This is a genomic window from Amycolatopsis sp. NPDC114478, from assembly GCF_055633805.1.
The window spans coordinates 57672-109672 of the sequence record NZ_JBVKDO010000027.1 but is presented as its reverse complement, the minus strand read 5'-3'; the positions used below and the strand labels follow the sequence as shown (position 1 = coordinate 109672).

The window sequence follows — 52001 nt, the reverse complement described above, 5'->3', positions numbered from 1 at the left end:
GCCGGCCACCGAGCGTCGCGCTACGATCAATCCTTCGAGCCTGCCCGGGCTCGGTGACAGGCAACGAGACCTGCACCAGACCCGGGGCGCATCACAAAGTGATTTTCACGGCCTCAGGCGACGGGATGACCACCCAGCTCCTCTTGTGGTTCGCGCTACGCGCGCCGGTGACTTTGCGAACCACCGTGCAACGGTTGCGCATCGCTTGTAGAGTGGCGGGACAGCGGTTCAGCCTGAAGCCGTCGTGCCTCGACCCCGCAGCCCCTACCCGGGCTGCCGTGGGCCCGGACCCGGCGTCCGGCCGCCACGGCGTTGTGCCAAGGAGGCCTTCCGCGAATGTTCGCTCCTGAGATCTGCCCGCCCGCCGTCTTCGACGTCACCACCACCGCGCACGCCAGCGTGGTCACCGCCACCGGTGAACTCGACCTCGCCGTCACCGAACACCTCGAAACGCTGCTGCGCCGGGAACTCCGGCTCGCACCCGCCCTCGTCTTCGACGCCTCGGCCGTGACGTTCTGCAGCGCCCGTGTCCTTACGATCCTGGTCGACACCGCCCAGGAGGCCGCCGAGAGCGGGGTGCCGTTCGCGGTCGCGAGCCGGTCCCGGGCCCTGCTGCGCCCGATCACCGTGCTGCGGCTGGAGCACCTGCTGCCCGTGCACCGGAGCACCGGGGAAGCGCTGGCCCGGCTCGGCCTGGGGGTGCGGGAGCCCGCCTAGGCTTCTTCGCAGCCGACGCGGGCCCAGACGAGCTTGCCGTCGTCGTGGTGGCTCACGCCCCAGTCGAGGCTGAGCTGGTCCACCAGCAGCAGGCCCCGGCCACCACCGTGGTCGGGGACCCGCAGCTTCGGTTCGCCGGTTCCGATGTCGGCCACCGCGACCGTCACCTCGCACGGGTCGTGCGCGCGGTGGATCCTCAGCTGGCGCGGTCCGCCGCCGTGGATGAAGGCGTTCTCCAGCAGCTCCCCGACGACGATCAGCGCGTCGGTCAGGTCGGTCTCCCGCAGGGTGCCCAGCTTGGCTTCCGCCCACCGCCGGGCGGCGGTCAGTCCGGGCCGGTCGACACCGGCGACGTCCAGCACGTGCCACCCGGCTTGATCGGCTCCGCTCCAGCTCACGTGCACAGTGCGACTCCTCCCGAACACCGCGCTTCCCCACGAGCACGGCGCGTTCGCAAATGGCGTACCCGCTCCGGCGGCTTTTACTCGTGCGCCGCAGAAGACGTTAGGGGCCGTTAGGGGTCGTTGGGCCGCCCGCGCGCTGGCTAGCTTGGCCGGACGGAGGCTCCGACCCGGAAAGGCGGTGGGACGACATGGTCGCCCACGACGGCAACGCCGAGGAGAACTGGTTCCGCCGGTTCGCCGCGTCACCCGAGGCGAAGGCGCGGCTGGTCTGCCTGCCGCACGCCGGCGGCTCGGCCACCTTCTACTTCCCCGTGGCGAAGGGGCTGGCCCCGGACGTCGAGGTCCTCGCCGTCCAGTACCCGGGCCGGCAGGACCGCCGCCACGAACCCTTCCTGACGAGCATCGGGGCCATGGCCGACCGCGTCGCGGACCTGCTGCGGGACAAGACCGACCGCCCGCTCGCCCTCTTCGGGCACAGCATGGGCGCGATGGTCGCCTACGAGACGGCCCGCCGCCTCGAACGGGACGGCGTGCCCGTCGCGGGGCTGTTCGTTTCCGGCCGGCGCGCGCCTTCGCGGGTGCGTGACGAGAGCGTGCACACGCGGACCGACGCGGGCGTGCTCGAGGAGCTGCGCAAGCTGAGCGGCACCGAGATGGACCTGCTGGGCGACGACGACGTCGTCCGGATGATCCTGCCCGTGGTGCGCAACGACTACCGCGCCGTCGAGACCTACCGGGACACCCCGGGCGAGCCCCTCGCGACCCCGATCGTCGCCTTCACCGGCTCCGCCGACCCGATGGCCACCCTCGACGAGGTCGCCTCCTGGGCCGGCCACACGACCGGCGGGTTCGAGCTGGTGGAGCTGTCCGGCGGCCACTTCTTCCTCACCCGCCACCAGGACGTGATCCTCGGGCGGCTGGCCGCCGAGCTGGGCGGCGTCCGTGTCTGAGGCACCGGCCGCGTTCGCCAACCGGCTCGTCGAACTGCGGGAGACCAAGGACGCGGCGCGCCGCGGGCCGGACGAAGCCGCGACGCGCCGGCAGCACGAGCGCGGCAAGCTGACCGCGCACGAACGGATCGAGCTGCTCCTCGACCCGGGCTCGTTCACCGAGCTCGAGGCCCTGCGCCGGCACCGGGCGACCGGGTTCGGCCTGGAGCAGCGCCGGCCGCACTCCGACGGCGTCGTCTGCGGCTGGGGCACCGTCGACGGTCGGACGGTCTTTCGTCTACGCCCACGACTTCCGGGTCTTCGGCGGCGCGCTCGGCGAGGCGCACGCCCAGAAGATCCACAAGGTGATGGACCTCGCCGAGGCCGCGGGCGCGCCGCTGGTGTCGCTCAACGACGGCGCCGGCGCCCGGATCCAGGAGGGCGTCACCGCGCTCGCCGGGTACGGCGGCATCTTCCGGCGCAACACCCGCTGTTCCGGGGTCATCCCGCAGATCTCGGTGATGCTCGGCCCGTGCGCGGGCGGCGCGGCGTACTCGCCCGCGTTGACCGACTTCGTGTTCATGGTCCGCGAGACGTCGCAGATGTTCATCACCGGCCCCGACGTCGTGCAGGCGGTGACGGGCGAGGAGATCACGCAGAACGGCCTCGGCGGCGCCGACGTGCACGCGGAGACCTCCGGCGTCGCCGCGTTCGCCTACGACGACGAGGCGACCTGCCTGGCCGACGTCCGGTACCTGCTGTCCCTGCTGCCGGCCAACAACAACGAGGCCCCGCCGCACGTGCCGGCCGGCGACCCGGCCGACCGGCGCACCGACCGGCTGCTCGACGTCGTGCCGGTCGACCCGGCCCGCGCGTACGACATCTGCGACGTCATCGCGGAGGTCGTCGACGACGGCGAGTTCCTGCAGGTGCACGCGGGCTGGGCGACCAACGTCGTGTGCGCCCTCGCCCGCCTGGACGGGCACGTGGTCGGCATCGTCGCGAACCAGCCCGCGGTCCTGGCCGGGGTGCTCGACATCGAGGCGAGCGAAAAGGCCGCGCGGTTCGTGCAGACCTGCGACGCGTTCAACATCCCGCTCGTGACGCTGGTGGACGTGCCCGGCTTCCTGCCCGGCGTCGACCAGGAGCACGGCGGCATCATCCGCCACGGCGCGAAGCTGCTGTACGCGTACTGCAACGCCACCGTGCCGCGGGTGCAGCTGATCCTGCGCAAGGCTTACGGCGGGGCGTACATCGTGATGGACTCGCGCTCGATCGGTACCGACGTCTCGCTGGCGTGGCCGACGAACGAGATCGCCGTGATGGGTGCCGAGGGTGCGGCGAACGTGATCTTCCGCCGCGAGATCAATGCCGCCGACGACCCGGAAACCGTGCGGGCGTTGAAGATCAAGGAGTACCGCACCGAGCTGATGCACCCGTACTACGCGGCCGAGCGCGGCCTCGTGGACGACGTCATCGAGCCGGGCGAGACGCGGTCGCTGCTGATCCGCTCGCTCGCGATGCTGCGCACCAAGCACGCCGACCTCCCGGCGCGCAAGCACGGGAACCCGCCGGTCTGATGGGCGACCCGGTGGTCCGCGTCCTGCGCGGCGCGCCCGACGAGACGGAACTGGCGGCGCTGATGGCGGTCTTGGCCGCCCTCGGCGCCCGTCCGGCGGAACCCGAGGTGCCGGCCCGGCGGGTGCGCCGCCGGCCGCCGTTCCGGACGGCGACCAGCTGGCGCACCCGCCGCTGAAGCCCGCTCAGGCGCGGACGGTCGTACTGTCCAAATAGGTCAGCACCGCGCGGATGCGGCGGTTCTCGTCGCGGCTCGCCTCCAGGCCCAGCTTCGCGAAGATGTTGCTGATGTGGTTCTCCACCGCGCCCTGCGTGACCACCAGCTGCTTCGCGATCGCCGCGTTCGACAGGCCCTGGGCCATCAACCCCAGCACCTCCGTCTCGCGCGCGGTCAGCGCGTGCAGCGGGTCGCGGTTGCGGGACAGCATCTGCGCGACGACGTCCGGGTCGATCGCCGAGCCGCCGCCCGCCACCCGGCGGACCGCCTCCAGGAAGTCGGCCACGTCGGCGACGCGTTCCTTCAGCAAGTACCCGACGCCGGAGGTGCCCTCGGCGATCAGGTCGACCGCGTAGCTGCCCTCCACGTACTGCGACACCACCAGCACCGGCAGCCCCGGGACCTCCTTGCGCGCCGCGATCGCCGCGCGGATGCCCTCGTCGGTGAACGTCGGGGGCATCCGGACGTCGGCGATGACCAGGTCCGGCTGGTGCTCGCGCACGGCGACCAGCAGGTCGTCGCCGTTGGACACGGCGGCCGCGGTCTCGATGCCGACGTCGGCGAGCAGGCTCTGCACGCCGGCCCGCAGCAGGACCGAGTCTTCGGCGATGACGACACGCATTGTTCCCACTCCCAGGGGGTTCACCAGCGGACGGGCAGGTCGGCGCGCACCACCGTGGGGCCGCCCACCGGGCTGACCACGGTGAGCACGCCGTCGATCGTGGCGGCCCGGTCGGCGAGCCCGGCCAGGCCGCCACCGGGACGCACGGACGCACCGCCGTGGCCGTTGTCGACGATCTCGACGACGACGGTCTCGTCGTCGCGGGTCACCCGCACCGTCGCGCGGTCGGCGCCCGAGTGCTTGGTGATGTTGGTCAGCGTCTCGCTGACGATGAAGTACGTCGTCGTCTCCACCGGCGCCGGCGGCCGCGGCTCGACGGTCACCTCGAAGTCGACCGGGATCGGCAGCCGCGCGGTCAGCGAGGACAGCGCCGCGTCCAGGCCGCGGTCCTGCAGCACCGGCGGGTAGATCCCGCGGGCCAGGTCGCGCAGCTCGGACACCGCGAGCTTGGCGTCCGCGTGCGCCGCGCCGATCAGCTCTCGCACGGCGGCGGAATCTTCGTTGTCGAGTTTCAGCTGCGCCCGGCCGAGGCTCATCGCGACGGCCACCAGCCGCTGCTGCGCGCCGTCGTGCAGGTCGCGTTCGATGCGCCGGCGTTCGGCCTCGACCGCGTCGACGCCCCGGGCACGCGAGTCGCTCAGCTGCCGCGTGCGGGCTTCGAGCTGCTGCGTCCGGTTCGGGCCCAGCATCGACGCCGTCAGCGCGGCGTGCATCGCCCCGATCCGCGGCGCGACGAAGATCCCGAACGGCGGCACGGCGACCGAGACGATCCCGGCGACGAACTCCACGATGCCCAGCGGGAACGCGAGCAGCACGTAGTTCACCTCGTGCCAGGTGACGGGGTCGACCAGCCGGGCCTGCCACGTCTGCAGCAGCCCGGGCCCGTGCGGACGCCGCCGCGGCGCCGGGATGCCGGCGTCGAGCATGGCACCGGCCCAGCGCCGTTCCAGGTCCGCGAACCCGCGGACGAGCGAGGTGGCCGCGATCAGGATCGGGATGCCGACCCACAGCATGGTGGTCGCGATGCCGAGCACCATCGTGACGAGCACCAGCACGAAGGCGAAGATCCGCAGCGGCAGGCTCGCGATCAGGAAGCCGATGGTGCGCACCACCTTCGGCCGCCCGGTCACCGGCATCGCGCGATCCGTTCCAGCTCCGGCACGAGGTCGTCGAGGGTCGGCGTCGCCAGCATCTCGTCCCGGACCTCGAGCGCGCAGGCCCGGAACGACGGTTCCGTCAGCAGTCTCTCCAGTCCACTTCGGACGGACTGCGGCGTGACGTCCTCGAGGTCGAGCACCAGCCCGTTCCCGCGCTTCTCCTGCGCGACGGCCGACACCCGCTCGCTCCACGTGGTGCCCGGGATGATCAGCTGCGGCACGCCGTTGACGACGGCGTTGCCGATCGTCGCCCCGCCGCCCTGGTGCACGATGGCCGAGCAGCTCGCGAGGAGCTCGTACATCGGCACGAAGTCCACCGCGCGCACGTTGTCCGGGATCTTCTTCACCGAGGCGAGCTGGGACTCGTTGAGCGTCGCGATGACCTCGACGTCGAGGTCGGCGAGCCCGTCGAGCAGGTCGGCCACCGACGTCTCCTCGACGCCGAGCACCTGCCGGTTCGAGATGCCCAGCGTCAGCATCACCCGCGGCCGCTCCGGCGGCTCGAGGACCCAGCGGGGGATCGCCATCGGCTTGTTCTGCGGGATGAACCGCGCCGGCACGTAGTCGACGTCGACGCCTTCGTAGCGCAGGTAGGACGGATGGCAGTCGAGAGTCTTCACGCCGTGGCGCAGTGCCTCGTCGTAGCCGGCGCCGAACCGCCCCACCGCGGCGGACATCCACTCGACGAACGGGTCCGGCGAGGTGTCCTCGGGGTGGCTCGCGCGCAGGTCGCGGTACTGCGCGGCGATCCGCGCGGTCTGGTCGGCCGCGTACATCATCCGCAGGTGCGGGACGCCGAGGACGTGCGCGACGATCGGGGCCGCGTAGATCATCGGGTCCCAGACGACCAGGTCCGGGTTCCAGCCCTTCGCGAACCGCACGAGCTCGTCGAGCAGCGCGTCCGGGGTGGTCCAGCGGAAAACCTCGACCCAGTGCTCGTAGACCGTGCGGACGTACTCTTCGGTGTAGCGCTCGGAGCGGCTCTCGGAGATGCGGAAGCCGCCCTGCATGGCGTTGTCGCCGTCCATCTGCAGCTGCCGGTGGCGCGCGATGTCCAGCTCGTCGCCGAACCACATCGCGTCGAGGCCGGTCTCGGCGAACGACGCCACCTCGCGCGGGTTGCGCTGGCCCACGAACCGGACCTCGTGCCCGGCCGCGGCCAGCGCCCAGCCGACCGGGGCCATGCTGTAGACGTGCGTCCTCGTCGGGAACACCATCATCATGACGCGCATGGACGCACTCCCCGGAAGTCGGCTGCTGCTGTCTAGAAAGTAGTGCGCGTGCGCCGCCGGGCCGACCCGGCAACGCGCCGATAGGGGTCGGCAACCCCTGTTTCCGTAACGGATCCTTTCCGCCGGTGGGCGCCGTGCGCTAGGGATTTCGAGTGGGTTTGGAACGGCTTTAGACGCCCCTTAGGGGCTGGTTCCGGCGGGCCCGCGACGGCTAGACATGAACGTGGGTCCGGCCGCGTGTGCCGGGGCGAGGGATACGAACGAGGTGATGAGCATGGCCGTGGCACCGATCACGAAGGGCTGGGTGCCCTTCGGCGGGTACCGCACCTGGTACCGCGTCACCGGGGAGACCGGGGGCGAAGCGCCCGCTGTCGTCGTGGTGCACGGCGGGCCGGGGAGCACGCACGACTACCTGCTGAACCTCTGCTCGCTCGCCGGGCACGGGTTCCCGGTGGTGCACTACGACCAGCTGGGCAGCGGCGGCTCGACGCGGCTGCCGGGCAAGGGCGCGGACTTCTGGACGCCGGAGCTGTTCGCCGACGAGCTGGACAACCTGGTGCAGCACCTGGGCATCGAGGACAACTACGTCCTGTTCGGACAGTCGTGGGGCGGCCTGGTCGTCGCGCGGCACGCCGCGCAGCGCCCGGACGGCCTGCGCGGGCTGGTGATCGCGAACTCGCCGGCGTCCTACCCGCTGTGGCGCCAGGAGATGGACGTGCTGCGCGCCCAGCTCCCGCCGGGCGTCGACGACCAGCTGCGGGCGCACGAAGCCGCCGGCACCACCGGCGCGCCGGAGTACTTCGAGCTGATGCGCGCGTTCTACGACCGGCACGTCTGCCGCGTGCTGCCGTGGCCGGCCGACTACCTGGCCTCGTTCATGGAGATGGCCGACGACAACACCGTCTACGCCACGATGAACGGGCCGAGCGAGTTCACCGTCACCGGCACGCTCAAGGACTATTCGGTGATCGACGAGCTCGACGACATCGAAGTGCCGACGCTGCTGATCTCCGGACGGCACGACGAAGCCACCCCCGTCACGGTCCAGCCGTACTTCGACCGGATCCACGACGTGCGCTGGGAGATCTTCGAAGACTCCAGCCACGTCCCGCACCTCGAGGAGCCCGAGCGGTTCCGCGAAGTCCTGCTGGGATTCCTGCGGGACATCCACCCCACCGCACCCGCGAGCCGGGTCGAACGAGAGGTCGCCAGTCATGGATGAGGCCACCCGGCCGGGATCGGCGGTCGTCTTCCCCGGGATGAGCCCGTGTCGCTTCGCCGACTTCGGCAAGTTCCTGCTGATCAACCCCTTCGCCCGCCGGCTGATCGGGGAGGCGAACGAGCGGCTCGGCTACTCGCTGGTCGACCGCTTCCGCGAAACCGAGGGCGACTACTCGGCGTACGCGCAGGTCGGGTTCATGCTCACCTGCGTCGCGCTGGCCGAATGGGCCGAGGAGGAGCAGGGGATGAGCCCCGACTTCTGCGCCGGCCCGAGCTTCGGCGAGAAGCCGGCCAGCGTGTACGCCGGGTCGCTGACCTTCCCGGACGCGGTGTGGATGACGGCGGAGCTCGCGCGCTGCCTGACCGAGTTCTTCGACACCGAGTACACCGACGTCGTGACGCACTCGTTCGTCCGCACCCCGGAGGAAAAGCTGAAGGACGCTCTGTCCCAATTGGACGCCAAGGGCGAGTGGTTCGACATCTCGTGCTACATCGACCACGACTTCTACATGGTTTCCGTGCGCGAAAAGAACCTCGACTGGCTCAAGCAGACGGTCCGGAGCATGGGCGGGCTCTCCCTCTACACGATGCGGCCGCCGCTGCACTCACGCGCGTTCGGGGCGCTGCGCCGCAAGGCGGAGGACGAGGTGCTCGGCGGCCTGGAGTTCCACGACCCCCTGCTGCCGATCGTCGCCGACCAGGACGGCGAGATCCTGCGCACCGGTGACCAGGTGCGCACGATGCTGCTCGACAGCATCGTCAAGCCGATGCGCTGGCCGGACGTCGTCCACACGCTGGCGGACAACGGGGTGCGCAAGCTCTGGGTCGCGGGGCCGGACACGCTGTTCGGGCGCGTCCGCGTGACCACGAGCCGCTTCGAGGTCGTCACGGTCAACCCGCGCATGGCCCTGCAACCCCGCCGCCGGGGCGCAGGACCGTCGCGGGTCAGCTAGCGGGCTGCAGCGCGGACAGCGTGGTCCACAGCCGGCCGGGGTTCTCGAACGTCTCCAGGTTCAGGGCGTCGTCCTCGAACCGCACGTTGTAGCTCTGCTCCAGCACGGAGAGCAGCTCCACGGTGGCGAGCGAGTCCAGCCCGTACTCGCGGAGCGGGGTCTCTTCGGTCAGTGCCTCCTCGGCGGGCAAGAAGGGGAGGAACGTGCGAAGCGTCTCATCGAAAGTGCTGTCCCACATGGCTACTCCGGATCGCTAGGTTGGGATCTACCGAGAGGAAACCGACCGCCCGGTTCGGTTTTGGACTCTACCGCGCGTCGCCGTCCCGGATCGACGCACTGACACCCCTATTCATTGCGGAGGACTTCGATGGACACCGGACTCACCAGCGGGCTGCACACGCGGTTCCTGCGCGGCCTCGAACGCTCCGGTGGCGGCGTGGCCGTCCACGTGGGCGACCAGGCGCTGACCTACGAACGGCTGCACGAACTCGCCTTGTCGTGGGGTGGCGCGCTGGCCGAGAGCGGCGCCCGCACCGTAGGGGTGCTGGCGGGCAAGGGAGTCACGGCGTACGGGGGGATCCTGGCCGCGCTGTACGCCGGTGCGACGGTCGTCCCGCTGCGTCCGGACTTCCCGGCGGCCCGGACCGCCCAGATGGTTTCGGCCGCGGGCGTCGACGTGCTCGTCGCCGACGAACGGGGTCGCGCGGTGGCGCCGGAGGGGGTTCCAGTGCTGGGCGACACGCGTCCTTCGGTGGCTTTGCCGGCACCGCTGGCGCCGACGTCGGACACCGCGTACGTGCTGTTCACGTCGGGTTCGACCGGGCGTCCCAAGGGCGTGCGGATCGGGCACGCGGCGGTCGACCACTACTTCGGCCTGCTGGACGCCCGCTACGACTTCACGCCGGACGACGTGTTCTCGCAGACGTTCGACCTGAACTTCGACTGCGCGATGTTCGACCTGTTCTGCGCGTGGGGCGCGGGGGCGCCGGCGGTGGTGCTGCCGGGCGGGGCGTACCGCAACCTGCCGCGGTTCGCGGCCGAGCGCGGGCTGACGGTGTGGTTCTCGACGCCGAGCGCGATCGACCTGGTCCGCCGCACGGGCGGCCTGACCCCGGGCGCGCTGCCGGGACTGCGGTGGAGCTTCTTCGCCGGGGAGGCGCTGACGGTCCGCGACACGGCGGACTGGCGGGCCGCGGCGTCGTCTTCGTTGGTGGAGAACCTGTACGGGCCGACCGAGCTGACGATCACGGTGTCGGGCTACCGCTGGGACGACGTTTCGACGCCGCAGGTGGCGGTCAACGGCGTGGTGCCGATCGGTTCGGTGCACGCGGGCCACGACTACGTGCTCCTGGACGGCGACGACGTCGAGGGCGAGCTGTGCATCGCGGGCCTGCAGATGACACCGGGCTACCTCGACCCGGCCGACGAGCAGGGCCGTTTCCTGGACCGCGACGGCCAGCGCTTCTACCGCACGGGGGACCGCGTGCGCAGATTGTCCGACGGCCTCGCGTACCTGGGCCGGCTGGACTCCCAGGTCCAGGTGCTGGGCTGGCGCATCGAGCTGACGGAGGTCGAGCACGCCCTGCGCGACTGCGGAATCCAGGACGCGGTGGCGCTGGGCGTGGCCGGCGACGTGGGGACCGAGCTGTTCGTGTTCTACACGGGTGGGGAAAGGCCGGTGCTGGAGATGGTGCGGGCGCTGCGGGCGGTCCTGCCGGAGGGGGTCATCCCGCGGCACTACCGGCACGTGGCGGAGTTCCCGCTGAACTCGAACCGCAAGATCGACCGCAAGACGTTGGCGGCCCGGGCGGCGGAGATCCTGGCACCGACGCCCGCCTGACGAGGTGAATGACCCACCCGCCCGCGGCTTGGCCGCGGGCGGCCGGGACCGACGGCCGACGCGGATCGCGGCCGGAACCGGCGAGGGCTGCGGTCGGGGACCGGTATGCCGACGCAGGCCGCCGCCAGGGACCGCGGACCGGGGCGGCCCGCGCCCGGGGCGGGCCGCGGCTGGCAGGGGAGTGGTCGGCGCGGCTGCGATCGGAGATCGGTGGGTCGTCGCGGGCTGCTGTCGGGCCGCGCGGCCCGGCCCGCGCGGCCGGAAGACCGGCGGCCGACTCGGGAGCGGCCGGGCAAGCCCTCGACTCAAGCCCGCCTGACGCAGCAGGTCGTGAGTGGGAAACAGGGCCAGAACCCTGTTTCCCACTCACGACCGCTTTGGCGTGCCCGGATCCCGGCCGCCCGGGGCTTAGGGGCCGTTAGGGGTGTGGGTCCGCAGGTCGGCGCGGCTAGCTTTCCGTACGTCTCCAGGTGTGTCTTCCACGCCGGCCCGGTCATCCTTCGAGTCCTACGGAGTGGCAGTCGTGAACGATTCTCTGGTCCATTCTCTGCTCGACGCCGCGGCGGCCGATGCGGCCGGGGCGTCGGCCGTCCGGGACCGCGTCGGTGCCTGGACCTACGGTGAGCTCGAGGCGTGGAGCCACGCCGTTGCCGTGGTGCTCTCCCAGCACGGCGTCGGGCACGGCGACCGCGTTGTCGTGCAGCTGCCCACCGATCGGGCGCTCGTCGCGCTCTTCTACGGGACTTCGCGCCGCGGGGCGGTCTTCGTGCCGATCAACCCGGCCATGAAGAAGTTCCACTTCGACTCCGTGGTGGCCAACGCCGAACCCGTCCTCGTGCTCACCCCGGAGAACTTCAGTCCCTTTTGGACGGAAGTCGAAGAGGCAAAAGGACAGCAAGCCGAAGCAGCAGCAGTAAGCGAAGACGACATCGCCGTCCTCGTCTACACCTCCGGCAGCACCGCCGCGCCGAAGGGCGTGATCGGCCCGCACCGCCAGGTCACCTTCGCCTCCCGCGCCATCCAGGCCGTCCTCGGCTACCGCCGGGACGACGTCGTCTTCTGCCGGTTCCCGATGTCCTGGGACTACGGCCTCTACAAGGTGCTGCTGAGCACGCTCGGCCGCAGCGAGATCGTGCTCGCCGACGCCGAGTCGGACCTGCGCCTGCTGCAGCGGATGCGCGAGGTCGGCGCCACCGTTGTGCCGATCGTCCCGTCGCTGGCCACCATGATCGCTACGCTCGCCGCCCGCGACACCGAGCCGGCCGCGCCCGTGCGCCTCTTCACCAACACCGGCGCGGCCCTGCCCGACGCCACCATCGCGCAGCTGCGGGCCGCGTTCCCCGGCGTCAAGGTCGTCCGCCAGTTCGGCCAGACCGAGTGCAAGCGGATCACGATCATGCCGCCGGACGAGGACACCGACCGCCCCGGTTCGTCCGGGCTGCCGCTGCCCGGCACGTCCGTGCTGATCCTCGCCGCCGACGGCACCGAGCTGCCCGCCGGGGACATCGGCGAGATCGTCGCCGCCGGCCCGCACGTCATGCCCGGCTACTGGCGGGCCCCGGAGATCTCCGCCCGCGCCTTCCGCCGCGACGAGACCACCGGCGAGCCGCGCCTGCACACCGGCGACTACGGCCGCCTCGACGCCGACGGCTACCTCTACTTCGAGGGCCGCCGCGACGACATGTTCAAGCGCAAGGGCATCCGGATGTCCACTTTGGAGATCGAAGCCGCGGCGATGGACATCCCCGGCGTCCGCGCGGCGGGCGCGATCCCGCCGAGCGAGACGCGGGACCTCGCCATCTGCGTCGAGACCGACCTGCCGCCCACGACCGTGCTGCGCGAGCTGGCCAAGCGCCTCGAGCCGCAGAAGGTCCCGTCGCTGTGCCACGTCGTCGAGGAGTTCCCGCTCACGGCGCACGGCAAGAACGCCACCAAGGAACTCGCGCAGCTGGTTGAGGGGGCCCGCGCATGAGCAAGTACGACGGCATCGCCGCGAAGTACGGCACGCCCGCCTACGTCTACGACCTCGACGTCGTCGCCGAGTCGCGGGACCAGCTCTTCGGCCTGCTGCCCGAAGGCTTCCAGCTGTTCTACGCGCTGAAGTCCAACCCGCACCCGGAAATCGGCCGCGAGCTGCGGCGCGGCGGCTGCCGCGCGGAGATCAGCTCCACCGGCGAGCTGGTGAACGCCCTCGAAGCCGGCTTCGACCCGGCTGGCATCCTATACACCGGACCGGGCAAGACGAACGAGGAGCTGGAGCACGCGCTCGCCGCCGGGGTCCGGCTGTTCTCCGTCGAGTCGCTGACCGACCTGCAGCACGTCGGCGCGGCGGCGCAGCACCAGGGCGTGACCGCGTCCGCGCTGCTGCGCGTCAACACCACCGCGAGCAGCGGCGGCACCGGCATCCGGATGATGGGCCGCCCGTCGCAGTTCGGCATCGACGCCGAGACGCTGCCCGACCTCATGCCCACGCTCAAGGCGGTGCCGGGCACGCGGGTCGTCGGCGCGCACTTCTTCACCATGAGCAACGCCCAGGACGAGGACGCGCTGCTCGGCGAGTACGAGTTCGTGCTCACCTCGGCCGCGCGGCTGCGCGACGAGGTCGGGCTGCCGCTGGAGGTCCTGGACATCGGCGGCGGCTTCTCCTCGCCGTACGCCGTGCCAGGACCGCGCACCGACTACCCGAAGCTGCGCTCGGGCCTGGAAACGCTGCTCGACCTGCACCTGCCCGAGTGGCGGGACGGCGGGATCGAGCTGGCCTGCGAGTCGGGCCGCTACCTCTCCGGCAGCTGCGGGTCGCTGCTGGCCGGCGTGGTCAACGTCAAGGACAGCCGGGGCAGCCGGTTCGTCGTGCTGGACGCCGGGATCAACGTCGTCGGCGGGCTGTCCGGGATCGGCCGGCTGCTGCCCGCGGCCGTCGGCGTCGAGGAGACCGGGGACGTGGTCGGCAGCCTCGTCGGTCCACTGTGTACTCCCGGTGACTCGCTCGCCAAGGCGGCGAAGCTGCCCGAGCTGGCCTCCGGCGACGTCGTCACGGTGCCGAACGTCGGCGCCTACGGCGTCACCGCCAGCCTGATCAGCTTCCTCGGCCGGCCCACGCCGGCGGAAGTCGTGGTCCGCGGCGGCAAAGTCCTGTCGGTGTCCCGATTGGACTACCAGCGCGTCTACGAGGTTTCGCCATGACCGAAGAACTGCGGGCCTACGGCACCGGGATCGTCACCGAGCCGCTGCGCCGGACGGTGATCGTCAGCAGCATGGCGTCGGACTCCCACACCTGGAACCTGGTCTACCTGGAGCTGCTCGTCGGCGAGCTCGGCTTCGACGTCGTGAACCTCGGCGCCTGCGTGCCGGACGAGCTGCTGGAGTCGGAGTGCCTGAGCCGCCGCCCGGCGATGCTCGTGCTGAGCAGCGTCAACGGCCACGGCCACCAGGACGGCCTGCGCGTGATCCAGCGGATTCGCGCTCTCCCGGAGCTGCGCGGGCTGCCGGTGGTGATCGGCGGCAAGCTCGGTGTCGGCGGGGCGCTGACCGCGGAGGAAACCGCGCAGCTGCTGCTCGCCGGGTTCGACGCGGTCTTCGACGACCAGCAGGGCGCGGGGTCGTTCCGCCGGTTCGCCGCCACGCTCTCGGCCGGTGCCACTCAGGTGGAGGCGTGAGCTTCGAAGAGTTCGTCGCGCGACGGCACGCCGCCGGCGAGCTCGTCGTGCAGCCCCGGATGGGGTTCGCGGACCCGGCCGTCATGCGCGCCGGGCTGGCCGCGACGAAGAACGCGGCCCCCGCGACCGTCGGCACGGTCACGCTCGACAGCTACACCCGCGTCTGCGACACCGCTTCCGTGGCGCACGCGCTGAACAACGGGATCGCGCTCAACGGCTACCCGATCGTCAACCACCCGCCCGGGGTCACCCGCGGCATGCTCGACGGCCTCGAAGGCAGAGACTTCCCGGTGCAGGTGCGGCACGGTTCGGCGCGGCCGGCGGACATCTTCCGCGCCATGATCGCCGCCGGCCTGCACGCCACCGAGGGCGGCCCAGTGTCCTACTGCCTGCCCTACAGCCGCACGCCGCTCGACGAGTCCGTCCGCAACTGGGCGCACTGCTGCGACCTGCTCCTGGACGCCGAGCACCCGGCCGGCCGGCCGCACCTGGAGACGTTCGGCGGCTGCATGATGGGCCAGCTGTGCCCGCCGAGCGAGCTGGTGGCGCTGTCGGTGCTGGAAGCGTTGTTCTTCTACCGCAAGGGCGTGCGCAGCATCTCGGTGAGCTACGCGCAGCAGACGAGCATGGCGCAGGACCAGGAGGCGGTGTCCGCGCTGCGCCGGCTGTGCGCCGAGCTGCTGCCCGACGCCACCTGGCACGTCGTCATCTACGCCTACATGGGCCTGTTCCCGCGGACTTCCGATGGCGCGCGGAGCCTGTTGGGCCGGGCGGCCGAGCTGGCCGTGACGACCGGGTCGGAACGGCTGATCGTCAAGACGACCGCCGAGGCGCACCGGATCCCGACCGTCGCCGAGAACGTCGCGGCGCTGGAACACGCCGGGGCGGCGGCCCGCGCGGTCACCGAAAAGGCCGTGGTGGACCCGGACAACCAGGTCTACCGCGAGGCGTACGCGCTCGTCGACGCGGTGCTGAACAGCCACGCCGACCTCGGCCGCGCGATCGTCGTCGCGTTCAAGCGCGGCCTGCTCGACGTCCCGTACTGCCTGCACCCGGACAACGCCGGGCAGGCGCGCAGCTACCTCGACCCGGCGGGCCGGCTCGGCTGGTCGGAGCTCGGGTCGCTGCCGCTGCACCGCGTGGTGGAACGCCGCCACGCCGACCGGATCACCTCGTCGACGCTGATGTCGGCGCTTTCCCACGTCCAGAACGCCTTCGACGCCGAGGCGCTGGAACAACCGATGAGAGCGATTGGGGGCGAGTCGTGACGAGTTCACGCCGGACAGTCCGTGCGTATCCGTTCGACATGCACGAGATCTCCGTTTCCGAGCAGTACCACGTCCTGCAGCGCGAAGAGCCGATGAGCCGGGTGCAGATGCCCTTCGGCGAACCGGCCTGGCTCGCGACGAAGTACGCCGACGTCAAGCTGGTGACGACCGACCCGCGGTTCAGCCGGGAGCTCGCGCAGGGCCTCGACCAGCCGCGGATGCGCCGCCAGCAGATGGGCGACGGCATCATGGGGATGGACCCGCCGGACCACTCCCGGCTGCGCCGCCTGGTGGGCAAGGCGTTCACCGCGCGCCGCCTGGAGCAGATGCGCGACGGCGTGAAGGACCTCGTCAACCGCCTGCTCGACGACATGCAGGCCCACGGCGACAGCGCGGACCTCGTCGAGGAGCTGGCGCGGCCGCTGCCGGTCACGGTGATCTGCGACCTGCTCGGCGTGCCGCAGGAGGACCACAAGATCTTCCGCGAGTGGACCCAGGCGCTGGTCAGCGACGCGACGGCCAAGGGTGACGTGCTGGACGTCTACGGCGACCAGCTCGACAACTACGTCGCCGGGCTGGTGGCCCAGCGCCGCGAGGAGCCGACCGACGACCTGCTCGGCGCGCTGGTCTACGCCCGCGACGCCGGCGACAAGCTGACCGAGAACGAGCTGATCTCGATCGCCGGCGCGGGTCTGCTCACCGGCGGTGTCGAGACGGTGTCGACGGCGTTGCCCAGCTTCGTCTTCACGCTGCTGACCCAGCCGGAGCTGCTGGACCAGCTGCGCGCGGACCCGGAGATCATGCCGACGGCGATCGAGGAGCTGCTGCGGTACGTGCCGATCAACACGGCGGCGATGTTCGCCCGGTACGCGACCGAGGACATCCGCTTCGGCGACGTCGTGGTGCGCGCGGGTGACCCGGTGCTGCCGGCCTTGCACGCGGCCAACCGCGACCCGGAGGTCTTCGCCGACCCCGATCGCATCGACCTGACGCGCAAGCCGAACCCGCACGTGGCCTTCGGGCACGGCCCGCACCACTGCATCGGCGCGCAGCTGGCGAGGCTGGAGCTGCAGGAAGCGTTGAAGGCGATCCTGGCGCGGTTCCCGGACCTGCGGTTCGCGGACGGCCGCGAGGGCGTGAAGTGGGAGTACGGCGTGATCGTGCGGGGGCCGTCGCTCCTGCGCATCGCCTGGTGATTTCCCGCCCCTAGAACGGTTTTCAGGGGATTCGGCCGCGGTGCGCGCCGACCTACGATCGAAAAGACGACCTTGTGCTGGCTTGCTACAGCGGTGGAGTGCGGAATGCGTGAGTTTGAGACCGAATCGAATCGGGCGTCCGGGTTCGCGGAGCGGCTGACCGAACTGCCCGCCGGTGACCGCGCGGCATTCCTGGCCGACGTCGTCCACGACGCCACCCGGGCCGCGCTGCTGGCGGCGCGCCCGGACGTCCCGGCGGTGCTCGACCCGGAAAAGGCGTTCTCCGACCACGGGTTCGACTCGCTGGCGGCGGTGGAGCTGCACGCGCGGCTCACCGACGCCACCGGGCTCGACCTGCCGGTCACCCTGGCCTTCGACCACCCGACCCCGGTCGCCGTCGCGCGCTTCCTGCACGCGGCGGTGTTCGGGGCCGAGGTCGTCCACAGTGGACTCCCGCCGGCGGGCGACCACGACGAGCCGGTCGCGATCGTCGGCATCGGCTGCCGGTACCCCGGCGGGACCGCGTCGCCCGAGGACCTCTGGCGGCTGGTCGAGCAAGAGGTGCACACCATCACCGGGTTCCCGACCGACCGCGGCTGGGACCTCGACGGCCTCTACGACCCGGACCCCGACCGCCCGGGCAGCAGCTACGTCACCTCCGGGGGCTTCCTGCCCGACGCCGGCGAGTTCGACGCGGGCTTCTTCGGCATCGCCCCGCGCGAGGCGTCCGCGATGGACCCGCAGCAGCGCTTGGTCCTCGAGACGGCGTGGGAAGCCCTGGAGCGCGCCAAGATCGACCCGACGACGCTGCGCGGCACGCCCGCCGGCGTCTTCATCGGCGCCGAGGCCCAGGAGTACGGCCCGCGCCTGCACGAAGCCCCCGACGGCCTCGACGGGTACCTGCTCACCGGCAACGCCCCCAGCGTCGTCTCCGGCCGCGTCGCCTACGCGCTCGGCCTCGAAGGCCCGACGCTGACCGTCGACACCGCGTGCTCCGGCTCGCTCGTCGCCCTCCACCTCGCCGTGCAGGCTCTGCGCCGCGGCGAGACGCAGCTCGCGCTCGCCGGCGGTGTCGCCGTCATGGGCGGCCCCGGCACGTTCACCGCGTTCAGCCGCCAGCGCGGCCTCGCCGAGGACGGCCGCTGCAAGGCGTTCGCCGCGGCCGCCGACGGCACCGGCTTCGCCGAAGGTGTCGGCGTCCTGGTCCTGGAACGGCTGTCCGACGCGGTCGCGAACGGCCACGCCGTGCTCGCCGTCGTCCGCGGCACCGCCATCAACTCCGACGGCGCGTCCAACGGCCTGACCGCGCCCAACGGCCCGTCGCAGCAGCGCGTGATCCACCGCGCGCTCGCCGACGCCCGGCTGGCGGCGTCCGAAGTGGACGCCGTCGAGGCGCACGGCACCGGCACCCGGCTCGGCGACCCGATCGAGGCGCAGGCCCTGCTCGCCGCCTACGGCCAGGACCGCGAGACACCGCTGCTGCTCGGCTCGATCAAGTCCAACATCGGCCACACGCAGGCCGCGGCCGGTGTGGCCGGCGTGATCAAGATGGTCGAGGCGATCCGCCGCGGCCGGCTGCCCAAGACCCTGCACGTCGACGCGCCGACCCCGCACGTCGACTGGACCGCGGGCGCGGTCGAGCTGCTGACCGAGGCCCGCGAGTGGCCGGCGGTCGAGCGGCCGCGCCGCGCCGGGGTGTCGTCGTTCGGCGTCAGCGGCACCAACGCCCACGTCATCATCGAGCAGGCGCCCGCGACCGCGGACGAGCCGGGCGCCACCGAGCCGCTGCCGGTCGTGCCGCTGGTCGTGTCGGCCCGCAGTGAGGAAGCCCTGCGGGCGCAGGCGGGCAAGCTCGTGTCCACTGTGGAGGCTGCGGACCTGACCGAGGTCGGCTTCTCGCTGGCCGGCACGCGCGCCGCGCACGACCACCGCGCGGTCGTCGTCGCCGAGAGCACCGAAGACGCCGTCCGCGGCCTGCGCGCGCTCGCCGCGGGTGAGCCGGACGCCTTCGTCGTCACCGGGACCCGCACGCCGGGCAAGCTCGCGATGCTGTTCACCGGCCAGGGTTCGCAGCGGCTCGCCATGGGCAAGGAGCTGTACCTCGCCTACCCGGTCTTCGCCGAGGTCTTCGACGAGGCCCTCGACCACCTCGACGTCCAGATGGACCGCCCGCTGCGCGACGTCCTCTTCGGCGACGACGCCGAGGAGCTGAACGGCACCCAGTACGCGCAGTGCACGCTGTTCGCGATTGAGGTCGCGCTCGCGCGGCTGCTGGAGTCGTGGGGCGTCAAGCCGGCCGTCCTGCTCGGGCACTCGATCGGCGAGCTGGCCGCCGCGCACATCGCCGGCGTCTGGTCGCTGGAAGACGCCTGCCTGGTCGTCGCCGCACGCGGTCGCTTGATGCAGGCTCTCCCCGGGGGCGGGGCGATGGTCGCGATCGCCGCGACCGAGGACGAGGTCGGCCCGCTGCTCACCGACGGCGTCAGCCTCGCCGCGATCAACGGACCCGCGTCGGTTGTCGTGTCCGGCGAGCGCGCCGAGGTCGCCGCGGTCGCCGAGGCCTTCCGCGCGCAGGGCCGCAAGACGAGCGAGCTGCGCGTGTCCCACGCGTTCCACTCGCCGCTGATGGAGCCGATGCTCGCCGAGTTCCGGGAGGTCCTGGAGGTCGTCGAGTTCTCGCCGCCGTCCATCCCGGTGATCTCGAACGTCACCGGCCGCCAGGCGACGCCCGAAGAGCTGTGCTCGCACGGCTACTGGCTCTACCACGTCCGGCGGGCGGTGCGGTTCGCCGACGGCGTCGCCGCGCTCGCCGCGGCCGGCGTCACCACGGCCATCGAGGTCGGCCCGGACGCCGTCCTCGCGGCCATGGCCGCGACCGGCCCGCACGGTTCGGACATCTCGTTCGTGCCCGCGCAGCGCCGTGGCCACGCCGAGGTCCCGGCCCTGGCCGGCGCGCTCGGCCGGCTGCACACCCGCGGCGTCCCGGTCGACTGGACCGCGTTCTTCGGCCCGGCCAACGTCGTCGACCTGCCGACGTACGCCTTCCAGCGCAAGCACTTCTGGCTCACCGCGCCCGGCCGCGGCGACGCGGCCGGCTTCGGCCAGCTCGCCTCCGGCCACCCGCTGCTCGCCGCCGAGATCGGCCTGGCCGACCACGACGGCCTGGTCCTGACCGGCCGCATCGGCCTGCGTTCGCACCCGTGGCTCGCGGACCACGCGATCGCCGGCACGGCCCTGCTGCCCGGCACCGCGTTCGTCGAGATGGCCCTGCACGCCGCCGGGCGCGCGGGCTGCGACGTCGTCGACGAGCTGACCCTGCAGGCACCGCTGGCCGTCCTGGACGGCCGCGGCGTCGAGGTGCAGGCCGTGGTCGGCCCGGTCGAGGACGGCCGCCGCACCATCGAGTTCTACTCGCGCGCCGAGCAGGACGTCGCCTGGACCCGCCACGCCGTCGGCGTGCTGGCCGAGGCCCCGGCCGCCGAGCCCGCCCCGCTGACCGAGTGGCCGCCGTCCGGCGCCGAGGTCGTCGCCACCAGCGAGCTGTACGACGAGCTGGCGGCGCAGGGTTACGGCTACGGCCCGCTGTTCCGCGGCCTGCGCACGGCGTGGAAGCGCGATGACGTCGTCTACGCCGAGGTCGCCCTGCCTACTCGGGACGACTCGTTCGGCATCCACCCGGCGCTGCTCGACGCCGTCCTGCACGCCACCGACTTCGCCCCGGGCGAGGCCCGGGAGGCCGGCGAGATCCGCCTGCCGTTCGCGTGGACCGGCGTGCGGCTGCACGCCTCCGGCGCGGCCGAGGTCCGGGTGCGGATCACCTCGCCCGCCACCGGCGGTGTCTCCATCGACGTCACCGACGCGGCGGGCGCGCCCGTGCTGTCGGTGGAGTCGTTCCGCTCCCGCCCGGTCAGCGGCGCCGACCTGGGCCCGCGGGCCCAGGACCTGCTGCACACCGTCGAATGGACGCCGGTCGCGGCTTCGGACGCGGATCCGGGTGAGGTGCGGCTCGTCAGCGTGCCGGGCGAACGCGGACGGGTTCCGGCCGCCGCCCGCCAGACCGCTCACCACGTCCTGGAGATCCTCCAGTCATTCCTCGCCGAGGCCACTTCGGCCAAGCTCGTGCTGCAGACACGCGGCACGCTGGCCGACTCCGTGGTGCGGGGGCTGGTGCGCTCGGCGCAGGCCGAGCAGCCGGGCCGGATCGTCCTGGTCGAGGGCGAAACCACGGCCACGACGCTGGCCACCGCGCTCGCGTCCGGCGAGCCGGAGCTGCGCGTCGACGGCGACCGCGTGCTGGCCCCGCGCCTCGTCCGCCTGGCCACCGACGCACCGGCCTGGCAGCCGGACGGCACCGTGCTCATCACGGGCGGCACCGGCGGCCTCGGCGCGCAGGTCGCGCGCCACCTCGTCACCACCCACGGCGTCCGGCACCTGGTGCTGCTCAGCCGGCGCGGAAGCGACGCCCCCGGCGCGGCCGAGCTGGTCGCCGAGCTGTCAGAGAGCGCGACGGTGCAGGTCATCGCCTGTGACGTCACCAAGAAGCGGTCGCTCTCGGCCGCGCTGAAGAAGATCGAGCAGCCGCTGACCGCGGTCGTCCACACCGCCGGCGTGCTCGACGACGCCCTGATCGGCTCGCTCACCGAAGAGCGTCTCGACACCGTCCTCGCGCCCAAGGTCGACGCGGCCTGGGCGCTGCACGAGCTGACTTCGGACCTGGCCGCGTTCGTCCTGTTCTCGTCCTCGGCCGGGCTGGTCGACGGCGCGGGCCAGGCCAACTACGCGGCCGGCAACACCTTCCTCGACGCGCTCGCCGAACACCGCCGCGAGCAGGGCCTCCCCGCGACGTCGCTCGCCTGGGGGCTGTGGACCGACGAAGGTGCCGCGCTCGGCATGAGCGCCGGACTGTCCGAAAAGGACCTGAGCCGGATCGGGCGGCTGGGCCTCGCCCCGCTGACCGCGGCCGAAAGCCTGGCCGCGCTGGACGTCGCCATCGCCTCGGGAACGGCCACCGTCGTGCCGACCCGCGTCGACCGCGCCGCCCTGGGCGCCCGCGACGACGTCCCGGCGCTGCTGCGCGGCCTGGTCCCCGCTCATCGGCGTCGCATCGCCGCGACCGCTGGTGAACTCACGCCGGAGCGGCAGTTCGCCGAGCGGTTCGCCCCGCTGTCCGAGGCCGACCGCGACCGCGCGGTGCTCGACCTGGTCCGCACGCACGTCGCGGCCGTGCTCGGCCACGACGGCCCGAGCGCGATCAGCCCGGCCCGCCCGTTCGGCGAGATCGGCTTCGACTCCCTCGCCGCGGTCGAGCTGCGCAACATCCTCGACTCCGTCACCGGCATGCGGCTGCCCGCCACGCTGGTCTTCGACCACCCGACCCCGCGCGCGCTGGCCGAGTACCTCGTCACGCGGCTCGGCGGCGTGGCCCCGGTCAAGCCGATCGCGCCGGTGACCACGGCCGACCCGGAGGAGCCGATCGCCATCGTCGGCATCGCCTGCCGCTACCCGGGCGGCGTCGCGACGCCGGAGGACCTGTGGCGGCTCGTCGCCGGTGGGGAAGAGGCGCTCACGCCGTTCCCGGCCGACCGCGGCTGGAACGTCGACGCCCTCTACGACCCCGAGCCCGGCAAGCCCGGCCACTCCTACGTCAAGCACGGCGCGTTCCTGCACGACGCCGCCGAGTTCGACGCCGACTTCTTCGAGATCAGCCCGCGCGAAGCGGCCGCCATGGACCCGCAGCAGCGGCTGCTGCTGGAAGTGTCGTGGGAGGCGTTCGAACGGGCCGGCATCGACCCGGTTTCGCTGCGCGGCAGCGCGACCGGCGTGTTCGCCGGCGTCATGTACCACGACTGGGGCACCCGCCTCGGCACGGTGTCCGACGACATCGCCGGTTACCTCGGCAACGGCAGCCTCGCCAGCGTCGTCTCCGGCCGCGTGTCCTACGCGCTCGGCCTGGAGGGCCCGACGGTCACCGTCGACACGGCGTGCTCGTCGTCGCTGGTCGCCCTGCACTGGGCGGTCCAGGCCCTGCGCCGCGGCGAGTGCACGCTCGCCCTGGCCGGTGGTGTCACCGTGATGTCCACTCCGGACACGTTCGTCGACTTCAGCCGCCAGCGCGGCCTGTCCGCCGACGGCCGTTGCCGCTCGTTCGCCGACGCCGCCGACGGCACCGGCTGGGGCGAGGGCGCGGGCATGCTGCTCGTCGAGCGGCTGTCGGACGCCCAACGCAACGGCCACCCGGTCCTCGCGCTGCTCAAGGGCTCGGCGGTCAACCACGACGGCGCGTCCAACGGCCTCACCGCCCCGAACGGTCCCTCGCAGCAGCGCGTGATCGCGAAGGCCCTGGCCGACGCCGGTCTCGCACCGTCCGAAGTGGACGCTGTCGAGGGCCACGGCACCGGCACCACGCTGGGTGACCCGATCGAGGCCCAGGCGCTGCTCGCGACCTACGGGCAGGACCGCGCCGAGGACCAGCCCCTGTGGCTGGGCTCGATCAAGTCCAACATCGGCCACACCCAGGCCGCGGCCGGCGTCGCCGGCATCATCAAGATGGTCATGGCGCTGCGCAACGAGCAGCTGCCGCGGACCCTGCACGTCGACCGTCCGTCCACTGTGGTCGACTGGGACACGGGTGCGGTGCGCCTGCTGACCGAGGCGCAGGACTGGTCACCCAACGGCCACCCGCGCCGCGCCGCGATCTCGTCGTTCGGCATCAGCGGCACCAACGCCCACGTGATCATCGAGCAGGCTCCGGCAGACGCAGAGATCGAGCAGGCCGTCGAACCGCGGCCCGAGGCCGTCGTCCCGGTCGCGCTGTCCGGCCGGTCCGCGGCCGCCGTGCGCGGCCAGGCCGCTCGGCTGCGCGAATACCTCGCCGACCATGAGGACGTCCCCGTCGCCGAGCTGGCGCGGTCGCTCGTCTCGACGCGCGCCGCGCTGGAGCAGCGGGCCGTGGTGGTCGCCGGGACCGCGGCCGAGCTGGCCGCCGGTCTCGACGCGCTGGCCGCCGGCGAGCAGAGCAGCGAGCCCGTCACCGAGGGCAAGCTCGCGTTCCTGTTCTCCGGGCAGGGCGCGCAGCAGGTGGGGATGGGGGCCGCGCTGTCGGCGGCCTACCCCGTCTTCGCCGACGCCTTCGACGCCGTCTGCGCCGCGATCGACCCCCTGCTCGACGTGCCGCTGCGCGACGTCGTCTTCGGCACGACCGCGCTCGCCGACCGCGGCCTGCTCGACCAGACGCAGTACACGCAGACCGCGTTGTTCGCGGTCGAAGTCGCGCTGTTCCGGCTCGCCGAGTCGTGGGGGATCGTCCCCGACGCCCTCGCCGGCCACTCGATCGGCGAGCTGGCCGCGGCGCACGTCGCCGGGGTGCTGTCCTTGGCCGACGCGGCGAAACTGGTCGCGGCCCGGGGGCGCCTGATGGGTGCCCTGAGCACGCCGCCGGGCGCGATGGTCTCCCTCGCCACCACCGAAGAAGCCGCGCGGGAGCTGATCCGCGGGTACGAGGACGACGTCAGCATCGCCGCCGTCAACGGCCCCGCGTCGGTCGTCATCTCCGGGACCGCCGACGTCGTGACCCGCATCGAGCGCGCCACCGACGTCCGGACGCGGCGGCTGCGCGTCAGCCACGCGTTCCACTCGCCGCTGATGGTCCCGATGCTCGACGAGTTCCGCGAGATCGCCGCCGGGCTGACGTTCCACGAGCCGAAGATCCCGGTCGTCTCGACGGTCTCGCCGGACGCGGACCTGACTTCGCCGGAGTACTGGGTCACCCACGTCCGCGAAGCCGTCCGCTTCGGGGACGCGGTGGCCGCGCTGGCCGCCGACGGCGTGCGGACGTTCCTCGAGCTGGGCCCGGACAGCGTGCTGACCGCGCTGGGCCGCCAGATCGACCCGGACGCCGCGTTCGTGCCCATCGGACGCCGCGACCGGGACGAGGTGCGCACCGCGCTGACCGCGCTCGGCCGCCTGTACGCCCGCGGTGCCGCCGGGCTGGGCAAGGTGCTCGGCGACGGCCCGATCCGGCTCGACCTGCCGACGTACGCCTTCCAGCGCAAGCGCTACTGGCTCGACGCGACCCCGTCCGGCGACGTGACGGCGGTCGGCCAGCAGCCGCTGCCGCACCCGATGCTCGGCGCGGTCGTGCCGCTGTCCGGTTCGGACACCACGGTGCTCACCGGTCGGCTGTCCGCCGGGTCGGTGCCGTGGGTGGCCGACCACGTCGTCAAGGGCGCGATCCTGGTGCCCGGCACCGGGTTCGTCGAGCTGGCCATCGCGGCCGGCGACCAGGTCGGGCACTCGACGGTCGAAGAGCTGACGCTGCAGGCGCCGCTCGTCCTGCCGCCGGACGGCGCCGTGGCGCTGCAGGTCGTGGTCGGGCCCGCCGACGGCGACCGGCGCCCGATCACCGTCTTCTCGCGGCCGGCCGACGGCGACGAGTGGACCCAGCACGCCATCGGCACGCTGTCCGCCGCGCCGCGGCCGGAGCCCGCCGGGCTCACCGAATGGCCGCCCGCCGGGGCGACCCCCATGGTGGTCGAGGGCGCGTACGACCGGCTCGAGGAGCGCGGGTACGGCTACGGCCCGTCCTTCCAGGGGCTCACGGCCGCCTGGAAGCGGGGCACGGAGGTGTTCGCCGAGGTCGCGCTGCCGGAGCCGGCGGCGTCGACGGCGAGCCGGTACGGCCTGCACCCGGCGTTGCTCGACATCGCGATGCACGCCGACCTCCTCGGCGACCCGGACGGCGCGACGCTGCTGCCGTTCGTCTGGAACGGCGTCACGCTGCACGCCGCCGGCGCTTCGGTGCTGCGGGTGCGGATCGAGCGGCTCAACGGCGACGAGGTGTCGGCCATCGAGGTGGCCGACAGCGAAGGCCGTCCGGTCGCGACCATCGACTCGCTGGTCTCCCGCCCGGTCCGCCGGGAACTGTCTCAGCCCGCGGAAATCGACGGCTCGCTGCTGAAGATCGCCTGGCAGCCGGTGTCCGTGCCGCAGTCCGACGCCGAGGTCGTGGCCGTGGGCCGCGGCCGGGTCGGGGTGGCCGCCACCTACGCCGGGTTCGCCGACCTCTTCGGCGCCGTCGACCGCGGCGAGCCGGTGCCGGGCGTGCTCACGCTGAGCGTGCCCGAGCGCACCCGCGACGTCCCGGAGACGGCGCGGGCGAACGCCGCCTGGCTGCTCGCCGAGCTGCAGGCCTGGCTGGGCGACGCCCGGTTCGCGGCCACGAAGCTGGCGGTCGTGACGCAGGACGCGGTCCCCGCCGGAGAGTCCACTGTGGACGTCACGCAGGGCCTGCTGTGGGGCCTGGCGCGCGGTGCGCAGGCCGAGCACCCGGGCCGGGTGTTCGTCGTCGACGCCGATGCGGCAGCGACGGCCGGGACCATCGCGGCGGTCGTCGCCTCCGGGGAGCCGGAGGCCGCGATCCGCGCCGGCGCGGTCGTCGTGCCGCGGTACGTCAAGACCGAGTCCGGCGACGCTTCCCCGTGGGGCAGCGGCACCGTGCTGATCACCGGTGGCACCGGCGGCCTCGGCAGCCTGCTGGCCCGCTACCTGGTGGCCGAGCACGGCGTCACGTCCCTGGTGCTCACCAGCCGCCGCGGGCTCGGCGCGCCGGGCGCCGGGCAGCTGGTCGAGGACCTGACCGACCTCGGGGCCCGGGTGCGGGTCGCCGCGTGCGACGTCACCGAGCGCGCCCAGGTCGAGAACGTCCTCGGCGCGATCGACGACCTCAGCGCCGTGGTGCACGCGGCCGGGACCGCCGACAGCGGCGTCTTCGACTCGCTGACCGCCGACCGGCTCGACGCGGTCCTGCGGGCCAAGGTCGACGCCGCCTGGCACCTGCACGAGCTGACCCACGACCTGGCCGCGTTCGTCCTGTTCTCCTCCGCCGGCGGCCAGGTGCTGCCCGCGGGCCAGGCGAACTACGCCGCCGCCAACGCGTTCCTCGACGGCCTCGCCGCGCACCGCCAGGCCGCCGGCCAGCCGGCGACCGCGCTCGCGTGGGGGCTGTGGGCCGAGAACACCGGCCTCGGCGGCGAGCTGGCCGAGGCTGACCTCGCCCGGATGGCGCGGCTCGGCCTGCCCGCGGTCACCGCGGAGCAGGGGCTCGCGCTGTTCGACGCGGCGACCGCCACCGCCGACGCCGTGATCGCCCCGCTGCGGGTCGACGTCGCGGCGCTGCGGGCCCGCACCGACGACCTGCCCGCGTTGCTGCGCGGGTTCGTCCCGCCGAAGGCCCGCCGGACCGCCAAGGCGGCGAAGGCGGCCGACAACGCGCTGGCCACGGAGCTGGCCGCGTTGGCCGACAACGAGCGCGACCGCGTGCTGCTGGACATCGTCCGCACGCAGGTGGCCGCCGTGCTCGGCTACGCCGACAAGTCCGAAGTGGACGGTGCACGCGCGTTCAAGGAACTCGGCTTCGACTCGCTCGCCGCGGTCGAGCTGCGCAACCTGCTCGGCAGCGCGACCGGCCTGACCCTGCCCGCGACGCTGATCTTCGACCACCCGACCGCCAAGGCGGTGGCGGACTTCGTCAAGGGCAAGCTGCTCGGCGCGGTCGCCAAGGTGCCGGCCACGACGACCCGGACGAACGCGTCGATGCAGGAGCCGATCGCGATCGTCGGCATGGCCTGCCGGTACCCCGGCGGCGTCCGGTCGCCGGAGGACCTCTGGCAGCTGCTGGTCGACGAGGTCGACGCCGTGTCGGAGTTCCCGGCCAACCGCGGCTGGGACATCGACAGCATCTACGACCCCGAGCGCGGCAAGCGCGGCAAGACCTACGCCCGCGAAGGCGGCTTCCTCCACGAAGGCACCTTGTTCGACCCGGCGTTCTTCGGCATCGGCCCGCGCGAGGCGCTGGCCATGGACCCGCAGCAGCGGCTCCTGCTGGAGACGGCGTGGGAGGCCATCGAGCGGGCCGGCATCGACCCGACCGCCCTGCGCGGCAGCATGACCGGCGTCTTCACCGGCGCCATGTACGACGACTACGGCAGCCGCGTTCCCGGCGCGCCCCTCGACGTCGCCGCCTACATCCCCAACGGCAGCTCGGGCGCGGTCGTCTCCGGCCGCATCTCCTACCTGCTGGGGCTGGAAGGCCCGTGCATGACGGTCGACACCGCGTGCTCGTCTTCGCTGGTCACGCTGCACCTCGCGGTGCAGGCGCTGCGGGCGGGGGAGTGCGGGCTGGCCCTCGCCGGCGGCGTCACGCTGCTCTCGCAGCCGGACCTGTTCGTCGACTCCAGCCGTCAGGGCGTGCTTTCGCCCAACGGCCGGTCGAAGTCCTTCTCGGCGGCGTCCGACGGCGTCGGCTGGGCCGAGGGCGCGGGCCTGCTCCTGTTGGAGCGCCTGTCCGACGCCGAGCGCAATGGGCACGAGGTCCTCGCCGTGGTCCGCTCCAGCGCCGTCAACCAGGACGGCGCGTCCAACGGCCTCACCGCGCCGAACGGCCCGTCGCAGGAACGCGTGATCCACGCGGCCCTCGCGGCCGGCGGTCTCAAGCCGTCCGAAGTGGACGCCGTCGAGGCGCACGGCTCTGGCACGAAGCTGGGTGACCCGATCGAGGCCCAGGCGCTGCTGGCCACCTACGGCCAGGACCGGCCGGACGGGCAGCCGCTGTACCTGGGCTCGGTGAAGTCCAACATCGGCCACGCGCAGGCTTCCGGCGGCGCGGCGGGCGTGATCAAGGTCGTCCAGGCCATGCGGCACAACATGCTGCCGAAGTCGCTGCACATCGACGCGCCGTCCCCGGTCGTCGACTGGACCACCGGCGACATCGAGCTGCTGAGCGAGGCCCGGCCGTGGCTGCCGAACGGCCGCCCGCGCCGCGCGGGTGTCTCGTCCTTCGGCATCAGCGGGACGAACGCGCACATCATCATCGAAGAGGCTCCGCCGTCCACTGTGGAGCGTCCGCGCCGGACCGCGCCGCCGCTGGCGTCGGTTCCGCTGCCGATCGCCGGGACCACGGCCGCGGCGCTAGCCGACCAGGCCGCCCGGGTCGCCGCGCACCTGCGCGCCAACCCGGAACTGGACCTGACCGACGTCGGCTACTCGCTCGCCACCGGCCGGGCCGCGCTCGACCACCGCTCGGTGGTCTTGGCGGCGAACCGCGACGCCGCGCTCAAGGCTCTCGACGGGCTCGCCGGCGGCGGGACCCCGGCGGGCACGGTGACCGGCACGACCAGCGCGGCCGACCTGACCGCGTTCCTCTTCACCGGCCAGGGCGCGCAGCAGCCGGGCATGGGCCGCGAGCTGTACGAGGCCTTCCCGGTCTTCGCCGGCGCGTTCGACGAGGCCTGCGGGCTGTTCGACACCGAGGTCCCGCTCAAGGACGTCATCCGGGACGGCAGTCCGCTGCTGAACAAGACGGCGTACACGCAGTGCGCGCTGTTCGCGATCGAGGTCGCGCTCTACCGCCAGGTCGAGTCGTGGGGCCTCACACCGGACTACGTCGCCGGGCACTCGATCGGCGAGCTGGCCGCGGCGCACGTCGCCGGGGTCCTCTCGCTGGCCGATGCCTGCGCCTTGGTCGCGGCTCGCGGCCGGCTGATGCAGGCGCTGCCTGAGGGTGGTGCGATGGCGGCGATCGCGGCCACCGAGGACGAGGTGCGTGCCGCGCTCCCGGCCGGGGTGGACGTCGCCGCGATCAACGGCCCGCGGTCGGTGGTCATCTCCGGTCCCGAGGACGCGGTGAAGGCCGCGATGGCGGTCTTCAAGGAAGCCGGCCGGCGCGTGAAGCAGCTGGTCGTCTCGCACGCCTTCCACTCCGCGCTGATGGAGCCGATGCTGGCCGACTTCGCCGTGGTGGCGGAAAAGCTGACCTACAGCGCTCCGAGCATCCCGGTCGTCTCCAACGTGACCGGCCGGATCGCCACCGCCGAGCAGCTCTGCTCGCCGGAGTACTGGGTGAACCACGTCCGCGACGCCGTGCGCTTCGCCGATGGCGTCGGCACGCTGCTCTCGGCCGGGGTCACCCGGTTCGTCGAGCTGGGCCCGGACGCGGTCCTGACCGGCATGGCCCGCGAGTGCGACACGTCGGTCGCCGACCGGCCCGACCGCGTCGTGGGCGTGCCCGCGCTGCGCCGGGGCCGCGACGAGGTGCAGACGCTGTTCACCGCGCTGGCCACGGTGTACTCGCGGGGCGCGAAGATCGACTGGCGGGCCCTGTTCGCCGGCCGCGGTGCGTCCACTGTGGACCTGCCGACCTACGCGTTCCAGAACAAGGAGTACTGGCTCAACGCGACGAAGCCGGCGGGCGACGTCGATTCGCTGGGCGCCAAGTCCGCCGCGCACCCGCTGCTGGGCGCGCTGGTGGAGCTGCCCGACGGCGGCGCGGTGCTCACCGGCCGGCTCGCGGTCGACAAGCAGACCTGGCTGGCCGACCACGTGGTGCTGGGCCGGACGATGCTGCCGGGCACGGCGTACGTCGAGCTGGCCCTGCACGCCGCCGACCAGGTCGGCTGCGACCTCCTGGAGGAGCTGACCCAGCAGGCTCCGCTGCTGCTGCCCGAGGAGGGCGGCGTCGACATCCGCGTCGTCGTCGGCGCTCCCGGCGCGGACGGCCGGCGCGAGCTGTCGGTGCACTCCCGCGCCGAGAGCGGGTGGACGCAGCACGCGGCGGGCACGCTCGCCACGGGTGCGCGGCCGGCGGAGTTCGACCTGACGGCGTGGCCGCCCGAGGGCGCCGAAGCCGTCGACCTCACCGGGCTCTACGACGACCTGGCCGGGCTCGGCTTCGGCTACGGCCCGGTGTTCCGGAACCTGCGCGCGGTGTGGCTGCGCGAAGGTGAGGTGTTCGCCGAGGTGGCGCTGCCCGAGGGCACCACGGCGAGCGACTTCGGGCTCCACCCGGGCTTGCTCGACTCGGCGCTGGGGGCGACGGACTTCCTCGTCCCGGGCGGGCCGAAGGCGCTGACCGAGACGACGATCCCGTTCGCCTGGAACCAGGTTTCGCTGAACGCCTCCGGAGCCACGACGCTGCGGGTGCGGGTCCGCAAGGAAGGCACAGCAGGCAAGGACGCCTCACTGGCCCTCGCCGACGCGGCCGGCACGCCGGTCGCGTGGATCGAGTCGCTGGTGACGCGGCCGGTGTCGGAGGGCCAGCTGGGCGCCAAGGTGCCCGACTCGCTCTACCGCATCGGCTGGCAGCCCGCGGCGGGTGTCCGGCTGGTCAAGTCCCTCGAAGGCTGGGCCGTGCTCGGCGCCGACGACCTCGGCCTCGGCGTCCCGACGCACGACGAGCCGGTGGCCGCCGACGTGCTGGTCCTGCCGGTCGTCTCCGCCGACGGAGACGTGCCCACCCGGGTCCACGCGACTGTTCAGGCCACGCTGAAGCAGCTGCAGGCTTGGCTCGACGGCTCTTCCGACGGCAAGCTCCTGGTCGTCACGCGCAACGCCGTGGCCGACGACCCCGACCTCGCCCAGGCGCCGGTCTGGGGCCTGGTGCGGGCCGCGCAGGCGGAGAACCCCGGCCGGGTCCAGGTGGTCGACGTCGACGACCTGCCCCAGTCTCTGCGGGCCCTGCCCGCGGTGGTCGCCTCCGGCGAGCCGGAAGCGCTCGTCCGGGTCGGCGAAGTCCGTGTGCCGCGGCTGGTCAAGGTCACGACGGTCGGCGACCCGGTCGAGTGGGATGCGGACGGCACGGTGCTCATCACCGGTGGCGCCGGCCTGCTCGGCGGTCACCTGGCTCGGCACCTCGTCGCCCGCGGGGCCCGGAAGCTGGTGCTCACCAGCCGACGCGGTCTCGACGCACCGGGTGCTCGCGAGCTGGTCGAGGAGCTGGGTGCTTCGGTGACCGTCGCGGCCTGCGACGTCACCGACCGGGACGACCTGGCTCGGCTGATCGAGTCGCTGCCCGACCTCACCGCCGTCGTGCACGCCGCCGGGCAGATGGACAGCGCGGTGCTGACCGCGCTCACTCCTGCGCAGGTCACGAACGTCCTGCGGCCCAAGGTCGACGCGGCCTGGCACCTGCACGAGCTGACCGCGTCGCTGGACCTGAAGGCGTTCGTCCTCTACTCCTCGGCGGGCGGCCTGCTGCTCGCCGCCGGGCAGGCGAACTACGCGGCGGGCAACGTCTTCCTGGACGCGCTCGCCGAGCACCGCACGGCGCTGGGCCTCCCGGCGACGTCGCTGGCCTGGGGTCCGTGGGAGGGCAGCGGCGACGCCGTCGACCTGACGCACGTCGCCCGGTACGGGGTCGCGGAGCTGGCCGTCACCGATGGTCTCGCGCTCTTCGACGCCGCACTGGCGGCCGGTGAGCCGACGCTGGTGCCGGTGAAGCTGGCCGACCTGCGGGAAGCCGACCGGATCGCGCCGCTCCTGCGCGGCCTGGTCACGGCCACCCCGCGGCGGGCCGCCGCGGCGGCGGGTCCGGTGACCGCGGCGCCCGAGGCGGGCTTCGCGGACAAGCTGACCGGGATGTCGGCCGACGAACGGGAAACCGCGCTGCTGCAGCTGGTCTGCGAGCACGCGGCGGCCGTCCTCGGCTACGACGACGCTTCGGCGGTCGGCGTCGAAAAGGGCTTCACCGACCTGGGTATCGACTCCCTGGCCGCGCTCGAACTGCGCAACCGGCTCGGGGCGGCCTGCGGGCTGCGCCTGCCGGCGACGCTGATCTTCGACTACCCGAGCCCGCTGCCGCTGACCCGGTTCCTCCTCGGCGAACTGCTGCCGGAGCTCGGCGAGCCGGTCGAAGAGGTGGCCGAGGCCAACGGAACCGACGAAGTGGCCGCCATCGCCGGGATGGACCTGGCCAACCTGGTCAAGTCCGCGATGGCGGGCACCCAGACCGACGGAGGGGACTCCCAGTGACTCAGGCGCCGTCCACCGAGCAGATCGTCGCCGCGCTGCGCCAGTCCATGATGGACAACGAGCGGCTCAAGGCGGACAACCAGAAGCTCACCGCGGCGATGAGCGAGCCGATCGCCATCATCGGGATGGGCTGCCGGTACCCCGGCGGGGTCACCACACCGTCGCAGCTCTGGGACCTCGTCGCCGGCGGCACCGACGCCGTCGGCGAGTTCCCCGAGGACCGCGGCTGGGACACCGCGGCGCTCTTCGACCCCGCCGGCCGGCCCGGCACGACGTACTCGAAGGAAGGCGGCTTCCTCTACGACGCCGCCGACTTCGAGCCCGAGTTCTTCGGCATCTCCCCGCGGGAGGCCCGCACGCTCGACCCGCAGCAGCGGATCGTGCTGGAAACCGCGTGGGAGGCCGTGGAACGCGCCGGGATCGTGCCGTCGACGTTGCGGGGCAGCAAGACCGGCGTCTTCGCCGGCGTCATGTACCACGACTACGGCGCCGGCAGCAGCGACGGCAGTCTCGTCTCCGGCCGGATCTCCTACACCCTCGGCCTGGAAGGCCCGTCGGTGTCGGTCGACACGGCGTGCTCGTCCTCGCTGGTCGCCCTGCACTGGGCGGCTCAGGCGCTGCGCCGCGGCGAGTGCTCGCTGGCGCTGGCCGGCGGCGTCACGGTGATGGTGACGCCCGACATGTTCGTCTACTTCAGTGAGCAGCAGGGGCTGTCCGCGGACGGCCGGTGCAAGGCGTTCGGCAGCGGCGCCGACGGCGTCGGCTGCTCCGAAGGTGCCGGAATGCTGCTGCTGGAACGGCTTTCCGACGCGCGTCGCAACGGCCACCACGTCCTGGCCGTGCTGCGCGGCAGCGCGGTGAACTCCGACGGCGCGTCCAGCGGCATCACCGTCCCGAACGGACCCGCGCAGCAGCGGGTGATCCGCGCGGCACTGGCCGACGCCGGGCTGAACCTGTCCGATGTGGACGCCGTCGAGGCGCACGGCACCGGCACCAAGCTCGGTGACCCGATCGAGGCGCAGGCGCTGATCGCCACCTACGGCAAGGCGGCCACGGCCGACCGGCCGCTGCACGTCGGGTCGTTCAAGTCGAACGTCGGCCACACGCAGGCGGCCGCCGGCGTCGGCGGCGTGATCAAGATGGTGGAGGCGCTGCGGCGCGGCGTCCTCCCACGCACCCTGCACGCCGACGAGCCCTCGCCGCACGTCGAATGGACGGACACGGTTTCGCTGCTCAGCGAGCCGAAGCCGTGGCCGGAGACCGGGCGGCCGCGCCGCGCCGGGGTGTCCTCGTTCGGGATCAGCGGGACCAACGCGCACGTGATCGTCGAGCAGGGCGACCCGGTGGCGCGTTCTTCGGACGACGGGCCGGCGACGTGGCTGCTGTCCGCGAACGACCCGGAGGCCCTGCGGGCGCAGGCGGGCAAGCTCGCTTCCTCCGTCGGTGAGTTGTCCACCGTGGACGTCGGGTTCTCGCTGGCGACCACGCGGACGCCGGCCGAGCACCGCGCCGGGGTCGTGGCCGCCGACCGGGCCGCCGCGGTCAGCGCGCTGACCGAATACGCGGCCGGCCGGACGCCGGTGGGCGTCGTCGAGGGCGTGGTTTCCACTGGCCGGACGGCCTTCCTGTTCACCGGCCAGGGCGCGCAGCGCGCCGGGATGGGGCTGGAACTGGCGGCGGCGTACCCCGCGTTCGCCGAGGCTTTCGACGTCGTGGCCGCCGAGCTGGACAAGCACCTCGACGTGCCGCTGCGGACCGTCCTGGGCTCCGGCGAGACCGGGTACACCCAGCCGGCGTTGTTCGCCGTCGAGGTCGCGGTGTTCCGGCTGCTCGAGTCGTGGGGCGTCACGCCGGACTACTTGCTGGGACACTCGATCGGCGAGCTGGCCGCGGCGCACGTCGCCGCGGTGCTCTCCCTCGAAGACGCGTGCACGCTGGTGACGGCCCGGGCACGGCTGATGCAGGCGCTGCCCGCCGGCGGCGCGATGGTCGCCGTGGCGGCGGCCGAGGCGGACGTCCTGCCGCTGCTGACCGACGGCGTGTCGATCGCCGCCGTCAACGGCCCGGCGTCGGTGGTGCTGTCCGGCGACGAGGACGCGGTCCTCGCGGTCGCCTCGAAGTTCGAGAAGACTTCGCGGCTGAAGGTGTCGCACGCGTTCCACTCGGCGCTGATGGAGCCGATGCTGGCCGACTTCGCGTTCATCGCCCGGAACCTGACCTATGCCGAGCCGTCGATCCCGATCGTGTCGACGGTTTCGCCCGATGCCGACCTGACCTCCCCGGAGTACTGGGTGAGCCAGGTGCGTGACGCCGTCCGGTTCGCCGACGGGATCCGCACGCTGCTCGACGCGGGTGTCACGACGTTCGTCGAGGTCGGCCCGTCGGCGGTGCTGACCGCGATGGGCCAGACGTGCCTGGGCGCGGACGACCGGGCGGCGTTCGTCCCGGTGCTGCGCAAGGACCGCCCCGAAGGCGAGTCGGCGGCCGCCGCGGTGGCTTCGCTGTTCGTCGCCGGGTCTACTGTGGACTTCTCGGCGTTCTACGCCGGCGGTGCGCCGGTCGAACTGCCGACGTATGCGTTCCAGCGCAAGCGCTACTGGCTGGAGAACCCGACCGGCGCCCGCGTCCGCGGCGTCGCCGAGGTCGGGCAGCGCGACGCCGAGCACCCGCTGCTGGGTGCCGTCGTCGTCGCGGCCGACTCGGGCGGTGCCGTGCTGACCGGCCGGCTGTCCGCGCGGACCCAGCCGTGGCTCGCGGACCACGTCGTGCAGGGCTCGATGCTGTTCCCCGGCACGGCGTTCGTCGAGCTGGCGATCCGCGCGGGGGACGAGGTCGGCTGCGGGCGGCTCGACGAGCTGACCCTGGCCGCGCCGTTGATCGTGCCCGCCGAAGGGGCCGTCCGGCTGCAGGTCGTCGTCGGTGCTCTCGAATCGGAGCAGCGCTCTCTGGCGATCTATTCGCAGGCCGAGGACGCTTCCGAGTGGGTGCAGCACGGCAGCGGCCGGTTGTCCGCCGCTGCCGGCACTCCGGCGGCGGTGCCGGAGTGGCCGCCCGCCGGGGCGACCGAGATCGACGTGACCGCCCGCTACGACGAGCTGGCCGCGCAGGGCTTCGACTACGGCCCGGTGTTCGCCGGGCTGCGCCGCGTGTGGCAGGTGGGCGACCGGCTCGCCGTCGAGGTGGCGCTGCCCGAGGACACCGATGCTTCGGCGTTCGGCCTGCACCCCGCGCTGCTCGACGCGGCGCTGCACACGATCGGCCTCGCCGGGCCGACCGAGGACAAGCCGGTGCTGCCGTTCGCGTGGTCGGGTGTGTCGCTGCACGCCGCCGGGGCGTCGGACCTGCGGGTCGTGCTCGCTTCGGACGTCGAGAACACCGTTTCGCTGACCGCGACGGACACCGCCGGCGCGCCGGTGCTCAGCGTCGAATCGCTGTCGCTGCGGCCGATCGCGGCGGACGCGTTCCGCGCCACGCGTTCGGCGGTGGACGACTCGCTCTTCCGCGTCGAGTGGCAGCCGTACGCGGGCGACGCCGTTTCGGGCGTCTCTTCCGTGGTGCTCGGTGCTGGTTTCGGGTTGCCGGGTAAGTCCTATGTGGACCTTCCCGCGCTGGTGGCCGACGGTGTGCGGCCGGACGTGGTGTTCGCGCCGTTCGTGGCGCCTGCGACGGCGTCGCCGGTGGCGGCGCGCGAGGCGACGCACCAGTTGCTGGCGCTGACCCAAGCCTGGGTCGCCGAGGAGACTTTGGCGTCGTCACGGCTGGTCGTCGTGGCCCGCCGGGCGATCGGGACGCGGCCGGACGAGGGCGTCGAGGACCTGACGCACGCCGCGCTCTGGGGCGTGATCCGGACGGCGCAGCTGGAGTACCCCGACCGGTTCATGGTCGTGGACGTCGATGGCGGCGAGCTGCCCCTGGACGCGGTGCTCGGCGCGATGTACGCCGACGAGCCGGGGGTCGCGGTGCGCGACGGCGCGGTGCTGGTGCACCGGCTGGTGAAGTACGTGCCTTCTCCTGGTCCGGTCGCGCTGGATCCCGAGGGCACGGTGTTGGTCACCGGCGGCACCGGCGTGCTGGGCCAGCTGATCGCCCGGCACCTGGTGACCGAGCACGGCGTCAAGAACTTGCTGCTGACGAGCCGTCGCGGGGCCGCGGCGCCCGGGGCCGGCGAGCTGGTCTCGTCGCTGACTTCCCTGGGAGCCGAAGTTTCCCTGGCGGCGTGCGATCTCGCCGACCGCGACGCGGCGGCCGAGCTGCTCGCGGGGGTCGAGCCGGCGGCGGTGGTGCACACCGCGGGTGTCGTCGACGACGGCGTCCTGCTGGCGCTGACGCCGGAGCGGATGGACGCGGTGCTGCGGCCGAAGGTGGACGCGGCGTGGAACCTGCACTCGCTGACCGCTTCGCTGGACATCCCGTTCGTCCTGTACTCGTCGGCGGGCGGCACGCTCGGCGCGGCGGGGCAGGCGAACTACTCGGCGGCGAACGTCTTCCTGGACGCGCTGGCCCACCACCGGGCGGCCACCGGGCGGCACGCGGTGTCGCTGGCGTGGGGCCTGTGGTCCGAGGGCGGCATGTCGGGCGAGCTGGCGGAGACGGACCTGATCCGGATGGCGCGTTCGGGCGTGTTCGGCCTGTCGTTCGAGGACGGGCTTTCGTTGTTCGACGCGACTTTCGGGACGTCGGAGCCGGCGCTGGTGCCGGTCCGGCTGGACATGTCGGGCCTGCGGGCGGACGCGCACAGCGTCCCGGCGATGCTGCGGGGCTTGGTTCGCGGCGGTCGTCGCCGCGCGGAGGCTTCGGACGACTCGTGGGCCCGGATCGTGGCATTGCCGGCGGGGGAGCGTGGTCGCGCGGTGCTGGACCTGGTGTGCGGCACGGCAGCGGTGGTCCTGGGCCACGAACGCCGGGACGCGGTCGACCCGCGCAAGGGCTTCATCGAGCTGGGCTTCGACTCCTTGACGGCGATCGAGCTGCGCAACCGCCTGGAATCGGTGACGGGCCGGCGCTTGCCGGCGACGTTGATCTTCGACCACCCGTCGGCATCGGCGCTGGCGGAGTTCCTGGGCGCGGACCTGGCCGACCCGCCGTCGGCGGTCGACGTCCGGTTGACGGACCTGGAGGCCGAGCTGCGCTCACTGGACGCGGCTGCGCGCGCGGCGGTCGTGGGCCGCCTGCGCGAGCTGGTGGCGACGTTCTCCCCGGCGGACCGCGAACTCGAAGAGGCGGGCGCGGACGAGCTGTTCGCGATGCTGGACGAAGAGCTGGAGTCCCAGGGGTAGGTTTCCCGGCTGCCTCCCCCGGCCGGGACAGGGGACCGCTTCCGCCAACGGCGCCGGAAGCGGTCCCTTTTGCGTGCCGTTCTGGGACGATGCCCCCATGATCGCCGGAGGGAAGCCGCAAACGGTGCCGCTGCCCGGTCAGGTCTGGGGCCTGGCCGCACCGGGCCCGGCCGGTCCGCTGGTCGCGACCACCTACGACGGCGGCAACCTCTCGGACACCGTGCTGACCGCACTCGACCGGTCGGGGACCGTGTTGTGGCAGCACCGGGCCGAGGGGCTCCCGTCGCCGCCCCGGGTGAGCGTCGACGGGACGGTTTGGATCGCCCGGCGCGGCCCCGACGGCTACGGCCTGACCGGACTGGACCTGGGCGGGTCGGTGCTGCGCTCGGTCGTGCTCGACCACGAGCCCCACGAGCACCTCAGTGCGTTCGTCCTGCTGGCCGACGGGTTCTGCGCCGCGTGGACGCCCGCCGAACGGTTCCACGTCGTGGCGCCCGGCCGCACGCCGCGCGTCTCCCGCCACGACGGTGCCGGCCGTGCGGTGTGGTCCACGACCGTCGAGCTCGAAGCGGAACGACCGGGGCCGCGGACGATCACGGCGTCGAACTGGCAGCCGCTGCTGGTCTCCGCCGATCGCGTCGCGGCCGCCTACGAGGACGGTGGCAGCGGGATCGGCGTGACCTTCTTCCTCGACACCGCGACCGGGGAGCTGGTTTCGCGGACCCGGCCGGGACCGTCCGGGTTCAACTCGATCGCCGGACCGGGCGAGTTCCTGATCGGCGAGCAGGGCTACGGCATCCGCCGCACCACCCGCTACGACCGGGCGGGCAAGCCGGTGCGGCAGTGGACGAGCCACGGCCTGCTGCTGGTCGACCGGGACGGCGGCATCCGCGGCCCCGAACACGAAAACGTCGTGCGCTCGCGCTCGCGGTTCCGCGGCTTCGCCGAGGACGGCACGCTGGCCGGCGGACCGGCGCTTTCCGGCTACCACACCACGTATCCGGCGCTGGACGGCAACGGCACCGCGGTGTTCTGGCGCGACGGGCGGCTGGTCACCGTCGACGCCGGCTTCGAGCTGCGCGAGCTGTTCGCCCAGGCTGACGACCGCGGGGCCATGAGCCGGGTACTGCTGCTCGCCGGCGGGCAAGTCGTCTTCGCCCTGGACGACGAGCTGCTGATCTTCCGCGACACCGGGCTCGGGCCCCTGGACGAGGGCGTCTGGCCGTGCGGCGACGGCAATCTCGACGGGAACCCGGTCGCTTACCAGTAGGAACGGCAAAGGCGGCGCACGGCGACCCGAACCGCGCACCGCCTCGAGGGGGTCGATCAGACTTCGGCGAGCAGCCCCAGCGAGCACAGCGAGCCCGCCAGCAGTTCCATGTCGTACCGGGTGTCCTCGACGTCCGTCTCCCACAGGGCCGCCAGGACCGTGCTCGCGCGGTCCACGTCGCCGTTGTGCTGCTTCAGCGCGATCCACATCGCCGCCGCGACCGGCTCGCAGTCGACCTGGCGGCTCGTGCCGCGGCACGTCAAGCGCAGGTGGCCGTTCGGGAGCATCCGCTGGGTGACACCGGGAACGGTCTGGATCGCCATCATGACTACCTCCGGGGGCGGGTCGTTTTCCTCGATGTACCCAGTTTCGCGGATCGGGAGCCGCCGAACCATGGGGTCGGCACCTGAACACCGGCTGGGGTTTCCCCACCCCTGCCGCTGCCCGGTTCAGGGGGTTGCGCAGGCACCCCAGTCGCGCAGGCGGGCCGCCACGACCTCCAGGACGCCGTCGAGCTGGGCGTTCAGGTAGAAGTGGCCGCCGGGGTACACCTCGACCGCGCAGCCGCCGGTCGTGTGGACGCGCCAGGCGTCGGCCTCGGCGAGCTCGGTGACCGGGTCGTCGTCGCCCACCAGGACCTGGATCGGACACGCCAGCTCGGTGCCCGGCCGGTGCCGGTAGGTCTCGACGGCGGTGTAGTCCCCGCGGACGGCGGGCAGCACCATGCGCAGCAGCTCGTCGTCGCCCAGGACGGCGCTGTCGGTGCCGCTGAGCTCCTTCAACGCGGCGATCAGGCCGTCGTCGTCGCGCTGGTGGACGTACTCGATCCGCTGCGCCGACGGCGCCCGGCAGGCCGAAGCGAACAGGCCGAGCGGCCGCGCGCCCCGCGCTTCGAGCCGGCGGGCGACCTCGTAGCCGAGCGTCGCGCCCATGCTGTGGCCGAAGAGAGCGACGGGCCGGTCGAACCAGGGGCCGAGGTCGTCGGCGATCGCGTCGGCCATGGCGTCGACGTCGTCGTAGCAGGGTTCGCCGAGCCGGTCCTGCCGGCCGGGATACTGCACGGCGACGACATCGGCATCGAGGTTCGCCGCGGCGGCCGCGCGCGAGAAGGCGAAGTAGGCGGTGGCGGAACCACCGGCGTGCGGCAGGCAGACGAGCCGCGCGGCGGCGTCGTCGGCCGCGTGGAAGCGCCGGATCCACCGGCTCGTTCTTTCGTTTACGGCAGTCATGGTTCCCGAAGTTTTGGGGGCTTTCCCGGCCGTGGCAACCCCTATGGCAGGTGGTCGACGACGCGCCCAGCGGAACCGGCCCGCCGAGCGCCGCGAGCTTCGCGCCCGACCGCCGCGCGATCGGCCGGCTCCCGCCGCGGCGTGGAGCGCGGGACCCGCTGGGGGGATGTGGTCGAGTCTCGGCTTGCCCGGAGCGCGCTGTGTGGGGGACCTCGTGCGGTTGGCCGGCTTCCGCCGCGGCCGGAGCGCCGGACCCGCCGGGGGGAACGCGGCCGAGTCTCGACTCGCCCGGAGTGCGCCCCCGAGATCAACCAACGACAACCGCCGCGAAACTGTGTCCGATTCACTCCGTTGGGTGACTTTAGATCGCTGTTGGCCCTGCTTAGGCGCCTGCTGCGAGTGTCGTCAGGGCAGGAAGACAACCGCCTGCTTCGAGGAGCTTGCGATGGGCGTGATCTGGGGGCAGAACCGCCGAGACAATCCGCACGGGGCCTTGGGTTTTCTCGAGGACCTGTTGATCGAATGCGACGCCGGCGTCGGGGAGACCGTGCTCGTCGGCGGTGGCCCGGCCAGCGGGAAGACACACCTGCAGCACCAGCTGGTGGTGCGGGCCAAGGAACTCGGCATCGTGACGCTGACCGCGACCGGTGCCGCCGACGAACGCGACGTGGACGGCGGGGTGCTCGACCAGCTGCTGGCGAGCCCGCTGCTGCCGCCGTCGCTGACCGACTTCCCGGCCGCCGGCTCCGTCGACGACCGGATCGCCGGGCTGTGCAACGCACTGCACCGGCTGGCCCGCGAACGCGCGGTGCTGGTGGCCGTCGACGACCTCCACCACGTGGACGAGACCTCCGCGCGGCTCCTGCTGCGCCTGCAGCGCCGGACACCCTCCGCCGCGCTGCTGCTGGTCCTCAACCACGCCGACGGGTCCTACGCGGACCTGCCGTTCACCTCGCTGCCGCACCGGCACGTCGAGCTGACGCCGATGTCGGTCCAGGCGATCGCCGAACTGGTGCAGGGCGACGGGCTGCCCGAACGAATCCACGAGCTGAGCGCCGGGAACCCGCTGCTGGTCCGGGCCCTGATCGACGCCCACCGCGGCAGCGCGGACACCGGTTCGGCGTACTCCGAAGCCGTGCAACGGCTGCTGCAGCGCTACGGCTCGCCGCTGCGTGAGGTGGCGACCGCGATCGCGGTGCTGGACAGCGACGTCACGACCGAGGCCGTCGCCATCGTCGCCGGCGTCGACCCCCTGGAGGCCGAGGCGTCCACCGGGCGGCTCGCCGACGCGGGCCTGGTCGCGGGCGTCCGGTTCCGGCCGCCGGCCGCAGCCGCGGTGCTGGGCGGGCTACGCGGACCCGAGAAGGTCCGGCTGCACGTGCGGGCCGCCGAGGTGAAGCACGCCCGCGGGCTGAGCCCCGCCGACGTCGCGCGGCACCTCGTCGCCGCGGGAGAAGCGCAGCCCGACTGGGCGCTTCCGGTGCTGGTCGCGGCGGCGGAGCAGGTGATGCTCGGTGACGACATCGAGTTCGCCACCCGCTGCCTGAAGCTCGCCGACTCCGTCTCGACGGCCCGCTGGGAGCGGCAGACCATCTCCCAGCTGCTCGCCAAGATCACCTGGCGCGTCAACCCGGCCGCCGCGGCGCCGCACCTGAAGTCGTTGCGCGAGGCCGGTTCGCTGGACCGGTCCGACCGGATCGGGCTCGCGCGGCAGTCGCTGTGGCTCGGCGACCGCGACACCTTCGAGCACGCGTTCGCCGCGCTCGAGCACGACGTCGAGCCGCTCGACCCGCGCACCTCCGCGGAGCTGGCCCTGGCCGGCTACTGGCACTACGGCGTCTCGGCGACGACGGCCGACGCGGGCGATCCCTGGCTGCACACCGCGAATTCGCTGGCGTCGATGTGGCGCTCCGGCGGCACCGAGGCGACTTCGGCGTGCGCGGAACGGATCCTGCAGAACTGCCGGCTGTCCGACACCTCGCTGGAAGCGCTCGCCACGGCGATCCTCGCGCTGGCTCACGACGACAAGGCCGACCGCGCCGAAGGCTGGTGCACGTCGCTCAGTGAGGAAGCCGAATACCGCGGCGCGATCACGTGGAAGGCGATGCTCGACGCGATCCTCGCGAGCCTGCGGCTGCGCCGGGGTGACGTCGCCGGCGCCGTCGACCTCGCGAACCGGGCGCTGGGCATGCTGGACGCGCCGAACTGGGGCGTCGCGATCGCCCACCCGCTCGGGACGCTGCTGATCGCGCACACCGCGGCCGGGGCGTTCAAGGACGCGGCGGCGGTGCTGCGGCACCCGCTGCCGGACGCGGTGTGGGGAACCCTCGGCGGCGTCCGCTACCTGCGGGCCCGCGCCCAGTTCCACCTGGCGACCAACCGCGGCCTCGCGGCCGTGAGCGACCTGCAGCAGAGCCGGCGGATCCTGCGCGAGCAGGACCTGGACCTCCCGACGATCCTGCCGTGGCAGGCCGACCTCGCGGAGGCGAACCTCGGGCTGGGCAACACGGCGGTTGCCGTCGAGCTGGCCAAGCAGCAGCTGGCCGGCGCCGGTCCGGGCGATGCGTACTCGCGGGGCCTCGCCCTGCGGGTGCTGGCGCTCGCCGGCGACGCGGCGGCGCGGCCGGGGCTGCTGAACCGGGCGGCGGAGAGCTTCAAGGCCTCAGGCGACCGGCTGGAGCTGGCGAAGACGATGCGCACGATCAACCAGCTGAGCCAGCGCGCGGAACGCGGCGGCAGCCTGGTGAAGGCGGTGCACGTGCCCCGCCAGGGTCGCGCCCGGCCGCCGACGGCTCCCCGGCCGGTTCCCCGCCCCGAGCCGGCCGCGGCCTCGGCGTCGGCGTCGGTGCTGAGCGAGGCGGAGCTGCGGGTGGCGGAACTGGCCGTGGACGGCCGCACGAACCGCCAGATCGCGGCGACGCTGTACATCACGGTGAGCACCGTGGAGCAGCACTTGACGCGGGTGTACCGCAAGCTGGGGGTCGCCGGCCGCGCGGCGCTGGCGGGCGAGTTCGACGGCGCCGAGAGCGGGCAATGACCGTGCTGCTCACCGAAACCGAGCTGAAGGTCGCCGAGCTGGCCGCGGACGCGACGGCGATCGAGGCGATCGCGGAGAAACTGGGGATCGCGGCGGGGGACGCGGCCGGGCTCCTGGAAGCGGTGTACCGCAAGCTCGGACCGGGCAAACGGTAAAGGCCGCCACCACGAACGCGGAGTCCGTGGTGGCGGCCGTCGAAGGCGGGTCAGGAAGCGCGGCGGTCGGCGACGACCGCCGAGATGATGTCGTCCAGCGTCCGCGTGGGTGCGAAGCCGATCTGCTGGTTCGCCCGCGTGCAGTCCGGGATCCGGCGCTGCATGTCCTCGTACCCGTCGCCGTAGGCCTCCTCGTACGGGACCTTCGCGATCGTGCTCGCCGAGCCCGTCGCCGCGATCACGCGCTCGGCGAGCTGGGCGATCGTCGTCTGCTCGGTGCTGCCGAGGTTGAACACCTTGCCGTACGCCGTTTCGTCGGACAGCAGGGCCACCAGCGCCGGGACGACGTCGTGGACGTGGCAGAAGCACCGCGTCTGCTGGCCGTCGCCGAACACCGTGATCGGCTCGCCCGCCAACGCCTGCTTCACGAACCGCGGGATGACCATGCCGTAGCGGCCCGTCTGGCGCGGGCCGACCGTGTTGAACGGCCGGACGATCACCGTGCGCAGGCCGTGCTCCACCGCGTACAGGTACGCGAACGTCTCGTCCAGCGCCTTCGCCTCGGCGTAGGACCAGCGGTTCTTCAGCGGCGAGCCGATGATCCGGTCGGCGTCCTCGGTGAGGCCGTCGGCGGTGTTCTTGCCGTAGATCTCGCTGGTCGAGGCGACCAGGATCGGGACGTCGTGCTGCAGCGCCGCGTCCAGCATCGTCTCGGTGCCGTGCAGGTTGGTGCGGAGGCTTTCCATCGTCTTGTCGAGGATGGTGAAGACGCCGACCGCGGCCGCCAGGTGGAAGATCGCGTCGATGCCGGCCATGCACGCCTCGACGGCCGAGGGGTCGGTGACCGAGCCGCGCACGAAGCGGAAGCCCGGGTTGTCCCGGAAGCCGGCGAGGTTGTCGAGCGTGCCGGTGCTGAGGTTGTCGAGCGCGACGACCTCGTAGCCGCGCTCCAGGAGGTGCTCGGTCAGGTGGGAGCCGATGAAGCCGGCACCGCCGGTGATGAGGTAACGCACGTCAATTCCTCTCAGTTCGCGAAGAGCGAAGGGTCGAAGCGGTAGGTGGCGTCGATGACGAGCGGGCACTGGCCGAGCCAGTCGTAGCCGTGGCCGGGCTGGACGGTGTGGATCAGCGCGACGTCCCAGTCGCCGCCCTCGGGCTCGGCGACGCTGTCCAGCTGCCCGCCGGTGACGCGGATGGTCGGCACGAGCGGGTCGTGGTAGCCCACCTTCGCGCCCCTCGCCGCCAGCAGGTCGATGATGTCCAAAGCGGACGACGACCGGACGTCCTGGACGCCGGGCTTGTACGTCACGCCGACCACCAGCACGCGGGCGCCGCCCAAACCCTTGCCGTCGCGGGACAACGTGCCGCTGATCCGGTCGACGACCTGCTTGGGCCGTTCGGCGATGGCGTGCATCGCCTGGGTGACGAGCGGTGCGTTGTGCTGCGTCGCGCGCAGCTGCCAGAGCAGGTAGTGCGGGTCGCACGGGATGCAGTGGCCGCCGACGCCGGGGCCGGGGTGGAACGCCATGAAACCGTACGGCTTGCTCGCCGCCGCGTCGATCACCTCGATCGGGTCGATCGCGAAGCCGTCGCTGATCTCCGCGAACTCGTTGGCCAGCGCGATGTTCACCGCGCGGAAGGTGTTCTCGTACAGCTTGGTCAGCTCGGCGGCCTCGGCCGAGCTGACGCAGTGCACCGCCGGCGTCAGCAGGTTGATCACGCGCTGCGCCATCGCGGTGCACGTCGGCGTCACGCCGCCGAGCACGCGCGGGGTCTCCTGCTGCGTGTGCGTCACGTTGCCGGGGTCGATGCGCTCGGGGCTGGACGCGACGAAGATGTCGCGCCCGACCTTGAACCCGCGGGCCACCAACGGTTTCACCAGCAGCCGCCCGGACGTGCCGACGTAGCTGGTGGAGGTGAGGATCAGCGTCTGGCCGGGCCGGGCGTGCTTGACCAGCGCCGCGCAGGCGCTCTCGAGCGGGCCGAGGTCGGGCATCAGGTACTCGTCGAGCCCGGTCGGGACGCACACCAGCACCGCGTCGGCCTCGGCCATCCGCGCCGAGTCGGCGGTGAGCCGGAAGTCCTCCTGGTGCACGGCTTTCTCCAGCCGGCGGTGGTCGGCCTCGATCAGGTCGACCTCACCGGACCGGATCGCGTCGAGGCGGTTCTGCGAGAGGTCGATGCCGATCACCTCGACGCCGCTCTCGTGCAGGCCGAGCGCGGTGGGGAGGCCGACGTACCCCATCCCGATCACCGCGACCGAAGTCAGTTCGTTCAGTTCGGCGATGGTTTCGAATTCAGCGACAGTACTCGTCATTGCGGTTCACCCGTCTCTTGCACGGTGGAATGTGATCGGGAGGTCAGTGCACGACCCGGACGATTTCGAAGGCCTCGGCGAGGCCCGTGGAGATCTGCGAACCGCGGTACTCCGCCAGGGCGCGGACACCCCGCTCGCTGCGGGGGTGCGGCCACGGCTCGAGCTCCTTGCCGTACGCGCGCAGGGCTTCGATCTTGCGGTCGACGTGCGAGTCCTCGAGGCGCTGCCAGCAGTTGGGGCGGAAGGTGACCGGCAGCCCGGACGCTTCGCCGACGTCGGTGGCGGACCGGATCTCGAACGTCCGCACCTCCTGCACGCTGCCCTTGCCCGGCCGGCCCGCCACCCGCGCGGCCCGGCTGACCAGCGCGTGGTCGGTGCTCAGGTCGCACATGCTGGTCGTGAGGATCGTGTCGGGCTCGAAGTCGCGGACCTCGTTCTCCACCGTCCGGTTGAGCTCGAGGTGGCTGACGGTGTCGAGGCGGTTGTCCCCGAACTCGTGGATGCGCACGCGTTCGATGCCGAGCGTCTTGGCGGCCAGCTCGATCGCGGCGGTGCGGTTGACGACCCCGGCGCCGTCCGGCGACCGCGAGCCGTCGTCGTTGGTCAGGATGCAGAGCGAGACCGACACGCCTTCGTCGGCGAGCCGGGCGATGGTGCCGCCCGCGCCGAGCGTCTCGTCGTCGCCGTGCGCTCCCACGACCAGCAGTTTGCGAATTTTCCTGTGCATACCGGATCCCCAGTCTTGGTGCTGAACGGAAGTGCCGTCGCACGGCAACACGAGCGGAAATGTCTCCCGGAAATCTGACATCCGCGTGTCACGACCGACAACCCCTAAAGACCGTCTAAAGCGGACCTTGGCGGGGCACGCGGCGCCTGCCCTAGGGGCGCGGTTCCCGTGTCATCCGGGGCCTTTAGGGGTGGGTGCGCCCGCGGTGCGCTCGTATCGTCGATCGCATTGCTGTGGGGGTGCGCGATCCCCCTTTCCAGCGCAGGCGACGTGGAAGGAAAGAGGACTCGTGGGCAACTCCGAAGACAAGCTGGTCGGTGCGCTCCGTGCCTCCCTCAAGGAGAGCGAACGGCTGCGCGACAAGAACCGGCGGCTGACCGAAGCCGCCCGGGAACCGATCGCGATCATCGGCATGGCGTGCCGGTTCCCCGGCGGCGCCACCACCCCGGAACAGTTCTGGCGGCTGCTCGACGAAGGCGTCGACGCGATCGGCGAGTTCCCCGCCAACCGCGGCTGGGACCTGGACCGGCTCTACGACCCCGCCGGCGAGCGCCCGGGGTCGAGCTACGTCCGCGAAGGCGGCTTCCTCCACGACGCGCTGGACTTCGACGCCGACCTCTTCGGCATCAGCCCGCGCGAGGCCCTGCTCATGGACCCGCAGCAGCGGCTCCTGCTGGAAACCTCCTGGGAGGCCTTCGAACGCGCGGGCATCGCGCCGCACTCGGTGAAGGGCAGCCCGACCGGCGTCTTCGCCGGCACGATGTACCACAACTACCAGGGCAGCTACGGCTCCTCCGGCGTCATCTCCGGCCGGCTCGCCTACACCTTCGGCCTCGAAGGCCCCGCCGTCACCGTCGACACGGCATGCTCGTCGTCGCTGGTCGCGCTGCACCTGGCCGTTCAGGCGCTGCGCTCCGGTGAGTGCTCGCTCGCGCTCGCGGGCGGTGTCTCGGTGATGTCGACGCCGCGCACCTTCGTCGAGTTCAGCCTCGACGGCACGCTCGCCCGCAGCGCCCGCTGCCGCGCCTTCGCCGACTCCGCCGACGGTACCGGCTGGTCCGAAGGCTGCGGGATGCTACTGGTGGAAAAGCTTTCCGACGCCCGCCGCCACGGCCACCCCGTGCTCGCGATCGTCCGCGGCACGGCGATCAACCAGGACGGCGCGTCCAACGGCATGACCGCGCCCAACGGCCCCGCCCAGCAGCGCGTGATCCGCCAGGCGCTCGCCAACGCCCGCGTCACCCCGGACGAGGTCGACGTCGTCGAGGCGCACGGCACCGCGACGAAGCTCGGCGACCCGATCGAGGCCGGCGCGCTGCTCGCGACCTACGGCCAGGGCCGTCCCGAGAACTCCCCGCTGTGGCTGGGGTCCGTCAAGTCGAACGTCGGGCACACGCAGGCCGCGTCCGGCGTCGCCGGCGTGCTGAAGATCGTCCTGTCGCTGAACAACGGAGTGCTGCCGCAGACCCTGCACGTCGACCGGCCGACCCGGCAGGTCGACTGGAGCGCCGGGCAGGTCGAGCTGCTCACCGAGCGCCGCCCGTGGGAGCGCAACGGCCACCCGCGCCGCGGCGCCGTTTCGTGCTTCGGCCTGAGCGGCACCAACGCGCACGTCATCATCGAAGAGGCTCCGGAACCGGAAGAGGCCGAAGAGACCCCGCGCGATACCGCCGCGATCCCGTTCGTGCTCTCCGGCCGGACGCTGCAAGCGCTACGGGCCCAGGCCACGCGGCTGCTCGCCGACCTCGACGCGAACCCGGCCCGGCTGCTCGACGTCGCCCGCACGCTGGCCGCCGGGCGCACGCACCTCGACCACCGCGCCGCTGTGGTGGCGAGCGATCGTGATGAGCTCCGGGAAGCGCTGCGCGGGTTCGCCGACGGCGAGCCGGGCGCGCTGACCGGCGTCGCCCGGGGTGAGACGAGCACCGGGTTCCTGTTCTCCGGCCAGGGTTCCCAGCGTCCCGGCATGGGCCGCGAGCTGGCCGCCGCGTACCCGCGGTTCGCCGAGGCGTACGCCGAAGCCTGCGCCGAGCTCGACCAGCACCTCGACCGCCCGATCCGCGAAGTGATCGACACCGACGCCGAAGCCCTGGCCCGGACCGGGAACACGCAGGCCGCGCTGTTCGCGTTCGAGGTCGCGCTGTTCCGTCTGGTCGAGTCGTGGGGCCTGGTCCCGGACGCGGTGTGCGGCCACTCCATCGGCGAACTCGCCGCCGTGCACTGCGCCGGCGTCCTGTCCCTCGCCGACGCGGCCAAGCTCGTCGCGGCCCGCGGCCGGCTGATGCAGGCGCTGCCCGCCGGTGGCGCGATGGTCGCCGTCGAAGGGACGCCGGACGAGGTCGCCGCCCACGATCCACAAGGGACGGTCGACGTCGCCGCCGTCAACGGCCCGCGTTCGGTCGTCCTGTCCGGCGACGAGGCCGCCGTCATCGCGATCGGTGACAAGTTCGTCGAAGCCGGCCGCCGGACGACGCGGCTGAAGGTCTCGCACGCGTTCCACTCGCGCCTGATGGAGCCGATGCTCGCCGAGTTCCGCGCCGTCGCGAAGACGCTCACCTACGCGCAGCCCGAACTGACCGTCGTCTCCAGCGTCACCGGCGCGGAGGTCTCGGCCGAGCTGACCGACCCCGAGTACTGGGTGCGCAACGTCCGGCAGCCGGTCCGGTTCGCCGACGCCGTGCGCGCGCTGGCCGCCGAGGGCGTCAACCGGTTCTTCGAGCTGGGTCCGGACGCGCCGCTGACCGCCGTCGTCCCGCAGTCCACATCGGACACCGGGGTCGCCGTCGCGGCCCAGCGCCGGGACGTCCCGGAGGACGTCGCGCTCGCCACCGCGCTGGCCGGCCTGCACGTCCGCGGCGTGGTGCCGGACTGGGCCGCGCACTTCGCCGCCCGCGGCGCGAGCCGCGCGGACCTGCCCACCTACGCCTTCCAGCACCAGCGCTACTGGCTCGAGGTGTCCTCGGACTCCGGCGACCTCTCCTCGCTCGGCCTGGACCCGGTCGACCACCCACTGCTCGGCGCGGCCACGCTGCTCGCCGACGTCGACGGCGTGGTGCTGTCCGGCCGGATCTCCGCGGCCACCCACCCGTGGCTCAACGACCACGTCGTCGGGGGCGCCATCCTGTTGCCCGGCACGGCGTTCGTCGAGCTGGCCGTCCGCGCCGGCGACGAGGTCGGCTGCGGCCGCGTGCGCGACCTGACCCTGCACGCCCCGCTGGTGCTGCCGGCGAAGGGCGCCGCGCGGATCCAGGTGCGGCTCGGCACGCCGGCCGCCGACGGGTCCCGCACGATCAGCGTCCACTCGCGACCGGACGACCTCGCCGCGACCGGCGGCTGGGCCCGGCACGCCGACGGCACCCTGGAACCGGCCACGGCCGGGACCTCGTTCGACCTGAGCGCGTGGCCGCCGGCCGGCGCCGAGGTCGTCGACATCGAGGGCATGTACGACCTGCTCGCCGAAGCCGGCATGGCCTACGGCCCGGTCTTCCGGGGCCTGCGCGCGGCCTGGCGCGTCGGTGACGACGTCTTCGCCGAAGTCGCGCTGCCCGAGCAGGACCGGCTCGGCGCCGAAGCGTTCGGCCTGCACCCGGCGGTCTTCGACGCGACGTTGCACGCCATCGGCCTCAGCGCCGCCGCGGGGGAGGGCACCACGCTGCCGTACTCGTGGTCCGGCGTCGAGCTGCTGGCCGCGGGCGCGTCTTCGCTGCGGGTGCAGGTGCACCCCGTCGGGGACCGGACGGTCGAGCTGCGGCTGGCCGACTCGGCGGGCGCGCCGGTCGCCCGGGTCGGCGCGCTGGGGCTGCGCCGGATCAGCGAGGAGCAGCTGGCCGCGGCCCGCGCGGTGCCCGCCGGCACCGACTCCCTCTACCGGATCGACTGGGTTCCGGCGTCGCTTCCGGAAAGCACCGAGGACGTCGTGGTGTACGAGGTCGACGCGGGAACCACCGCGACCGCGGCGAAGAAGGCCGTCCACAGTGCACTGTCCGAGCTCAAGAACCGCTTGGCGGGACCGGATCGGCTGGTCGTGGTGACCCACGGCGACCTGGCCGGCGCCGCCGTCGCCGGGCTCATCCGCTCGGCCCAGGTCGAGAACCCGGGCCGGATCGTGCTGGTCGAGGGCACCGCGACCCCGGAGCAGCTGGCCGCGATCGCCGCCGCCGACGAGACGTCGGTCCGCGTCGTCGGCGGCGAAGTGACCGTGCCCCGGCTGGCCCGGGCGACGCCCGAAGCCGGCGACGCGCCCGAGTGGGGCACGGTGCTCATCTCGGGCGGCACCGGCGCGCTGGGCAAGCTCGTCGCGAAACACCTCGCGCGGCAGCACGGCGTCGAGCGGATCGTGCTCGTCAGCCGCCGCGGCCCGGAGGCCGAGGGCGCGGCCGAGCTGGTCGCCGAGCTGGCGGAGCTGGGCGCCGAGGCGACCGTCGTGGCCGCCGACCTCGCGAACCGCGCTAAGGTCCGCGCCCTGCTGAAGAAGCACCCGGTGAACTCGGTCGTCCACGCGGCGGGCGTGCTCGACGACGGCGTCCTCGCCTCGATGACCCCGGAACGCGTCGACGGCGTCTTCGACCCGAAGGCCCTGGCCGCCTGGCACCTGCACGAGCTGGGCGGCGACCTCACCGCGTTCGTCACGTTCTCCTCGGCCGCCGGCGTGCTCGGCGCGCCCGGCCAGGCGAACTACGCCGCCGCCAACGCCTTCCTGGACGCGCTCACCGCCGTGCGCCGCGCCGAAGGCAAGCCGGCGCACTCGCTGGCGTGGGGCATGTGGGAGTCGGCGGCCGGCATGGCCGGCGAGACGAACGGCAAGCGCGGCCTCGGTGCCTTCGGCGTCGACGAGGGCCTGGCGCTGTTCGACGCCGCGGTCGGCGCGGAAGGCGACCTCTACGTCCCGATCAAGCTCGACCTGCCCGCGTGGCGAGACGCCGGCGGCGTTCCCGACCTGCTGCGCGGTCTCGTCCCGGCGGCGCGGCGGACGGTGTCCGACCGCGAGGCGGGCGCGGACTCGCTGCTGGGCAAGCTGATCCGGCTGCCCGCGGACAAGCGCCTCGACCACGTGCGCGACCTGGTGGTCAAGCACGCGGCCGCGGTGCTCGGCCACGGCTCGGCCGACCTGGTCGACGCCGACCGCGCGTTCAAGGACCTCGGGTTCGACTCGCTGACCGCGGTCGAACTGCGCAACGCGCTCAACGAGGCCACCGGTCT

26 protein-coding genes and 2 pseudogenes (1 of these 28 only partly in view) are annotated in these 52001 nt (G+C 72.9%); 18 read left to right on the top strand and 10 right to left on the bottom strand.

Features of this window, described 5'->3' with window-relative positions; all coding sequences use genetic code 11:
- Positions 1–336 precede the first annotated feature (336 nt).
- The gene (locus ACZ7OH_RS44820; protein ID WP_470286491.1) at positions 337–717 is read left to right on the top strand and encodes an STAS domain-containing protein; all 381 of its coding nucleotides are present in this window, start codon (positions 337–339) and stop codon (positions 715–717) included.
- Here ACZ7OH_RS44820 and ACZ7OH_RS44815 read toward each other — a convergent pair.
- A complete protein-coding gene (locus ACZ7OH_RS44815) occupies positions 714–1115 on the bottom strand; it encodes an ATP-binding protein (protein ID WP_470286490.1) in 402 nt (133 codons plus the stop codon). The genes ACZ7OH_RS44820 and ACZ7OH_RS44815 overlap by 4 nt on opposite strands.
- A gap of 194 nt (positions 1116–1309) precedes the next feature.
- On the opposite strand from ACZ7OH_RS44815, the gene ACZ7OH_RS44810 reads away from it, so the two are divergent.
- The 3 genes and pseudogenes from ACZ7OH_RS44810 (at position 1310) to ACZ7OH_RS44800 (ending at position 3806) form a co-directional block, all read left to right on the top strand.
- Positions 1310–2071 carry a thioesterase II family protein gene (locus ACZ7OH_RS44810; protein WP_470286489.1) on the top strand — a complete coding sequence of 254 codons (762 nt, stop codon included), beginning with the start codon at positions 1310–1312 and terminating at the stop codon, positions 2069–2071.
- Between the two features lie 34 nt (positions 2072–2105).
- Positions 2106–3630, top strand: a pseudogene (locus tag ACZ7OH_RS44805) (acyl-CoA carboxylase subunit beta).
- Positions 3630–3806, top strand: a complete 177-nt coding sequence (locus tag ACZ7OH_RS44800; RefSeq protein WP_470286488.1) for an acyl-CoA carboxylase epsilon subunit — start codon at positions 3630–3632, stop codon at positions 3804–3806. The pseudogene ACZ7OH_RS44805 and the gene ACZ7OH_RS44800 overlap by 1 nt, the downstream one beginning before the upstream one ends.
- 7 nt (positions 3807–3813) lie before the next feature.
- On the opposite strand, the gene ACZ7OH_RS44795 is transcribed toward ACZ7OH_RS44800, so the two are convergent.
- From ACZ7OH_RS44795 to ACZ7OH_RS44785, 3 genes are read right to left on the bottom strand one after another with little or no spacing between them, the layout of a single operon-like run.
- Positions 3814–4467 (bottom strand): response regulator transcription factor, encoded by a 654-nt coding sequence (locus ACZ7OH_RS44795; protein ID WP_470286487.1) that lies wholly within the window; start codon positions 4465–4467, stop codon positions 3814–3816.
- Between the two features lie 20 nt (positions 4468–4487).
- Positions 4488–5603 (bottom strand): sensor histidine kinase, encoded by a 1116-nt coding sequence (locus tag ACZ7OH_RS44790; protein ID WP_470286486.1) that lies wholly within the window; start codon positions 5601–5603, stop codon positions 4488–4490.
- Positions 5594–6856, bottom strand: coding sequence for a nucleotide disphospho-sugar-binding domain-containing protein (locus ACZ7OH_RS44785; RefSeq protein WP_470286485.1), 1263 nt, complete (start codon positions 6854–6856; stop codon positions 5594–5596). The genes ACZ7OH_RS44790 and ACZ7OH_RS44785 overlap by 10 nt, the downstream gene beginning before the upstream one ends.
- A 274-nt stretch (positions 6857–7130) precedes the next feature.
- On the opposite strand from ACZ7OH_RS44785, the gene ACZ7OH_RS44780 reads away from it, so the two are divergent.
- Both ACZ7OH_RS44780 and ACZ7OH_RS44775 read left to right on the top strand, forming a co-directional pair.
- Positions 7131–8078 (top strand): proline iminopeptidase-family hydrolase, encoded by a 948-nt coding sequence (locus ACZ7OH_RS44780; RefSeq protein ID WP_470286484.1) that lies wholly within the window; start codon positions 7131–7133, stop codon positions 8076–8078.
- Positions 8071–9030 (top strand): ACP S-malonyltransferase, encoded by a 960-nt coding sequence (locus tag ACZ7OH_RS44775; RefSeq protein ID WP_470286483.1) that lies wholly within the window; start codon positions 8071–8073, stop codon positions 9028–9030. Before ACZ7OH_RS44780 ends, ACZ7OH_RS44775 begins: the two co-directional genes overlap by 8 nt.
- On the opposite strand, the gene ACZ7OH_RS44770 is transcribed toward ACZ7OH_RS44775, so the two are convergent.
- Entirely contained in the window at positions 9023–9268 is a 246-nt protein-coding gene (locus tag ACZ7OH_RS44770; protein ID WP_086674110.1) for a phosphopantetheine-binding protein, read from the bottom strand. The two genes, ACZ7OH_RS44775 and ACZ7OH_RS44770, sit on opposite strands and share 8 nt — an antisense overlap.
- 129 nt (positions 9269–9397) lie before the next feature.
- Between ACZ7OH_RS44770 and ACZ7OH_RS44765 the strand changes: the two genes are divergently transcribed.
- The 9 genes from ACZ7OH_RS44765 (at position 9398) to ACZ7OH_RS44725 (ending at position 39337) form a co-directional block, all read left to right on the top strand.
- Positions 9398–10870, top strand: coding sequence for an AMP-binding protein (locus ACZ7OH_RS44765; protein ID WP_470286482.1), 1473 nt, complete (start codon positions 9398–9400; stop codon positions 10868–10870).
- Between the two features lie 523 nt (positions 10871–11393).
- Positions 11394–12842 carry an AMP-binding protein gene (locus ACZ7OH_RS44760; protein ID WP_470286481.1) on the top strand — a complete coding sequence of 483 codons (1449 nt, stop codon included), beginning with the start codon at positions 11394–11396 and terminating at the stop codon, positions 12840–12842.
- Complete coding sequence (locus ACZ7OH_RS44755; RefSeq protein ID WP_470286480.1) at positions 12839–14053, top strand: type III PLP-dependent enzyme domain-containing protein; 1215 nt, start codon at positions 12839–12841, stop codon at positions 14051–14053. Before ACZ7OH_RS44760 ends, ACZ7OH_RS44755 begins: the two co-directional genes overlap by 4 nt.
- Positions 14050–14526, top strand: a complete 477-nt coding sequence (locus tag ACZ7OH_RS44750; protein WP_400902532.1) for a cobalamin B12-binding domain-containing protein — start codon at positions 14050–14052, stop codon at positions 14524–14526. The genes ACZ7OH_RS44755 and ACZ7OH_RS44750 overlap by 4 nt, the downstream gene beginning before the upstream one ends.
- Complete coding sequence (locus tag ACZ7OH_RS44745) at positions 14523–15794, top strand: methylaspartate mutase (protein ID WP_470286479.1); 1272 nt, start codon at positions 14523–14525, stop codon at positions 15792–15794. The genes ACZ7OH_RS44750 and ACZ7OH_RS44745 overlap by 4 nt, the downstream gene beginning before the upstream one ends.
- 38 nt (positions 15795–15832) lie before the next feature.
- Positions 15833–16990 (top strand): cytochrome P450, encoded by a 1158-nt coding sequence (locus ACZ7OH_RS44740; protein ID WP_470286478.1) that lies wholly within the window; start codon positions 15833–15835, stop codon positions 16988–16990.
- Positions 16991–17095: 105 nt separating this feature from the next.
- On the top strand, positions 17096–32791 hold the full coding sequence (locus tag ACZ7OH_RS44735; protein ID WP_470286477.1) for an SDR family NAD(P)-dependent oxidoreductase: 15696 nt from the start codon (positions 17096–17098) through the stop codon (positions 32789–32791).
- Positions 32788–38067, top strand: coding sequence for a type I polyketide synthase (locus ACZ7OH_RS44730; protein ID WP_470286476.1), 5280 nt, complete (start codon positions 32788–32790; stop codon positions 38065–38067). The genes ACZ7OH_RS44735 and ACZ7OH_RS44730 overlap by 4 nt, the downstream gene beginning before the upstream one ends.
- A 97-nt stretch (positions 38068–38164) precedes the next feature.
- Positions 38165–39337 carry a hypothetical protein gene (locus tag ACZ7OH_RS44725; RefSeq protein WP_470286475.1) on the top strand — a complete coding sequence of 391 codons (1173 nt, stop codon included), beginning with the start codon at positions 38165–38167 and terminating at the stop codon, positions 39335–39337.
- 56 nt (positions 39338–39393) lie between these two features.
- Here ACZ7OH_RS44725 and ACZ7OH_RS44720 read toward each other — a convergent pair whose 3' ends face one another.
- Together ACZ7OH_RS44720 and ACZ7OH_RS44715 are read right to left on the bottom strand one after the other, a co-directional pair.
- Positions 39394–39660 carry a hypothetical protein gene (locus ACZ7OH_RS44720; protein WP_400902548.1) on the bottom strand — a complete coding sequence of 89 codons (267 nt, stop codon included), beginning with the start codon at positions 39658–39660 and terminating at the stop codon, positions 39394–39396.
- Positions 39661–39786: 126 nt separating this feature from the next.
- Positions 39787–40566 (bottom strand): thioesterase II family protein, encoded by a 780-nt coding sequence (locus tag ACZ7OH_RS44715; protein WP_470286474.1) that lies wholly within the window; start codon positions 40564–40566, stop codon positions 39787–39789.
- A 445-nt stretch (positions 40567–41011) separates the two neighbouring features.
- Here ACZ7OH_RS44715 and ACZ7OH_RS44710 point away from each other — a divergent pair, with 445 nt between their 5' ends.
- Together ACZ7OH_RS44710 and ACZ7OH_RS44705 are read left to right on the top strand one after the other, a co-directional pair.
- Positions 41012–43603 (top strand): helix-turn-helix transcriptional regulator, encoded by a 2592-nt coding sequence (locus ACZ7OH_RS44710; protein ID WP_470286473.1) that lies wholly within the window; start codon positions 41012–41014, stop codon positions 43601–43603.
- The gene (locus tag ACZ7OH_RS44705) at positions 43600–43758 is read left to right on the top strand and encodes a hypothetical protein (RefSeq protein ID WP_470286472.1); all 159 of its coding nucleotides are present in this window, start codon (positions 43600–43602) and stop codon (positions 43756–43758) included. Before ACZ7OH_RS44710 ends, ACZ7OH_RS44705 begins: the two co-directional genes overlap by 4 nt.
- Positions 43759–43808: 50 nt before the next feature.
- On the opposite strand, the gene ACZ7OH_RS44700 is transcribed toward ACZ7OH_RS44705, so the two are convergent.
- The 3 genes from ACZ7OH_RS44700 to ACZ7OH_RS44690 are packed head-to-tail and all read right to left on the bottom strand — an operon-like array spanning position 43809 to position 46802.
- Complete coding sequence (locus tag ACZ7OH_RS44700) at positions 43809–44771, bottom strand: NAD-dependent epimerase/dehydratase family protein (protein ID WP_470286471.1); 963 nt, start codon at positions 44769–44771, stop codon at positions 43809–43811.
- Positions 44772–44782: 11 nt separating this feature from the next.
- Positions 44783–46075 carry a nucleotide sugar dehydrogenase gene (locus ACZ7OH_RS44695; RefSeq protein WP_400902561.1) on the bottom strand — a complete coding sequence of 431 codons (1293 nt, stop codon included), beginning with the start codon at positions 46073–46075 and terminating at the stop codon, positions 44783–44785.
- Positions 46076–46118: 43 nt separating this feature from the next.
- Positions 46119–46802: a PIG-L deacetylase family protein gene (locus ACZ7OH_RS44690; protein ID WP_400902564.1), complete on the bottom strand. Its 684-nt coding sequence runs from the start codon at positions 46800–46802 to the stop codon at positions 46119–46121.
- Between the two features lie 289 nt (positions 46803–47091).
- On the opposite strand from ACZ7OH_RS44690, the pseudogene ACZ7OH_RS44685 reads away from it, so the two are divergent.
- Positions 47092–52001, top strand: a pseudogene (locus tag ACZ7OH_RS44685) (SDR family NAD(P)-dependent oxidoreductase); its annotated part runs 3544 nt beyond the window's last position; the annotation flags it as partial.

Excerpts from the sequence above, each read along its gene's own strand:
- ACZ7OH_RS44820 (WP_470286491.1), top strand. The coding sequence starts at position 337 with ATGTTCGCTCCTGAGATCTGCCCGCCCGCCGTCTTCGACGTCACCACC.
- ACZ7OH_RS44810 (WP_470286489.1), top strand. The coding sequence starts at position 1,310 with ATGGTCGCCCACGACGGCAACGCCGAGGAGAACTGGTTCCGCCGGTTC.
- ACZ7OH_RS44800 (WP_470286488.1), top strand. The coding sequence starts at position 3,630 with ATGGGCGACCCGGTGGTCCGCGTCCTGCGCGGCGCGCCCGACGAGACG.
- ACZ7OH_RS44795 (WP_470286487.1), bottom strand. The coding sequence starts at position 4,467 with ATGCGTGTCGTCATCGCCGAAGACTCGGTCCTGCTGCGGGCCGGCGTG.
- ACZ7OH_RS44790 (WP_470286486.1), bottom strand. The coding sequence starts at position 5,603 with ATGCCGGTGACCGGGCGGCCGAAGGTGGTGCGCACCATCGGCTTCCTG.
- ACZ7OH_RS44785 (WP_470286485.1), bottom strand. The coding sequence starts at position 6,856 with ATGCGCGTCATGATGATGGTGTTCCCGACGAGGACGCACGTCTACAGC.
- ACZ7OH_RS44780 (WP_470286484.1), top strand. The coding sequence starts at position 7,131 with ATGGCCGTGGCACCGATCACGAAGGGCTGGGTGCCCTTCGGCGGGTAC.
- ACZ7OH_RS44775 (WP_470286483.1), top strand. The coding sequence starts at position 8,071 with ATGGATGAGGCCACCCGGCCGGGATCGGCGGTCGTCTTCCCCGGGATG.
- ACZ7OH_RS44770 (WP_086674110.1), bottom strand. The coding sequence starts at position 9,268 with ATGTGGGACAGCACTTTCGATGAGACGCTTCGCACGTTCCTCCCCTTC.
- ACZ7OH_RS44765 (WP_470286482.1), top strand. The coding sequence starts at position 9,398 with ATGGACACCGGACTCACCAGCGGGCTGCACACGCGGTTCCTGCGCGGC.
- ACZ7OH_RS44755 (WP_470286480.1), top strand. The coding sequence starts at position 12,839 with ATGAGCAAGTACGACGGCATCGCCGCGAAGTACGGCACGCCCGCCTAC.
- ACZ7OH_RS44750 (WP_400902532.1), top strand. The coding sequence starts at position 14,050 with ATGACCGAAGAACTGCGGGCCTACGGCACCGGGATCGTCACCGAGCCG.
- ACZ7OH_RS44740 (WP_470286478.1), top strand. The coding sequence starts at position 15,833 with ATGCACGAGATCTCCGTTTCCGAGCAGTACCACGTCCTGCAGCGCGAA.
- ACZ7OH_RS44735 (WP_470286477.1), top strand. The coding sequence starts at position 17,096 with ATGCGTGAGTTTGAGACCGAATCGAATCGGGCGTCCGGGTTCGCGGAG.
- ACZ7OH_RS44725 (WP_470286475.1), top strand. The coding sequence starts at position 38,165 with ATGATCGCCGGAGGGAAGCCGCAAACGGTGCCGCTGCCCGGTCAGGTC.
- ACZ7OH_RS44720 (WP_400902548.1), bottom strand. The coding sequence starts at position 39,660 with ATGGCGATCCAGACCGTTCCCGGTGTCACCCAGCGGATGCTCCCGAAC.
- ACZ7OH_RS44715 (WP_470286474.1), bottom strand. The coding sequence starts at position 40,566 with ATGACTGCCGTAAACGAAAGAACGAGCCGGTGGATCCGGCGCTTCCAC.
- ACZ7OH_RS44710 (WP_470286473.1), top strand. The coding sequence starts at position 41,012 with ATGGGCGTGATCTGGGGGCAGAACCGCCGAGACAATCCGCACGGGGCC.
- ACZ7OH_RS44705 (WP_470286472.1), top strand. The coding sequence starts at position 43,600 with ATGACCGTGCTGCTCACCGAAACCGAGCTGAAGGTCGCCGAGCTGGCC.
- ACZ7OH_RS44695 (WP_400902561.1), bottom strand. The coding sequence starts at position 46,075 with ATGACGAGTACTGTCGCTGAATTCGAAACCATCGCCGAACTGAACGAA.
- ACZ7OH_RS44690 (WP_400902564.1), bottom strand. The coding sequence starts at position 46,802 with ATGCACAGGAAAATTCGCAAACTGCTGGTCGTGGGAGCGCACGGCGAC.